Source organism: Methylocystis echinoides (assembly GCF_040687965.1).
In the GTDB taxonomy this organism is placed as follows: domain Bacteria; phylum Pseudomonadota; class Alphaproteobacteria; order Rhizobiales; family Beijerinckiaceae; genus Methylocystis; species Methylocystis echinoides_A.
The window spans coordinates 3,158,607-3,216,040 of sequence record NZ_CP156084.1 but is presented as its reverse complement, the minus strand read 5'-3'; the positions used below and the strand labels follow the sequence as shown (position 1 = coordinate 3,216,040).

Genomic DNA, 57,434 nt, shown 5'->3' with positions numbered 1-57,434 from the left:
CGCAGCACCGTCGCAAAAATCTCGGGGTTCAGGCGGATGTTGATGAAGCCCGGCCCCGCCACTTCCGCCGTCGCGACGCCCTCGGATTGCGCGAGTTCGTAGCAGATCTCCGTCGCCAGCGCGCGCGGGCTGGCGAAATGCCCCTTGGCCTCCTTGGCGAAAACCATCGCCGCATTGCAGGCGAGATCGCCCATCGCCGGGTCCTTGGGCGGCTCGACCACGAAACGGCTCAGATCGAGCGCCGGCAGGCGGGCGTCGGCGGTCATGCCCTCCAGAATCGAGGCGATGCGGTCGTGGAAGATGTCAAAGATGTTCATAGAGGTCCGGAAGCGGTCGGAATGGGGTTGGCGGGGGTTTAGCAGAGGCCGCGCGGGCGCGCACCTTCTTCGCGCTCTCAGCCTCAGCGCGGCCCGAACAGCCGCTTGACTTCCCCGAGCGCATAGCGGTCGGTCATGCCGGCGATATAATCCGCCGCCACCACCGCCCGCGCCGCGCCCTGCTGCGCCTCGGCGAGGCTCGCCCACTCGGGGGGCATGAGCGCCGGCGTCTCCAGAAACGCCGGGAAAAGGCGCGAAATTGCGTCCCGCGCCCGCTCCCACACCCCCATGATGCGCGCGTGCCGATACATATTGGCGAAGAGGAAACGCTTGAGGTCGCGCTCGGCGGCGATCATCTGCGGCGAGAGGGCGACCATCGCCCCGGCCGCCCGGCGTACGTCGGCCGCGCTTCGGGGGGCGAAGCGCTCGAGTCGGGCGCGGGACGTCGCAATGGCGTCCTCCACGAAGCCGGTGATGACCCGGCGCACGAGTTCGTGGATGACACGGCCGCGCTCGAGGCCAGGGTGTTTCCTGTCAATCTCCGCCAGGAGACCCGCGACGAAGGGCGACCCGGCGGCGATCGCCTCCAGTGAAAACAACCCCGCCCGCAGTCCGTCGTCGATATCGTGGCCAATATAGGCGATGTCGTCGGCGAGCGCCGCCGCCTGCGCTTCCACGCCGGCGAAAGTCGAAAGTTCGAGCGGATAGAGCGCGTCAAATTCCAGGATATAGGGCGAGACTGGCCGGAAAATGCGCGCCCCGCCGTCACTTTGACGAACCGGCGAAGGCGTCTCGCCCTCATCCCGAGGAGCTGGCGAAGGCGGCGTCTCGCCCTCATCCTGGGGAGCCACCGAAGGCGGCGTCTCGCCCTCATCCTGGGGAGCCACCGAAGGCGGCGTCTCGCCCTCATCCTGAGGAGCCGCCGAAGGCGGCGTCTCGAAGGAGCCGCCTGCGCCTGCCCCCTCCCGCGCCGCCGCCACAAGCGGCCCGTTGTGCTTCACGATCCCCTCGAGCGCCTCCCAGGTCAAATCGAGGCCGTCATAATCGGCGTAGCGGCGCTCGAGCAGGGTGACGACTCGCAGCGCCTGGGCGTTGTGGTCGAAGCCGCCATAGGGCTTCATGCAGGCTTCGAGGGCCTCCTCGCCGGCGTGGCCGAACGGGGTGTGGCCGAGATCGTGGGAGAGGGCCACCGCTTCCGCGAGATCCTCGTCGGCGGCGAGGGCCCGGGCCAGCGCTCGGGCGATCTGCCCGACCTCGATCGTGTGGGTGAGCCTGGTGCGGAAATGGTCGCCGTCGAGCGGGACGAAGACCTGCGTCTTATGCGCGAGCCGCCGGAAAGCGGTCGAATGGATGATACGATCGCGGTCGCGCTGGAACTCGGAGCGGGTCGGCGACGCCGGCACGGCGTAAAGCCGCCCGCGGGACCGCGCAGCGTCGCAGGCGTAAGGCGCGAGAGGCGGGCGCAGCGCCACGGTTGGGCTCCAGTCGTTGAAAGGCCCGGTCGACGGACCTATGTTGCAGCGCATAGCCCGCAAATTCGGGCGGTTGCAAGAAACGTTTCGGGGGAGAGCATGGCGGAGAGCACGGCTGGCGAAGTGGCGTTGACCGAACAGGCGGCGAAGCGGATCGTCGCGCTTCTTTCCAGCGAGTCGCCGGGCTCGGTCTTTCGCGTCTCCGTGGAAGGCGGCGGCTGCTCCGGCTTCCAGTATCAGTTCGCCATCGACAAGGCCCCCGCCCCCGACGACGCCGTCGTCGAGCGCGACGGCGCGCGAGTCGCCATCGACCCCGCCTCGCTCAATTTCCTGACCGGCGCGAAGATCGACTTCGTCGACGACCTGATGGGCCAGTCTTTCCGCGTCGACAATCCCAATGCGGTGTCCTCCTGCGGCTGCGGAACCAGTTTTTCGCTCTGAGACCTTTTCGTCGCAGACTTGGCTTAAGCAGACTTGGCTTAAGGGGCGGGAATCGTCCCTAACGCAGGAGCCCGCCATTGGACGCTCTCATCGTCGGCCACGCCTATATCGACGTCACCATGCTCGCCGACGAGATGCCGGCGGGCGACGAAAAGGCCGTGGCGCGCGACTATGCTGTGAGTTTCGGCGGCAATGCGGTGACCGCCGGTTTCGCCTGCGCCAAGCTCGGCCACGACGTGCACATGCTGACGACGCAAGCGCGCGATTGGCTCGGCCATATGTTCGCGGAGATGGCGGACGCCTATAACGTGCGCCTGCATCCGCGAAAGGTTTCGCGCTCCTCGCTCTCCTTCGTGCTGCCCAATGACGGCAAACGCGCCATCCTGCGGGCGCGCGACGATCATTACCTCCAGCCTTTCATCCGGCTCGACATCGCCCAGGCCCGCGTGCTGCATCTCGACGGCCATATGGCCGACGCCGCGATTTATTACGCCAGGGCCGCGCGCGAGAAGGGCGTCCTCGTTTCGCTCGACGGCGGCGCGCTGCGGCCGCGAATCGAGGAGCTCATCGATTTCGTCGACGTCGCCGTGGTCTCGAAGCAGCTCTGCAAGCAGATGTCCTTCAGCGAGACGGAGATGCTCGCCTGGCTGAAATCGAAGGGCTGCCGCGTGGGCGCGGTGACGATCGGCGAGAAGGGCACGCTCTGGTACGAGGGCGACGGCGCGCCGCAGCATCTGCCGGCGCTTCTCGTCCCGCCGGAGAAGGTGGTCGACACCTCCGGCGCCGGCGACGTCTTCCACGGCGCCTATTGCGCGTCCTTCCTCGAGCGCCCCGACGCTTCCTGGCGCGACCATTTCGAATTCGCCCGCGCCGCCTCCGCGCATAAGGTCCAGCGCCTCGGCAATGAAGCCGGCCTGCCCAGCCGCGAGGATATCGCGCGCGCGCTGGCGCAGTTCCAGGAAGCCCCGGAGCCCGTCGACTGACGGGTTTTCAACAGGAGCGTCACAGGCCGGTCGAAGGGGCTTGGCAAATCGCCGCCCGCCTTGTATACGCCCCTCACCACGACGTTCCCCGATAGCTCAGCTGGTAGAGCACGCGACTGTTAATCGCTAGGTCGTAGGTTCGAGTCCTACTCGGGGAGCCATTCATGACTTAACTCCTTGTTTTCCTTGCGGTTTGGGAAACACCTTTCTGAGGGTTTGGTCAAAGCGCCGCAATGATATCGGCCTTGCGCATCGTGCTGATCCCTGCTTGCGCCAGTCGGATACGGTCGGCGGCTTCGATATATTTTTGCGCCATTGACGATCCTTTCGCCCATCCGAAGATTGCGTTCATTTGCGGAACCGTCGCCCCGTTCAGCGCCGCACGAATGGCGGCGATCTTTCGCAAGCCATGCGCCGTGGCCTCATTCACGCCGGCCGCAACGCACGCTTTCTTGAACCAGTTGCCGAAACTCTCTTTCGCCATCGCCCGGCCCCTGACCGTCGTCACGAAGCTATCCGCGCGCGGCGGCGCGGTCGCGAGCGCTTCCGCCAATTCGGGCAAGATCGGAATGGCGACGGGCATTCCAGTCTTTTCCGTCCGCATGTGAATGACCGCATTGCGGATATGCTGACGCCCAAGCCTCGCCGCGTCGCCACGGCGCAAGCCGGTATAAATCAGGATCGAAAAGGCGAGCCGTTCCCGCGTCCCGATTGGCCAGCGCTCCTCGAAAAGCGAGACGTCCTCTTCGGTCCAAGCCGGATAGCCTTCCTCTTCGTCGATTTCATCCTTCGAGCGGCGCGCCGGCTTCAACCCCTTCACGCCGATGGTCGGATCAATCCTGAGCAATCCGATTTCATCGCTTGTCGCCCATTGAAACATGCCGCGCATCGTTTTCAGGTAATTCGTCGCTTGATGCGGTGTCGCCGCGCGCTTGTCGCGGGCCGCCACAATGTCAGCTTTCGTGATGGACGCATAGGCAAGCTGTCCGGCGTCGCTCTTTTCGATATTGCGAAGGATATTCTCCCTTTGGTCGCGGGTCGCTTGCGCGAGGCGTCGCCAGTCGTCGCTTTCCCGATACCGAGGCGATCAGCCATTGCAGCGAATTCGCGTTGACGCGGGCGCGTTGCTCGATAGGCGGCGGCGCTTCGCCCTCCGCCTTCCGTAAGGCGGAACGATAGGCGTCGAAGAATTCCTTCGATCCATATTCCCCCTTCACCGGAACGCGAACGTCGCGCCCCTCCCGGCGCAAGCGGACATACCAAAGCGTCTTCCCGTGGCGCGTCACTTCCTTGTTGAGATATTGCGGGCGGCCTTTCATCTTACATCACCGGGCGATTTTTAACGCCGTTCGCGCGGACACGATCCGGCCGCGCGGGGACGGCGACGGTTTCACACGGCGTGATCCTTATGGTCCCGTCCGGGAGCACGTCGACGGCGTGCGGCGTCCCGGCGGCTGTCATCGCCGCTGCAACGCGTGTCGCGCGTAGCAATTCGGTAAGGGTTGCTCGGGCGTTTCGTCTGGCCATTCTTCTGCGTCGACTTCCCGCGCCGGCATCGCGCCGCGGAAAATTTGAGAGTAAATGGGGGGGACGGTGGTCTTCGTCGCGCAATCAAAATTGGCCAGCCGTCGCGGGTGACCGCAAGTGCGAACAATGTTCCAACTTTAATGAACATCGTTGTTGCGAAAATTTAATTTTCTGCAAGCCCAGCTAACCGTTTGCCTTGGTGGCCCCCTCCGCTTCAAGCGCGCGGCCTTGCGCGTTCCGACCGCCCTTAATGGTCATGGCCGCGCTTGCCCATTTTTGCGTCGTCTGAGGGGAACTTCCTCGCCATCCTCGTCGAATTGGCTTGCGCCATTGCCTGTTATGGACTGGCTTCGGCCGTCGTCAGTAAGCCTCGCGGTCATTCCGCTGCCTCCGGCAATTCCTGCCCCAGCCGCGTATCTTCCGCCGCCGGATCAAACGTCGGGCCGAGGATGCCTCTGCGCTGCAATTCTTCCGTCGCTGTGACGCGGGAGACGACGCCAGCCTTGGCGGCGTCGATGACAAGACGCGCCTCCGTCGCGCCCTGCGCGTCGCCGTCGAAGTCGCAATGCAGGTTGATGGTCGGAGCCCATGAACGCAGCGCCCGTTCTTCTTCGGCAGCATTGGTCCAGACTGCGAGCATTGGCAACGTCAGTTCGAGCGCATGTTCAAGCGCATCGCGGAATGAGAGCGCCCAGCTTTCGAGAACGGAGTTCGCCTTCGCGTGCGCCAGCGCTACTTCCGTCGCCGTCGACGCGACGGCTTTCGCGAGCGTCGGTTGGAGCGCAAGGCGCTGCATGTCCTCAATGACAGTGCGCGCGTGCTCGGCTACCTCGCGCAGCACGTCGGCATCGGGCTGAACATATCCCCACGCGCCGCCTTCCGGCGCAAAGAGGCAAGCCTTCGGGCCGACCTTTAAGCCACCCTGCGCGAATTGCGCCGGATCGACGCCAGTCGCGCTGAGCATTGGGGAACCTGAGTAGGTTAATGTCTCATCCAACCGGCTCAGCGCTCTCCATAGTTCAACCTGCATGTGCGCCAAGTCGAGCAAGGGCGGTCGCGTGCGGATCACCCCGAGCCGCTCGCCGAAACGGATGCGCACAATTGGGAGCGTCGCGCCATTAAGCTGACCCTCCGCTTCCATCTCCCAGTACTTCCCGCCCTCCCGCGGCGATTTCACTTCTATCCACGTTTGCCAGCGTCCCGTCTCGTAGACGTGGATGCGCTTCACTTCCCGCTCGCCAAAGTCGCCGTCGCGCTCCGTCGTGACGCTTTGCCACCTGATATGGACCAGTTCGCGACGCGCGTTCTCGTATGCGGCGATGACGCTTGCCGCCGGGATTGAGAACCAGTAAGGGCGAGCGCCGATAGCCTTTTCCTCCGCGCGCGACCGCGCCCACGGTCGCGACGCATAGGCGACACCAACAAGAGTGATCCCGAAGCTGGCTGCATCTTGAAAGACGCGGCGCGCGAAGGCGTGCAGGTTCTCGCCGTCGTTCGTCACGTCATCGACGAAGCGCATGACGGCCGCAGGCGCGTCAGCCGGCAGACTGACGGGCTTCGAGAAGGGCTTTCCCGAAAGCGTCGCCAGCGCGTCGGCGAATTCTGCACGCCATGGGGCGCTGTTGACGCGACGCTGCCATTCGTCGCGGCCCTCGGCGTCATACGGCGGCAAATATTTACCCGCGTTCGCGCGCATGGCGGGCAAACCGCCGAGAATGTCGGCGATCAGGTCGATATCGGACTGCATTGCTTCCCGGTCGCGCGATAGCGTCGCTACTGTCGGCGTTCGTGTGTCTTGAAACATCATATTACTCAGCCTCCCGCAGAAGATCGGCTTCGGCGACGCTGATCGCGGCGAGCGCTTCGTCAAGCGCGGCTTCCTGTTCGACGATATCGCGGACGGCGGTGCCGTGCTGTCCGATCGAGAGCGTCTCGCCAATGGCGTCCTGGAAATCCGCGTCGAGGCCTGATAGCTCGCAAGGCGCGTTGACGACAGCCTCATTGATCATAGGATCGGACGCATTGAGAACAGCCTTGCGTCGCTCTCCTTGGGGAAGGCTTCGAAGCCAACTGCGGATTTCAGCCTGTTGCTGGAAGGCGAGAGCGTCTGTCACCGGCTTGCGGTCTGTAAGGCGCGCCCGATACGAAGCTAGTTCCGCCCTCTGGCGCTCGACCTTGGTGCGAATTTGCCTGAGACTATCCGCAAAGCCGGGGCCGTTCACGGCGGCTTGGACGGCGGCGCGCTTGCCTTGGAAGGTCAGGTTGGCGTCGTCGCGGATAGACTTCGCCTTTGAGGCAAATCGGTCGACGATCCTGAAAGCAGCCGTAACGTCTTCGCGAAGGGGCGAATACTTGGCGGGAATGCGCGGCAGAAGGCTGCCAAGTTTGTGGTTCATTGTTCGTTCCTTTTGTTTGTTAGGCCCATGAGAAGGGCATACTCATTACGTTTGGTCCTGTTCCAGCCGCTGCGGCCATCACGGCGGCGCCCGCGAAGCAGTTCGCAACGTCGTCATGCTGACCGGGCGCGTGATCGATGCTGTCGCGCCCGCCGCGCGCCGTGCGACGTTCAAGAGCGGAGAGCTGATTGGTCAATTTGCGATGATCAACCAGTTCGACGCGGCCGGCATTCATGAGAGGCAAAAGCTCTTTGTAGATTTCGCTCTTGGCCTTCGCGCCGACTTCGTAGCGGACGCCGTGGGCGGCAAACCTCTCACGCGGCCATTCGCCTGCGTATCGGTCGCCGTGGACCTTCGAAAGGCCGTAGCTCTTAATCAGCGTCGCGAATTCCTGCGCGACCGCATCCGGCGAGAACGGCGGCGTCACGGCACGAATGGCGTCGACGATGATAACGCCGCCCTCGTCACGATGCGCGACGCACAGCGTCATATCATCTGCGCTTCCGCCACTCGGGTCGACGAAGGCGCAATATCGAACGCCTGGCGACGGTGGCAGCTCGAAACGGTTGGCGACGACAGCGGCTTCCACGACCTCGCGGCTGATGAACGCCTCAATATCAGCCCGGAATTCGCCGCCATATTCCGCGCTGGCCGCCGTCGGATCGCGCTCATAGGCCCTTACAATGACTGCCTCGGGCAAGGACGAATTCATGGTGCGGCTGTCGGCCTTCGCGACCAATATCTTGGGATCGCCGTTGGCGCCATAGTCGCGCCGGTAGGCGTCATACAACGCGCCACGCCTTGCGTATGGGCTAGATATACAAATTAACATTCCTCCCGTCGTGGCGAGTGACGGCCGAATTGCATTCAGGATTTCAACGTCGGGATTGCGGCTCTCGTCCGAGTGCCAGAACGCCAGTTCGTCACAGATCGCGCTCACCGCGGTGGCGCCGCGCGCGGTTCTGAATGATGCGGCGCGGGGCTCGATGTCAACGCCGTTCGCAAGCGACAACTCGGTTCCGGTGATATTAGCGAGCTGCTTTCGAAAGGCCTTCACTTCGCTGTATAGGCCAATCAGATAGTTCCGCGCCTTCGCCGCCTGCCAAATGGAAGCCGACATGATCGGCAAAGACGCCCGCTCACCGGGCGCGAGGAAATCCTTCCAGTCGCAAAGCGAGGCAAGGTAAGCGGCTAGGACAGCCGCTGCGCGAGTTTTGCCGCCGCGACGGCCGACAATGGCCCAAAGCTCGTCGACAGGCTCAGCGGGCTCCTGCGGCCTTCCTGTCAGCTGTTCGAAAACGCAGCGCTCTTCATCCGTCAGCGGCTCGCCCATGGCGGCCGTGAGCAAGATGCGCCATGCTCCCCAACTCTCTCCTTTGAGCACGCGGCCAAACAAGTCTTCGTCCGCGAGGGCGTCGCGCATTGAGATGAGCGGCTTCATCGCGCGCCCCCAGCGACAGCAACACGGAGCCGGCGCGGCGCGTAACGCGGCGATCTCATAGCGGCCCCTTGCGCGGACGGCCGGGGCCACGACGGCGAGCCAAAATGTCGTCCAAGGTCGCGTCCACATCGACCGCCGGCTTCGACTTCCCCAAGCCCAGCGCATCGGCGACGCGGGAGAGCTGTCCGGTAAGCCGCGACATTACTTCGGCGTCGACGGGCTCGCCGGCCGCAAGGCGGGCTTCGAGCTTCTCGCTTGCGACGGATAGGGACGCGGCGCGCCTGATCAAGCACACCTGCAACTCGGTTAGGCTCTCCAAACCGCCAAGGTCGTTCGCGAAGCTGATGCAAAGGTCTCGAAAGCGCCGCGCCCAGATCGTCCGCGCGTCTACGCCCGGCTCTGCGAACAAGCGGGTGCCATTCGAGACGGCGCTGCGCCCCTTCGGCTTGATGGGGGGTTTAGAGGCTTCCTCGGTCATCTAAGGCCCAGCTATGTTCGGTGTTTGTTCTAACTTGAAAGGTAGGATATAACTAACTGAAAAGCAAGTGCATTTGTGTATTTTAGCAGCCCGATCAGGCAGGCAGAGGCCTGACGCTCGCGCTCACTTTGGGGGTTGCCGGAGTTGGACCCGTTTGAATGAGGCGCATACGGGCTCCGCTGCTCGTGATATATGAATGGGGCCGGCCGCGTCCTGCCTGAAAACGCGTCGGCGTGAAGCCGTCGAAGCCCCGCTCTCGGCGGCTTCGCTTATTTTGAAGACCGGGATTTTCATTTCAGCGCGCGCTCGGGGGCGTGGCGAGGGCGCCGGCAGGGAAAGAAAGCGGCTCGCCCCTGTCTGCCCTGATGACGAGCCGAACCCTTGGCAACCTTAGCCGCTGCGAAGCGTCATGTCTGTGTCCGCCTATCTCCCTAAATACGCGCTCGGTCCAAGAAGGAAGCTTTGCGCTGCGTAACTGCTCGCCGGGCCGGGCAGTTTCGCTTGGAACGCAGCGCGCCGCAGTCTAGTCCCTTCCACGCCAGCTCGCGTTGAAGAGGGCCTCCAATGCCCTCAACCGGGCTTTCCGGTCCCTTTCCTCCGCGGAAGTGAGATCGGGGTCTGGATCATCGCCAAGCAAGGGTGAGCGCGCCTCGATCCGCAACACCTCATCGACTTTTGCCGCAACTTCAGCCGCGGTCGCGAGAGTTCCGCGGATTGCAGCGAAAACCTTACCCTTGATTTCGGGGGGAAGACGATCAATGTGGAAGCGCCTGAGCGCAGCTACGCCTTCCGAGATATACTCCTCAGCGGCCATTTTGCGTAGGCGCAGCTCACGCAGTCTTCTAAGCATATGCCGGTTCAGATCGAGTGCATCAATTGTGTACTCACCGGTAGAGGTCTCACCCCCTAACCGCATTCCTTCCAGCCTGAAATGATCTGGGTGTACATCATGGTCGGGTCGAAAAAACCGGTAACCAACGGCGCGAGCGGAAGGGGGAGGATATCTGTCTCCCTTGCGGCTATTACACGGCTCACAGGCATACATTAGGTTTCCATAATCGGACTTTAATTCAGGTCGAGCTGCGACGGGCTCGTAATGATCGATTGTGAAGCGAACGGCTGAGGCCTCAGTTTCCATCAAACTGCAATAGGCGCACATGTAAAAGAAATCGTACCTAAGTATATCCTTATGTACCTTGTAATCAGTTGATGGCACGGGCGCAGAGCGCGCGACAAGGGGCTGCAATGTCTCGACCGTCGGCCCGACATTTGTGTCGACTGAACGCATTTCTGTCATGACAAGGCGTTAAGCTTCGCGCTTCCGAGGGCCGAAGCGGCTTAACTCCTTAGTGAGATGATGAATTTCGGAAGCCATTCGCTCTTGCATTATAATTAATTCTTCGAGCCTATCTAAGGACTGTCCATAGCGAGCGTCTTCAATGCGTTCCAAGGACCATCGGATGTATTCCAGACGGTTAGCTTCCCGTTTTGTAATTGATCCGCCAAGTTTCTTGTCGAGCAACTTGGCCCGCTCGGTCAATAGCGCGCGCACTTCGTCTTCCGGAACCTGCGCAGCATTCAACCGGCCAGCAGTTCGCGCAGCCATTGCGTTCCTAGACTGGTCACGCTGACCCACGAAGTTAAGGGTCGACGTAGCTGAAAAAGCACTCGCCGGTGGAGCGTCATTGACTGTTGCAATTTCGGCCTGCCGGTCAAAGTCAGGCGCTGTCTTCTCAGCCAGTGAGGTCTTCATCGAACATATTTCCTTCGGCGAGCTCTTCCATATAGTGGACTGCCGCGCTGCGGGCTGCGTTCATTTCCCTGACCAGGGCCTCTCGGTTCAAGTGCTGTTCGGCTTTGAAAGCGCGTTGCCAATCGAGATTTAGGATCGGAACGTTACCTCCTCCCGCGTCAGATTTAGCTAGCTGATGAATGCAACGTTCCGCCCATTTAGAAGATGAACCCAGCTGCGCCGTCAAGCTGACGTTGTAAGCGTCCAGGCCACCCGCCCAGGGCTTTCCAAGATGCTCGATTAGCTTCTTTATTCCAGGCGGAAATTCGGTCTCCTGCGCCAATGTTCTGGACACAATTCCAATGCGCGAGAAACGGCGTTTCTCGGCGGATGGAAGAAGCATCGCTGCTTCGATGAGCTTCTCACAGACGAGGGGCAGCAATTCGCTAAAAGGTTTAACCTCGGACAAGTTTTCGATTGTTGTTTCCATTGCAGTGCGGTGTTTGATCTTTGCCCTCGACGCAAAGGTAACGGATATACGACTTGGATTTACTGAATATTGAAACCCCTGATTAGTGGTCAGAACTACCTGCAAATGGTCTAATGCTTCGATCCCGAAAGCCGGTTCGTCGCCATCGCGTAGGTGTTCCAACAGTGGAGATAAAGCGTCTAGGAGCTTTGTTCCGCTTGTATACCGCCAATCCAGCTTTAACCCCGCCGCGGGTGTGGAGCCTAATTTGTCACACCAAGTCACGGTTTTTGCCCCCTAGATTGATCTTTAATTCCTTTTTGCCGCTCCTCGTAAATGAAGCCTTTCTAAGGGGGTCCGCAAGGGCTTTATTGCCCTCCGGAAGGGCTTTACGCGGCAATCAACGCTGAGTGGCGGCGCGGGCGCGGTGGATCACGCGGCGGTCCACGTTGAAGGCTTTGGCGAGGCTATAGATTGTATCGCCTTTCGCCAAGCGGGTCACAGTCTCCGCACTCTGCTCGCTGGTGACTTTCAGTCTTCGATCAAGCGCCTCAGGTCTTCGACGGAAAACGGTTTCGCGACAAGATCGTCGAAGCCGGCAGCTTTGACGCGATCCGCTATAATCGCAGGCGGCCATGCCGTGACTGCAACGATCTTGACGCCCCGCTCCGCAACAGAGCGCATGAGACGCGCGGTCTCGTAACCATCCATCTCGGGCATTGCGAGGTCCACGAGGATTAGGTCCGGACTGAACGCCTCTAGCGCCTCTAGCCCAGAGCGGCCGCTGTAAGCGACGCGCGCCGTCGCGCCACAGGCTTCCAGCAACATCGCGAAGCTGTCGGCGTTATCGGCGTCGTCGTAGGCCTCTCATCGGAGAAAAAATCGCCGAAAGGCGAAGTTTAGCCGGCTTCCCCCGGAATTGTTCCGGGGGAAGTGTCCCTTAGTCGACGACGAGCACCCGTCGATTTGCGAAAAGCAGGTCGGGGGTGGACAATTGCTCAGCCTCCGGCCAGTGCGACCATCCTTCTTCTTTGTATCAAACAGTCACTGCTAAGGATACGGCTGCTCAGGCGACAGATCGTCACATACGGCGATGGTCTCGCTCATGAGGCGTCACGCGCCCGGTGAATGACGCGTCGGTCAACCCCGTATTCCTGCGCGAGCCCATAGACCGTGGCCCCAGCGGCGAGACGGGCCTTGATCGCCGTGCGCTCCTCGCTGGTGAGCCGAGATGGCCGGCCGGGCTGCTTCCCTTCGGCTCGGGCGCGCTCAGTGCCGGCGGCGGTTCTCTCGCGCAGCAGATCACGCTCGAACTCGGCGACGGCGGCGAGCACGCCCATCGTCATTTTGCCTGCGGGGCTAGTCAAATCGACGCAGCCAAGAGCGAGGCAATGGACCTTGACGCTACGCTCGGCGAGTTGGTCGACGGTCTGGCGGACATCGATGACGTTGCGACCCAAACGATCAAGCTTTGTCACGAACAGCACGACATCGGCTTCCAGCCGGTTCGAGTAGCTTCCCGAAGCCGGGGCGCTTGAAAAAGTGGACCCCCTCGCCTTACGTGCGGTCGAGCCGCACCGTAGCTTGGGAAACGCCCCCGCCGGCCATTTTAGCGCTCTGGGCAGGCCTGGGCCAAGGGCGCCGGGAGTGAATGAAAGCGGCTCGCCCCGTCTGCCCTGTAGTGACGAGCCGCCCGCCGAACCCTTCCCGATCAAAGGGGTCAGCAGTTGGCAGATTGTCATAGAAGCACGAGCGTCCGCTATGTTGTAAATGCAACCACGTCGGCCGGCAGGGCTGTGTAACGGGCTCTCAGACTGGATCGCCGCCGTTATCCATATACCACTTCAAAATCTCGTCGGCCAATTCGCTAGGCGTGAAGGTTGTCCCTTCCTCGTCTTGCAATCGCCATGCGTAGGACTTGTTCGGAAGATAGTCTAATGCAAATGCGAGGGTTCGCAGTTTCTTTGGCTTGTCAAATTGCAGGGCACCGGGCCAAGGGAGGCCATCTTTCCATATGGTCGCTTCGGAACTCGCGCCTTCCAGCGTATTTGAGTAGACGCTCCGTCCTTGCACCATCAGTGCATAATGAAGCCCAGTAACAGCGCACGGTCCGGTTGGCTGAGGCATACAAATGAAGGTTAGTAGCTTTCGACCTTTATTGATAATCTCGACCGCTTCGCGTATCCTATCGCGCGTTTCCTCTAGAGCTTTGCAAAAAGCGATTACCCCCTCGGTTGAGTTGACGGCGGCTTCTCTTTCCTTTTTGAATTTGACCTCCCGCTCATGACGCGCCGCCCTTTCCTCCAAAGTCTCTCTGTGAGGCGTCACACCCAATTCCTGCGCGCGCGCTTCAATTACTGCGGCCGCGCAGTTGAGGCCCCACCTTTCTAAGCCGATCCAAAGCCGGTTTTGCGGAAACCATTTTGGGCGGGAAGCTGGCTTATCCAAGGGTATCAGCAATGCGAAGTCATAGCCGTTTTCAAAGCCGCGATTTCTTATTGCAGTCTCTTCAATCCGCGTCCAACGGGTCGTGCCCCAATCGTCTCGATACAGGATCACGACGGCGCGGCTTTTCTCGCCAAAGACGAAATTGAACGCGACTTCTCCATCAGTTCCGGCGATCTGTTTTTGCTGCTCGGAATAAATGAATGTTTTCAGACTGCCTTTCAGGGCGTCGTTTAACTGGAAAGCAATGTCCTCGTCTCTCGCGAGAAAAGAGAATGCAACGTCGTATTCGAATTCCTGCTCCATAAGCTTTATCCTGCTTAAATGATTGCGCTAAATCTGCCGCCTTCGTAGCGTCAACCGCAAGGGGTTTCGCGACGATAGTAGTGGAAAGCGTCAACGCTCGCTGGCCGCATCTCTGGCTCGATGGATCAGGCGCCTATCGACGCCGTATTCTTTCGCCAGCGCATAAATCGTCGCCCCGGCGGCAATACGGCTCCTGATCGCCGTGCGCTGCTCGTCAGTGAGCCGCGACGGCCGGCCGGGCTGTTTCCCCTCGGCGCGGGCGCGCTCGATACCGGCGGCGGTTCTCTCGCGCAGCAGATCACGCTCGAACTCGGCGACGGCGGCGAGCACGCCCATCGTCATTTTGCCTGCGGGGCTAGTCAAATCGACGCCACCGAGAGCCAAGCAATGGACGCGGACGCCGCGCTCCGCGAGATGCTCGACGGTCTGGCGCACGTCGATCACGTTACGGCCCAAGCGGTCCAGCTTCGTCACGACGAGCACGTCGCCGTCTTCCAGCTTATCGAGCAGTCGGGCGAAGCCGGGGCGCCGCGCCGCTTGGACGCCGCCGCTGACAGTCTCGGCGATGACGCGTGAGGGCGCGACCTTGAAGCCGGCGGCCTCGATTTCCCGGACTTGGTTCTCTGGCGTTTGGTCGGTCGTGCTGACGCGCGCATAGACGAATGTCCGCGCCACGGGCTCTCTCCCTGTGCGAAGATGGTCAATATTAACGCACATATGGGCGAAACACACAATCGCTACTTTCGCTCAGGGGTGTTTCCTGCCTGTGCGAAACCGTTCGTTTTCGCACCCCGTAACCGTAGTGTCCCTTAGAGGTCTTGCCGGATGGAGCCAAGGTAAGCTGCCACGTGCAAGGCCGGCCGATCAGAGCGCGGTGCCGCCCGGGCGCGGGAGCGCGTAAACCTCGGCCATGCCCTCAGCGGCTCCGCACCCGCGCGCGGATCGGAGCCCAAGTGAGAAAATGACGCCCGGGACAAGCGTGCGGAGTTGAACTGTCAAGGTTTCGGCAGAAAAAACAAAATTTCAGATTTCTTTGGTCTAACCCGGCGTAACCGTTCGCGCCAAAAGAGAAATCCTTTCCTCGATAAATCGAGCGATGTCGGAGGGGCTATACTGACGCGCATCGATAAAACCGTCCGTCCGAAATACTCCTTCGACGTCGCCGTCGTCTGTCTTTACAAACATGACGCGATCAAATCCGCGCTCGAAAATGATTTCTCGAACCGCTCTAAACTCAATACCACACCAGCTTTTTTTTTGGTAATCCGAGCTTAAAAATACGACGATCAATTTGGAACGGCTCCTGTAAATTTCTTGCAGGAAGACGTCCAGTGAGGGGCGAGCCAGCTGCGATACATAATTGTTATCGTAAAAATAAGTGTGCGGCCCCAACCGTCTTTCGAGGTCTACTGCAACCTGCTCGATAAGAGGCCTGACTTCGCCGGGGAATGAGAGCGCGACGTCAAAAACGTGATTGGAAAGATCCACGGCTCTCGCAGACGGAAGTATGATACCCCGTGCTGCGCGCAATTCCTTGGCTAAGTTTACATCCTTCACCGCCCAATGCGTCCTATTCATCTCCCATTTTTCAATATCGAGTTCGAAAGTCAGGCTCTTCAAATCGTCGGCAGTAAGAAAGGGATCGATAGACTGAATTTCGTATTGCAGTCTGACTTGACCCTGCCGCTTCGTAATGTCTCGGATGAGGCCGAACTTCGGAGGGAGGTCGAGAAATGCTTCAAAGGCAAATATACACGGTAACCTTTTCAGTTCTGCGATAGCAGTATCGTCCAACCCACCGAGCTTGGCTGTTATGTTGCTGTCGGTATACTCACGAACGCATCGTGAAAGTTCTATCTGAAAGGCCTCACCCTGCCACGCTTCATCAGAAGCTGAAACCAATAGGTTATACATCCTTGGCTCCCTGCTAAGAACGCAGAAGTATTATGTGCGCGTGATTGGCGCAAGCGTGTCCAAAGGCGGACGCTAGCGGCGACCCGCCCTAACCCCGTGGGTTCATCCCGAGACATGCCGATCCACGCGTTCGCAATCCGTTGGCAATACGATGAAAATGCGAATGCGTCCGGACCCATGCGAAAGGATTTGCGTTAGACCGTTCTAACGCGTTTCGGATGCGTTCAAATGCGTTCTTTAGGAATGAAAGTCGCGTCGGAAAAGGCGCAAGCCGACCCTGACGATGATTTTCCGCGTAGTTTGCATGACGCCAACCACCCTTCCCTACTGGCATATTATATGTGGCCCACCTGCGGGCCTAAGAGGCCGCCCGTTTTATAGCGTTTAGGCCCGCTTATGCGCCTATCCTGATCCGAAAGGCCCGCCCATGGACCGTTCTAGGCAAATAGACGGGCCTATGTGTTCCACCTATGGGCCTACGGGCAGCAGCTCGTTTTGGGGCTGCGCGCTCCCAACGTCTGCAATCTTCATGAACCGCTTCGAGGGTCTTTCGTTCGTCACATTGCAGTCGACGTGCGTGAGGCGATATTCGGCGGCGGACTTCTTTTTTCCGAAGTCAGAACGCTTCATCAGGTCGAGGAAGCCCCAACGCACAAGCTCGTTTATGGCTCTTGTCGCTGATGACTTACTGACGCCAAGGCGCGCGGCGAGAACGCGGGCGGATACGCCTAGACAGCCGTTGTTGCTGCCGTTGTAGATAAGGCCGATTTCCAGCCACGCGACCTTCGCAAGCGGCGCGAGGCGGCTCCATGCATAAGACCGCGCTATGTATTCCGGGAACTGGACGAAGCGGCCGAAGCCTTTGGAGCGGCCGGTTTGGTTGTGCCTAGCCATGGGCGGACCTCCTCCCGAAAGCGGTCCATACGCCGCTCGCTTCCCGGCCGGGCGTCGGTTCGGCTCCCTTCTCGGGAGCCGCATTAGGTTTGGGAGAGCGACCCGGATGCCCTTTATCTTCAAGGGCCGGATTTTCTCCCAAACCTTTTACAACACCTTGATTTTCTTCGAGATTGGCCCAACTACTCGGGGAGCCATTAATTTCAATGTTTTATGAGATCCTGCTTGTCGCCTTTGAGCATGGCGTCGATTGGCGATTGCTCTCGAAGAGCGCCTCAACACCGCCAGTCCTTCGCGGGGTTCGCGATGACTGCGAGGTTGGGATATCCGTCGCTTCGATCCTGACCTGTCCTTCCTGGCGGTAGAGCGCCAGCGGAAGCGAGCCACTAGCGCCGCTGATCGAGGGCATGACGACTTGAACCATCAGAGCGGCTTCAGGAGTGATTGAGACGCCGGCGAGCATCGGCGCGGGGAGTAGCGCCCCTCATTCCGTTTCCGCCGGCAAACCACGTCGCTGCTTTGGAAGTCGCGCAGAGTCGGTCATGACGGGCTCGAAAGGAAATTCCACAACTGCCATCTTTAAGGGTTGCTTACCTCCTAGCACAGCAGCCATGTTCGATACTATTTCTTGCTGAATGCGCTCACGTTCAAAATGACCGTCCGGATGATAGACCCCAACGATCCGATCTTCGTCAATTTTGGCACCGACAGCTTCGGCTATTTTCTTGAGCAAGTCTACAAATAATCTTGTCCGCTTGTCATTCCAAGCCAAAAATACGCTTTGATTTGTTGTGTCATATGGAGTTGTTAGTTGTTGATAATACAGGCGCCAAGCAGATATTACCTGCTTATCCGATGCGAATAATAAATCAATAGAGTTAAGCGCAGAAACATGCTCAGCTGCAAGCTGCGTCCCTCTAGTATTCATCAGTGTAGAGAACAATTGATACCTTGAGCGCTTTTTCTCCGAAATTCGCTCAACCCATTTTTGAGCTTGAACCGCCAGGATCGGCCCAACCAGCGTCGACGCTGCTGTTACCCAGTCGCTCGTATTCATGCTTTCGAACATTTGACAGTCCCGAAGTTTCTGGCCGGTGATTGAAAGAAGCAGTGGACCGCAAGAGAAAAGCCTGTTGCCGCTGCCCGCTCGCTCTCCTAAAGCAACTTATTAATCAGGGCGACAGTAATAGCGGTGACAACTTGAACGAGGAGAGCGACCCAATCGCGCTTGGGCGCGGGCGGCTTCGGCGCAGGAATGACCTTACGCGGCGCGCGACGCTGACTCTTAAGCATGAAGGATTTTCCCACGGCATACTTCTCCATTAGCGAATCGGAGAAACCGTGCGGATTTCTTTTGATTGCAGCGCCCGGAGCCCATGTCAATGCTGAGCGTCGTTACTCCACAGGGAGCGGAAGTTAGTGCACAGAGGCGCGACCAGGGGACGTCGACAAAATGGCGCATAAACCACTGATCGATTTTGCACGTCTAGACGCTTTTATGTCGCATACTCCATTGTTTCATACTGATCTCACACGCGACTTTTAATCGCTAGGTCGAAGGTTCGAGTTCGCTACACGCACTTGCCGTGAGAATCGCAGTGTTCCGAATAGCATTGATAGTACCAGACCGAGTAATCGACTTCGTGGGCAGGGGAGCGACAATCCGGGCTCGCCGGCACGACGCATTTCTTCTTCTTCGGAGTGCAGCGCGCCTCCCAGCAATATCCGACCGCTGGCTGAGCTTTCGCCGGCTCGGAGCTTTCCTGCTTTGACGGGGCCGACGCCTTGTCTTTGTCTTTCGCGCTGGCGGGAAACGTCGCGCTGACGAAGCAAATCGCCAGCGTCGCCACGAACCGGGCAACGGACATGACAGCCTCCGGCGCCGCCAACTCAGCCACGCGTCGCGGACCCGCGCGGCAGGGACCGCTCAGGAACAATCCGCTTCGAAATGTAGAAGCTGGCGGGCAGACGACCAGCGCAGCGGTCGCACGTCTCTCGTTCCGAGCGCCGTTCGCCCGAACGGCGGCGGCCCAGCAGCGTCCCCCACCCTACCGCCGGCCGCTGGCCTTGCGCGACGGGGCCTCGAGCGACGCGGGCTCGAAGGGCGGCGAGAAGGGGGATTCCAGCGCCATGACCAGCTTGACGAGATCCGCCTGCCGGGTGGCGCCGGTCTTCTGGAAGATGCTCTTGAGATAGCCTTTGACCGTGCCTTCGCTCAACCCGAGCGCCCGCGCCGTCGCCGGCACCCCGCCGACCTCGGTGATCGACAGCAGGACGGAGGTCTCGCGCGCCGTCAGTCCGTATAATGCGGAGGCGACGCCGGCGTCGGCGTCGACGCCGAGGGAAAAGCTGCGCACGAAGAGGGCGCCGCCGCCTTGCGGAAACGGCAGCACATGAACGACGCAGCAGCGCTCCTCGCCGCTCTTGAGCATAATGGCCAGACGATCCGCCCGAGCGCTCGCGCCCGCGCTCAACGCCGCTTGCAAAGCCTCGCGGGCGCGGGGATCGGTCACGGCCAGCGCGCCGTTGGAAACCGAAAGCGCCGGATGCCGCTCCAGCATGCGCTCCGCGCCCTGATTGAGATAGGAAACGCCCATGTCCCGGTCGAGGAGGATAATGGGCGTCGCAAGGCAATTGAAAAGCTCGGTCAGTCGGCGAATGAGATCCGACTCGTCCGGGTTCGGGTGCGCGGCGCGGGCGAGGTAAGGCAGGAATTTGGACAAGGTTTCCTTTGTCTGCGCGTCGACCGGTCCGGCTCGAGCGGCGCGCAGCGCGACGAAGATGCAGGCGCCCTTGCGGGATTGATCGATCACCGCTCCGACGATGTCAGCGAGCCCGTAGGGCTCCATCCAGCGCTGAAAGAACGCGCTGTTGCGGAATCGCTCCGGAGAGACGAAGTCGGCCGAAGAGTAAACGCGTCCGACGCCCGTCTTGCACAACACGCGCGCCCGAAGAGGGGCGAGCTTCGGACGATTGCGAAGATACTCGACGAGCCATGCGCCATTCGCGTCGGTGGAATATCTCAACTCGGGCAGCGTTGACGCGCGATCGTCGAAGATCAGCGCTGCAAATGTCGTGTCGAGCCGGCGAGCGATATGGGCCAAAGCGTCCGGCCAGCGACGGCGATCGCGACCGGCGGCGTCAATGGAAGCGATAACCCTGTCGTCGTCGCGCGTGCTCTCGATCATCTTCTCGCCGCGTCAAACCGCCGCGCCGCCACACGCAGTAACGGCGGCGGCTCGCAAGGCGCAGGCGCTTTTCTAGTAACCCAGGGAAGAAAAAGGCCTACGCCGCCTACGTAGGAAGCTGCAGCTTAGAGAAAGCGTGGCGCGGCTGCAACATAGGTTTGCAATTCGCATACGCACGGCTCTGCCCCTCCCGATCGAGGGGATTTACACTTCGCTGCTCAGCGTATCCTCAGCAAGAATCATGGCGCGTCTCGCGCTGTGGTCCAAGGTACGGAAAGAAAATGCGCGGCGGGATGTGCAGCCAGAAAGGGAAAGCGGGATCAAGCGCCGCGATGCTCGGCGTCTTGCTATTCGCGCTCTCGCTCTTCCTGCATCTCGCGACAGCGGCGGAATATGCGGGGCATGTCGGCGGCGCGTGGTTCTGCACGCCGCAATCCCAAGTTCATGCGCCGCTCTCCGGCGAAGCGGCCCCTGCGCAGGATCAGGGGCGCGGCGCGACCCATTGTAACGACTGCGCCCCCGGGCAATCGCCGGCGCTGCCCGCGCCTCTGGCGCTTACCGGCTTTACGTCTCCCGCCGCCGTTGCGCCCCGCGTCGCCGGCGGCCGGGTCAATCTACGCGACGCAAGGCGACCCGGCCAAGCGCTCGCGCGCGCGCCGCCCGTCTACTCCTGATCCATCGCTTTGAATTCGCGGCAGGTCGCCGCGCTGCGTTGCACCGCCCAGGAGGGCGGATCGGGAGAATTTTGCCATGTCACGTGTTACCCTTGCCGGAGGCGTCAGCGCCTGCGCCTTGACTCTCGCGCTCGCTTTCGCCGCACAGGCGCAAACAGCCCTGCCGCCGCTGACTGTCGGGGCGGCCCGTCCCGCGACTCCCGGGCCGACGACCGCCCCCGCCGCGACGACGTCCAAGGAGCCGTCGCCCGACGAGGTGGTCGTCACCCAGAAGCAGATCGTGCCGGAGAAGCCGCCCCAGTCCGACACCGCGCAGATTCTCGCGCGTGAGCCCGGCGTGAGCGTTCAGACCGGCGGCGGCGTCTCCGGCCTGCCGGCCATCCGCGGCCTCGCCGACGACCGCCTGAAAATCGTCGTCGGCGGGGTGCAGACGACGTCGAGCTGCGCCAACCACATGAATTCGCCGCTGAGCTACACGGACCCGAACACGATCGGCAAGGTCGACGTGGTCTATGGCGTGTCTTCCGTCAGCAAAGGCGGCGACTCGATCGGCGGCTCGATTCTGGTCACGCCCAAATCCCCCGTCTTTGCGACGCCGGTCGTCGAATTGAGCGGGGCGCCAGGCGGGAGACCCGCGCCCGCGGCGGCGCCGGTCAGTCCCTATCCGCCCGTCCCCTTCCTGCCGATTCCTGCGCCCGGGACGCTGCGCTTCGGACCCAACAAGGAAGTGCTGGCGACGGGAACCCTCTCCTCCTTCTATCGTGGCAACAACAACGGCGTCGGCGTCTCCGCCACGCTCAATGTCGCCAATGACCATTGGAGCCTGCTCTATAACGGCTCATGGCAGCGGGCCGGGAATTACAACGCCGGCGGCAATGGCGGCCCTGTGTTCTCGACGAACTTCCTGTCGGAAAATCATGCCGCGACCCTCGGCTATCAGAACGACGGGCACCTCTTCACCTTCCGCGGAACCTACCAGAACATCCCCTATCAGGGCTTCCCGAACCAGCGCATGGATATGACCCGCAACCGGGCCTATTCGCTGGAAGCCAATTACAAGGGCAACTTCTCCTGGGGCTTCCTCGAAGCGCGCGCCTATTGGAACCAGGTCTTCCACAAGATGGGCTTCCTCGAGGACCGCGCTTTCCTCAATCACCCGATGATCGCTCTGGGCCGGGACTTCGGCTATTCGCTGAAAGCCGAAATCCCCTATACGGACGTCGACCTGATCCGCCTCGGCAACGAGTTCCACGGTTACCGGCTACAGGACTATTGGCCGGCCGACTGGACCGGATATCCTCGCAACTTGTCGAGGCCCTTCTCGCAGGTCAACATCAACGCCGGGCAGCGCAACCGGATCGGAACCTACGCCGAATGGGAGCGCATCTGGACGCCGCAATGGACGACCTTGCTCGGCGTGCGCAACGATATCGTCTGGATGGACACCGGACCGGGCCTAAGCTACACGCCCTTCCGCTATTCCAACTTTGCGTTCACCAATCTGAGCGCCTTGAACGTCAACGCGGTCACGCTGTTCAACGCGCAGGACCGCGAGCGCACGGACGTCAATTTCGACATGACGGCGTTGGCGCGCTACGCGCCGGAGCCGGGCTCGCTCTACGAAGTAGGCTACTCCCGCAAGACCCGTTCGCCCAATCTCTACGAACGCTACACCTGGCCGGTGGCCGGCGCCTTCACCGCCATGTTCAACTGGTTCGGCGACGGCAACGGCTACACCGGCAACCTCAATCTGAAGCCGGAGGTCGCGCATAATTTCTCCGTGACGGCGAATTGGCGCGACACGTCGGGGGCCAACGCCTGGGAAGCGCGCGTCTCGCCTTTCTTCAGCTATATCGAGAACTTCATCGACGGCGCCCGCACGGGCCTGACCTTCAACACCTTCCCCGTGGCGAACAGCTATGTGTTCCAGATCTTGCAATTCCGCAATTACAAGGCGCAGCTTTACGGCGTCGACGCAGGCGGCCGCCTGAAACTGCACGATTCCCCCGAATATGGCGTGCTGACGGGCTATGGCGTGTTCAGCTTCGTCTATGGCCGCAATCTCGACATCGGCAATCCGGCGCATTGCGCGCCGGCCAATGGCGTTTGCTCCCTCACCTCTTTCCGCGTGAAGCGGGGCGACGGCATTTGGAACCTGATGCCGGCGAACGCCCGCATCGGCCTCGAGCATCATTTCGGCGGCCTCGAAATGGCGGCCGAGACGCAACTCGTCGCCGCCAAGGACCATGTTTCCGCCAACAAGGGCGAGTTCACGACGCCCGCCTATGCGCTCTTGAATCTGCGTGCGGCCTATGAGTGGAGCAATCTGCGCGTCGACCTCGGCGTCGACAATGTCACAAACGCTCTCTACTCGCTGCCGATGGGTGGTTTCGATCTGACGAATTACGCCCGCACCGCCGCCTTCTTCGGCGCGGGGGCCGGTCTGCTGAGCGTCAGGCAGGTGCCCGGCATGGGACGCAATTTCTATGCAGGACTGACGGTGAAGTTCTAGAATAAGACGCGGCGCGCGACCGGCGCGCCGCGTCGCATTGGAAAACATCCATGAACCGCATGTCGGCGTTCTTGCTTCTTGCACTGCTCGCACCCGCGCCGGCGGCGGCGGAAATCATCGGCGCAAACCCCTCGCGCGCGGTGACAGAAGCGGAGATGAGGGCGTCCCTGAAGGAAATCGCGCTCGCGGATGAAAGCGGCGCGCCCTTCGATCTGCGCGCGGCGATGGCGAACGGAAAACCGACCCTCGTGTCGCTATGGGCGCATTGGTGTCCCAACTGCATTGCGGAGATCGCCGGTTTCAAAGCGATCGCGGCGACCTGTCCGCAGCGCTGGAATCTTGTCTTCGTTTCGGCGCGCCCCGGCGATTACGCGAAGGATCTGGCCAAATTCAGCCGTTACCGGCTCCCCTGGCCGATCCACCGCGTCGGCGACGCTGCGAAGTCCAGCCCGGCGCAGGCGAAAGCCGCAAGGGCCTTCTATGGGACGACCGCGGACGGCGGCGTCTCGACGCCCTTGCATTATCTCCTGTCGTCCTCGGGCGTGGTGAACGCCATCGTCAACGGCAGACTGAATTTCGACGAGCCCGCTCGGCTCGCCGCCTTCTGCGCGCTCTAAGCCTTCAGGCGGCCCCCTTGGCGATTGCCTTTTTGGCAAGAGCAATCGCGTCGGTTGTCGCGAACTTCGTGATCCCCTCGCCGGCTTCGGCGAAAGCCGCGCCGATCCGGTTGTAGCCGATCGCCGCCGGAATGGCCGCCGCAAGCCCGTAGGCTGTCGCCGCCAGCGCCTCCGCAATGCCCGGCGCGACGACCGTCAGGCCGGTTTCCTGCGTGTGCGCGATGTTCGAGAAGCTGGACATGATTCCCCAGACTGTGCCGAAGAGGCCGACAAAAGGTCCCACGGAAGAGACGATCGCCAGATTCGACAGCCCGCCCCTCGCGGCGGCGAGGAATTCGCGCGCCGCCCGGTTCATTTGCTTGGAAATGCGTTCTCGCTTCTGAACTTCGGTTTCGCCCGGCAAAGAGACGCGCAGGGCGGCTTCGCCTTCGACGGCGATCGGCCATAAGACCCCGATCGGCCCTCCGGCGTCGGCGGACTTCAAAGATCGCGAAAGGCGAACGAGCACGAAGACGCCGTCGATGATCAGAAACCAGGTCCATACCGAGGCCATGACCAGCACGGCCATCACGACCTTGCTCACGGGCCCGGCGTTCAGGAACATGACCGTCGGCGAAAGCGAATTGACGATCAGCGGCGAAAGCGAATGGTCCATCGAAGTCTCTTTCTTCCGAGCGATTACTGGAAGGTGATGTGCTGGCTCGCATAGGCGGAGGCGCAATTGCCCGGGCCGCGAGAGGCCCCGACGATTCGACGCGCGAGCGCCTCGTGGGCCGGGGACGAGGCGGAGACGGAAATGCCCGAGATGCCGCCGCCGGGATTGACGTAGAAGGTCACATAAGCGGTTCCGGGACCCAGGCTCGTCGCGCCCGGCAGATGCCGGCGGATGGAAGTCGCGACCTGTACGAGGCACGCCGCCTGCGTCGCGGCCGAGCCCTGAGCCCGTCCGCCCGGCAATCCGAAGCGGCCGGCGACCCGCGCCGTTCCGGCTCCCTGTCCCGCGCCGCCAGGAACGCCATACCGACGCTTGTCCAGTGACGCCTCCCGCGATTTGGCGTCTGCAGAAGCGGCGCGCGAGGCGCGCTTCTTTTCCGGCGCCTTGGGCTTCTCTTCCTTCCGCGCGGGCGCGTCCGGAGACGGCTCGGCCGCCGCTTCCGGCTGCATGATGGGCGGCGGCGGAAGCGCCGCTTCCGGCTCTTCGACGGCGACGGCGGGCGCGTTTTCCAGCGCGCTGACGTCGAGCGTGTCGCCCTCTGGCGCGGGGTCGCCCGCGTCGAGCGAGTCCCCCTCCGGGATGAGCTCGGCGTCGATCGTCGCGAGATCCGCCACCTGGGGCGCGGGCCAATAAATTCCGGATGCGAAGAACGCGATGTGCACGAAGACGATCGCCCCTGCGAGGACCGGGTGCAGCCATGCAGGTCTCAGCGGCGGCCGTTGCGGAAAGGGGCTTTGCTCCTTTTCCGACCTCACGCTTGTAGCCAAGTCAACCATTCTTGAAGCCTCTGTCCGCGCCGCGCATGTGGCCTTCGCGCGCGCTATGGACCTTCAGCCGCGCGTCATCGCCTGCCCGCTAAGAAAGGGGATTCGATCGCCGCCCGACATACGTCGCTATCGCCAGCACCGCCTTCTCGCCGCTCGTCGCACGACGATTCGCAGGCGCTAGGAAACGAGCGACGGAGGCGCTCTCGGCGCGTTTGCAGGGTTCCTCGGCGCGGGCGCGATAAACGCCGCGACGCCCGTCCATTCGTATGTATCGGGCGCAGCGAGGCGAGGCCCTGCGCAGCCGTCGACGCCCTCGAGAACAATCGCGCCGAGTTCTGCGCAATGCGTCACGCAGCAGGCGTTCATGTGATGCTGGGGAAGCGTCGGAGCGGGCGTTCCCGAGTTCTTGCCATGCAGACAGGAAAGACCCGCCTCTGCGGGCGCCGCAGCGGCAAGGGGCGCGAAGGCGGCGAATGTCAGATGGAACACGGCCAACATGGCGATAAGCGCGCCGATGCGCCCCGCTTCGCCATTCAGCAATGTTCGAAATCGCGCCACTGCGAGAGGCCCTCCCAACCAGCCGAACGCTAGGTTTGATCCGACAGGGGGTCAAGACGGCGCTCGCGGCCTTTGCGAAGATCGCGTCACAAGGCCGCAGATTTCCCGTCTTGGGCCGCACAGCCCTATCGAGCGCTTGATGGAAAGGAATGTTTCGGCGCATTCTTCGCCATGAGCTCGTACGAAGTCGCAAAGGCCGCCGAGGCCGCGCGTCGCATCTGGTCCTGCTGGCAGGCCGGGGAGACGCTGGGGGAGTTGCCGGCGGAGTGCCGGCCCGCGAACGCATTCGAAGGCTACGCCGCGCAGGCGCAGCTCCCGGAAGTCTCGGGACGTCGCGTGCTGGGCTGGAAGCTCGCAGCGACCAGCGCGGTCGGTCAGGCCCATATCCAGGTCTCCGGGCCGCTGGCGGGGCGCCTGCTCTCCGGCAAGGTCTTCGACGACGGCGCGGAGCTGTCGCTCTTCGGCAATCGCATGCGCGTGGCGGAGCCGGAGTTCGCCTTCCGTATGGGACGCGACCTGGCGCCGCGCGAGACCGCCTACAGCCAGGACGAGGTCATGGGCGCCGTCGCCGATTTGCATCTCGGTCTCGAGGCGCCGGATTCGCGCTTCGCCGTCTTCGAAAAGGCCGGCGAAGCCCAACTCATCGCCGACAACGCCTGCGCCGGGCAATATGTGGTCGGCCCCGCGGCGCCCGCCGTCTGGCGCAGAATCGATCTCAGCCGGCACGCCGTGACGGGTAAAGTGACGAAGGCGGGCGGGGATTGCTGGACGCGGGAGGGCGTGGGGGCGGCGGTCCTCGGGGACCCGCGCATCGCCCTCACCTGGCTCGCCAACCGCCTTTCGTCGCTCGGCCTGACGCTGAAGGCCGGCGAAATCGTCACGACCGGCACCTGCATGACACCGCTGGAAATCGAACCCGGCGACGCCGTCGAAGCGGATTATGGGGCGCTCGGCCGCGCACGGCTGCGATTCGCCGCGGAAGCCTGAGGAGCCTCAAAAGCAAAAGACCGCCAGCGCCTCGGCGCTGACGGCCTTTGAAAAACCGGACCGCTCGCTGGGCCGGTCATTCGCTTACCTGGGCGATCAGAGACGCGTCAGGGTCACAGCGGAGATGATGACCATAGCCAACATGCAAGCGGGAATCAGCCAACCCATTTGAACCTCCCTCTGGGGAACGCCATTGATGGCGTCGTTATTTGCAGCTTTACGCGGGACGCATCTCAACGGAGGGGGCGTTTTTTGTCAAGCCCTATCACGCTTCCATCCACCTGAACGACGCGGCGCGGCGATGGGCGCGCGGGCCCCCCGCGCCCTTGGGGGCCTGCCTACAGATCACTGAAAAGACGAGGCTTTCGCCCGTCTGCACGGTGTCGCATGCGGTTCTGGAGCCCATGAACATTCAGCCCGCCGATGCGTTCCACGGCATCACCGATCCCAGCAAGCGCAACGGCCGCCCGCGGCGGGCGGCCCCGCTTCCGCCAAGGAGACCGCAATGCGAACAAGGCTTTTTCTCTCGGCGGCCGTAGCGACTCTGTCGCTCTGCCTCTCTCAGGGCTATGCGCAGCAGGCCGGACGTGGGCCATCGGGCGACGACGTCGCCAAGCCAGGCGAATCGACCCGCATGCAGAATGAGAAGGGTGCGACCGAGCAGCGCGGTGAGCGGCGCGACGAGCGGGCGCAGGAACAGAAGCGCGAACGCGGCGCGCGCGAGACAGGGGACGCGTCGGATCGTCCGGGCGCGGCGGCCAAGGACGAGGACAAGCGGGCTGCTGCAAAGGACGAGAGCAAGCGCGGCGCCGCGAAGGACGAGAAGAAGCAGGACGCGACCAAGGCCGAGGAGAAGCACGGCGGCGCCAAGAAGGGCGAGAAGCACGGCGCCACGACGCGGGAGGAGCAACGGGGCGCCGCGAACCAAGATCGCGACCGCGCCCCCACGGCCCAGGGCGGCCGGGAAATGGACCGCCAGGACCAGACCGGGGAAAGCGGGGCCACTCCCGGTGGGCGCACGGGGGCCGCGACCACGGACGCCGAACGCCGCGCCACGCAGGCTGAGGCCGACAAGGCCGGCCGGTCTGGCGAGCGGGCGGAGCCCGGCGCTGCCGACGCCGAACGCCGCGGAACGCAAGCCGAGGCGGACAGGACCGGCCGCGCCGGCCAGATGGAGCGCCGCGGCGAGATGGATCAACAACGCGGCAGGGACGGCTTCGACCGGCAGACGGGCGAAGCGACGCGCGGCGCGGGCCGGCGCGAGGCTTTCGAGGACGCGGGGCGCGACAGGCGGGGAGCCGGCCGCTTCCGGCTGTCTCAGCGGGAAAACACGCGGGTCCGTCAGATCCTGACCCAGCGAAACGTGCAACGAATCTCGCCTGACGTCTTCAGCCCGAGAATCGGCGCCGTCCTTCCCCCGAGCGTGCAATTCTACCCGCTGCCCTCGGATGTGATCGGGATGATCCCGCGGTTCCGCGGCTTCAATTACGTCATGGTCGGCGACGACATCGCCATCATCGATCCCGGCACCCGCGAGGTCGTGACCGTTCTGGACGAAGGCGGCCCCGGAGCCGCCTATGGCTACGGATATGGAGACGACGAGCGCTACGGCTACGACCGCCGCAACGGCCGCTCCTATGGGTCGGCGCGCAGAGACGATTACCGCGCGTCGCGTCGGGACGCTGACGACGACGATGACGATGATCGCCGCGCCGGGCCAAGGCGTCGGGGCGAAGCTTATGGCTACGCCCCGCGGGTGCGGCTCGACGACCGGCAGGAGCGCGCGCTCTATCGCGGGGTCATGAGCGAGGCTCGGTCGAATCTGCGGCAGGTTTGCGTGCGGGTGGGCGAGCGGGTTCCGGAATCCGTCGATCTGGAGCCGGTGCCGCGCAATATTGCGGCCCAGGCGCCGGACGCCGAGCGCTTCGACTACTTCGTGCTCAATGATCAGGTCGTGCTGGTTGATCCGGACACCCGGATCGTCGCCGACATCATCGAGCGCCCGAGGTGACGCAGAAGGGCGCCGGGGCCCTCCCCCGGCGCCTTTTCACCGGCGTAGCAGTCGTTCTCGCAACGCCTCATAGATCGGCGCCTCGCGCAGCAGGGTCGGCGCCAGCATGGCCGTAAAACAGGCGGCCAGCATCGGCAGCAGCAAGACGGCGCTGCCCGTCATCTCCGTGACCAGAACCATGCCCGTCAGCGGCGCCCGCACCGCCGCCGTGAACAGCGCCGTCATGCCCACCACGGCGAAAGCCTGAGGTTGGATGGCAAGCCCCGGCAGCAGCAGGCCGCAAACGACGCCGAAGAAGAGACCGGCGAGGGCGCCCAGCGCCAGCATCGGCGCGAAGAGTCCGCCGGGCGTCCCGGTCGCATAGGACGCCGAACCGAGGCCGAACCTCAGCATGAGCACGAAGGGCAGGATGAAGACGTCCTGCGCGCCGGAGAGCGCCGCCTGGGTGATATTCCCGCCGCCGCCGACGACGCCCGGCGCAAACCAGGCGAGCGCGCCGACCGCCGCGCCGGTCAGCGCCGCGCGCCATTTGACCGGCGTCTTGTCATAGGCCGCGAGCGTCGCATACAGCAGCCGATTGTAAAAGACGCCCAGACAGCCCATGAGCGCGCCGAACACGAAGAACAGCGGGCCGATCGCCGGCGCGGGATAATCGATGGGCGCAAGCGCGAACTCCGGCGCGTCGCCGAGAATGAAATGCGCGGTGGCGATCGCGGTCGAGGAGGCGCCGAGCGCGGCGATGGCGGTGCGGTGCTCGAATTTCTGCACCAGCTCCTCGAGCACGAAGACCGCGCCGGCCATGGGAGCGTTGAAGGCCGTGGCGAGCCCCGCCCCGGCCCCCGCGGCGAGCAGCGCGCGACAATCCCGCCAATCGCGGCCCGAGGCCTGACCGACGAGATGGCCGATCACCGCCCCGATCTGCACGCTCGGGCCCTCGCGGCCGAGCGCGAGGCCCGAGCCGATGGCGAGGACGCCGCCGAAGAATTTTACCGGCAACAGGATGAAGGGCGCGGGCGGCGCCTGGCCGTGCAGAACCGCCTCGACGTGCGGGATGCCGCTGCCGGAGGCGTGCGGCGAGAAGCGCCGAACCAGCCAGCCGGCGAGGGCGGCGGCGAGGGCGCAGAGTCCGATCACGCACAAGAGGCCAAGAAGCGCCCTGCCCTGCGCCCATGCGACGATGAGCGTGCGAAAGTTGTCGGCCGCGTCGAGCGACAACCGGTAGAAGGCGCCGACGACGCCAGCGGCGACGCCGACGGCGAGCGCCAGCGTCGCGAGGATGAGGAGACCGATCCGATCGTCCGGCGCCGCCGGCGGCTCCCCTTGCTCCCGCCGCCGCCAGAGGCTGTCGTCGGGTAGGCGTCCTTCCAGACGCCCCATGGGAGGCGCGGCCTCTGGCGGGGGCGCGTCGTTCACGACGCGCCGCTCACGGCCTTGATGTCCACGTTGACGGCGAGGGCCTGGCGCCCTGCCCCGACGATGACGCCGTCGATCGGCGACACATCCGCGTAATCGCGCCCGATCGCGACGGTGATGTGGTTGTCGTCGGCGAACATGGCGTTGGTCGGGTCCAGATGAATCCAGCCAAAGGGCTCGCCGCACCAAAGCGCCGCCCAGGCGTGCGAGGCGTCCGCGCCGTCGAGACGCGGCTGGCCGGGGGCCGGCGCGGTGCGAATGTAGCCGCTGACATAAGCCGCCGGCAATGCGAGGCCGCGCAGGCCGGCGATCATGATATGCGCGAAATCCTGACAGACGCCGCCGCGCCGCGCGAAAGCCTCGGCAAGGGGCGTCGCCACATGAGTCGCCTCGGGGTCATAGGCGAAGTCTTCCTTGATACGGGCCATCAGTTCAGCCGCGCCTTCGAGAACCGGCCGGCCAGCGGGAAAGCTCTCGCGCGCATAATCCGTCGCCGGCGGATGGAGCGGCGTCAGGCGGCCCGGGAAGAGCCAGTGCGCGGGCGTGCCCCTGTCCAGGCGTCTCAGGGCGCAGGCGTCGCGCGCGATGTTTTCCCACGGCGGGGTCAGGCCCGGCGCGGGCGGCTCGTCCCAATTGACCTCGACGCGGGCGGTCATCGCGACGCGCAGCCTTGCGTGCGGCTCGCGGATCATCGCCTCGACCACGCGATTGCCGAAGAAGTCGACGCTCTCACGCGTCGCCTCGGGGGCCGGCGTCGCCTCGATTACGCTTCTCAAGACCCGCTGGCCGCGGCCGTCGCGCGGCGTCAGCCGGATGGCGCAGCGCGTCGAGGCGACGCTCGCCTCATAGCTGTAGGTCGTGACGTGGCTGATGTCGTAGATCACGCGAATCTCGATCGCCTGTCGCCCGGAGCGGGATCGCTGGCGTGAGAGAAATACCGTTCCGAAACGGCGTTGGCGAGCGCCATCAGCCGTTGTTCGATCAGCAGCACACGCTTGCCGTCGATGCGGCGGGCGTCCTCGGCTTCGAGATCGGCGCGCAGCGATACGGCGATGCGCCGCTGCGGCTCCATCATCCCGTCGTCGGCGAGCGCCGGCAGCGCCGCCAGATGCGCGTCGATGCGGCGGGCCTGAAAGGCCACTGAGCGCGGATTGAAAGGATCGAGCAGCGCCATGTCGAGCGTCGGCGCCAGAGCGGCGCCGGCGAGATAACGGGAACGATAGGAGATCTGCGAATCGATGAGCTCCAGGAGCGCGTCGAGCGTCTCCAGCGTCGGATCGTCGTCGGCGAACTGCCGCACGTAGCGACAGGTGTTGATGGCGCGTTCGATGCGCTTGCCGAGATCGATGAAGGTCCAACCCGACACGCGGTTGAAGTTCTCGTCCATCAGACCCGACAGCGCCGCGAGCGTATGCAGCCCTCTTTCGCACATTTCCAGGATTTCTGGTTCGAGCGGCGCGGCGGGGCCATTGAGACGCGCGTCCAGACGCACCAGCAATTGCCAGATGTCTTGCGACAGGCGCTCGCGAACAATCGAGGCGGCGCGCTTCGCCTGCGCGACAATGGCGCGCGCCGAACCGTAGCATTTCGCGTCGCTGGCCGCCGTCAGCGCGATGGCCGCGCTGGAATCGGCCGAATCGACCGGCCCCGCGGCGCCCCAGGCGACGAGCAGCCGCTCACAGCGGTCGATCGGCTGGCGGCCCAAAATGGCGTTGCTCTGCGGCTCGGTCAGCCGATTGCACAGGCAGCGCACGACGCGCAGCGTGGCCTCCGCCCGCTCGAGATAGCGGCCCATCCAGAAGAGATTGTCGGCGGCGCGGCTCGGCAGGTTGCCGGGCACGCGCACGATGCGCGCGTCGTCGGTTGCGGGCAGCAGCGTCGTGGCCGGCTCGGGCCCGTCGTCGCCGACGACCCAGACATCCGCCGATTTGGCGCCTGCGCCCATCGAGATGGCGCGCGCGTCGCGGCGGTCGGACACGCGGCAAAATCCGCCGGGCATGATCTTCCAGCCCTCGGGCGTCGCCGCGGCGAAGACGCGCAGCGTGAAGGGGCGCGGCGTCAACGCCCCGCCGCGCCAGGCTGGGGTCGTCGAAAGCTGAACGACTTCCTGCGCCACATAGTCCATGCCGCGCCGCTTGATGGCGGCGACCAGCCGCGCGCGATGCTCGGCGTCGAGCTCGGCGCCGATCGCCGCGCGGCCGTCCTCGAGCCCCTCCGCCGTGTCGCCGAAGGCGGCGGCGATGGCGCGCTGGTCGATGTCGCGCAAAATTTCAGCGCGCTCCGCCTCCTGGCCGCACCACCAGGTCGCAACATTCGGGAGACGCAGATCCTCGCCCAAAAGCCGTCGCGCCAGCGCCGGCAGGAAGCTCATCAAGGCGCGCGACTCGACGAGGCCCGCCCCCGGCATGTTGGCGAGCGCCACGGCGCCCTCGCGGATCGCCTCGAACAGGCCCGGAACGCCGAGCCGCGACGCGGCGTTGGCCTCCAGCGGGTCGAGCCAGTCCGCGTCGACGCGCCGCCACAGCACGTCGGCGCGCTTCAGGCCAGCGACCGTGCGCACGTGCAGCTTGCCTTCGCTCGCGACCAGGTCCTCGCCCTCCACGAGAAGAAATCCGAGGTAGCGCGCCAGATAGACCTGCTCCGTATAGGTCTCGCTCCAGGGCCCCGGCGTCATCAGGCAGATGCGCGGATCGGCCCGTGTGGCGGCGGCGACCAGCCCGGCGCGAAAATCGCGAAAGAAGCCCGCGAGCCGGCGAACCCGCATCTCGCGGTAGAGGCTCGGAAAGGCGCGCGCCAGAATGAGCCGGTTCTCGACGGCGTAGCCCGCGCCCGAGGGCGCCTGGGCGCGATCGCCGAGCACCCACCATTTGCCGTCGGGCCCCCGCCCCAGCTCGGCCGCATAGAAACGCAGCCAGCGCCCGCCCACGGGCTTGACGCCGCACATCGGGCGGATGAACTCGGGCGAGCCCGCCACCGCCGCCGCCGGCAAAGCGCCTTCGGACACGAGCCGCGCTTCGCCATAAACGTCGCGCAAGATGCAGTCGAGCAGCTCGGCGCGTTGCGCCACGCCCGCCGCAATGTCCCGCCACTCGCTCTCCGTGACGAGCAGCGGCAGCCGACTGAGGGGCCAGGGTCGTTCGCGCGTTTCGCCATGAACGCGATAGGTCACGCCCATGTCGTTGATGCGCCGCGCAGCGGCGGCGAAACGGCTCTCGACTCCCTCCTGCCCGAGACCCGCAAGCGTTTCCAGCAGGCGCGACCACTGCGCGCGCGGGCGGCCGTCCGACCCGATCAGCTCGTCGGGGACGCCGGGTATTGGTTCGTAATCCTCGATCCAGGCGGCCAGCCGCCGCGCCTCGGCGCCTGGAATCGTCGCGGCCTCGCGATCAACGGCCAAAGCGCCTCCGTAAATCCAGCGTCAGCGGGAAGTCGTCCGCCGGCTCCTCCAAGGGCGGCTCCACGCGGCCCGGCGTGTGGCCATGGTCCTGGAACCGGGAGAGACGACGCGATTCCGCCTCGTGAAAGTTGACCGGAAAGGTGTCGTAATTGCGCCCGCCGGGATGGGCGCTGTGATAGACGCAGCCGCCCAGAGAGCGATTGCTCCAGCTGTCGACAATGTCGAAGGTGAGCGGCGTATGCACGGGAATCGTCGGATGCATGCCGGACGCCGGCCGCCACGCCTTGAAGCGCACCCCGCCGACCGCTTCGCCGGGGATCCCGGTCGAATGCAGAGGCACGCGGCGGCCGTTGCAGGCGACGACATGGCGGTTCGGCACGAAATGCTTCGCCTTCACTTCGAGACGTTCGACGGAAGAATCCACATAGCGCACCGTGCCGCCGACGGAGCCTTCCTCCCCCAACACATGCCAGGGCTCGAGCGCATGGCGGATTTCGAGCGTCACGCCGCCATGCTCGACAGAGCCGGCGAGCGGAAAGCGGAACTCGTATTGCGCTTTGAACCACTCTGCCTCGAAGGCGTAGCCGGCCCGCGCCAGATCGTCGAGCACGCCGAGAAAATCCGCCCAGACGAAATGCGGCAACATGAACTTGTCATGCAGCGACGTGCCCCAGCGGACGCAGTTCCCCTCCTGCGGCTCGCGCCAGAACCAGGCGACGAGCGCGCGCAGCAGCAATTGCTGCGCAAGGCTCATGCGCGCGTCGGGCGGCATTTCGAAGGCGCGGAACTCGACGAGGCCGAGGCGTCCCGTCGGCCCGTCCGGCGAATAAAGCTTGTCGATGCAGATTTCCGAGCGATGCGTATTGCCGGAGACGTCGACGAGGAGATTGCGATAGAGCCGGTCGACGAGCCAGATCGGATAGCCCCAATCGTCGGGTCCCGGCGTATTGGCGAGTGCGATTTCGAGCTCGTACAGCGCGTCATGGCGCGCCTCGTCGATGCGCGGGCTCTGGCTCGTCGGGCCGATGAAAAGGCCGGAGAACAGGAACGAGAGGGAAGGATGGCGCTGCCAATAGAGCACGAGGCTCTTGAGAAGATCGGGCCGGCGCAGGAAAGGCGAGTCCGCCGGCCGCACGCCGCCGAGCACCACATGATTGCCGCCGCCCGATCCCACGCAGCGGCCGTCGGTCATGAACTTGCTGGTGGTGAGCCGCGCGAACCGCGCCTCTTCGTAAAGCGTGGTCGTATTCGTCACCGCGTCGCGCCATGAGGCGGCGGGGTGAATGTTGACCTCGATGACGCCGGGATCAGGCGTCACCTTGATCACCTCGAGACGCGGGTCGACCGGCGGCGGATAGCCTTCGATGTGCAAGGGCATGCCGAGATCGGCCGCGGTCGTCTCGACGGCGACAAGCAGCTCCAGATAATCCTCGAGCCGCGTCACGGGCGGCATGAAGACGCAGAGCACGCCGTCGCGCGGCTCGACCGCGAGCGCCGTGCGCACCACGCCCTCGACGATCGACTGGCCGCGAATCTCCTGCCCGATCGCGCGCGTTTCGCTGTAGATTTTCTGAAAATGCGACGGGTCGGGAAGCGCCTCGCGCTCCTCCATCGGGTCCTGATTGTGGACGTAGGGATAGACCGAGGGCGGGACCCACGGCAGCGCATTCAACGGCAAGCGCAGGCCAACGGGCGAGTCGCCCGGCGCGAGATACAACTTGCCGCGCCGCAGCGGCCAGCGTTCCGAGACCCACCGCTGTTCGCCACGCGCGTTCCAGCGCTGCACCGGCAACACATAGCCCGCCGGCGTCGACAGCCCACGCTCGAAGACGCGCACCATGCGCGCCCGCTCTTCCGGGTCTTCGATCTTGGGATCGCTCGGATCTGCGTTGATCGGCAGCGCCCCTTCCTTCAACATCCAATGCGCCGGGTCTTCATAGGCCGGGATGACGTAATCCTTGCCGACGCCGAGCGTCTCGGAGAGTTCGAAGCAAAAGCGCGCGGCGTCGAGGGACTCGGCGGGCGCGGCGTTGCTTCCCATGCCCGAGACGAGCGCGGGGTTGTTCCAGATCGGCTTGCCGTCCTTGCGCCAATAGAGCGCGAAGGCCCAGCGCGGCAGGCTCTCGCCGGGATACCATTTACCTTGTCCGTAATGCAGAAAGCCGCCCGGTCCAAAGCGGTCGCGTAAGCGCCGGATGAGTTCGTCGGCGCGCACGCGCTTCGTCGGGCCGACGGCGGCGGTATTCCATTCCGCTGATTGGAAATCATCGATCGAGACGAAGGTCGGCTCGCCGCCCATGGTGAGGCGGACGTCCTGCGCGGAGAGGTCGGCGTCGACCTTCTCGCCAAGCGCGTCGAGCCGCTTCCAGGCCTCGTCCGAGAAAGGCGCGGTGATGCGCGGCGCCTCGCGGATGCGGTCGACTCGCATCTCGAAATTGAAATTGCATTCGGCGGGTTCGACCAGCCCCGAGACGGGCGCGCAGGAGCGGTAATGCGGCGCTCCGCACAGCGGCAGATGCCCCTCCCCGCAGAAGAGCCCCGACGTCGCGTCGAGCCCGACCCAGCCGGCGCCGGGAATATAGACTTCCGCCCAGGCGTGAAGGTCGGTGAAGTCGTGATCCGTTCCCATCGGACCTTCGATGGGATCGAGGTCTTCCTTGAGCTGGATCAGGTAGCCGGAAACGAAGCGCGCGGCGAAACCGAGCCGGCGCAGAAGTTGGACAAGCAGCCAGGCCGAGTCGCGGCAAGAGCCTGAACGCAGGGCGAGAGTCTCCTCCGGCGCCTGCACGCCCGGCTCCATTCGGATCACATAGCGAATGTCACGCTGGAGCCTGGCGTTGAGATCGACGAGGAAGTCGATCGTCCGCAGCGGCTCGCGCGCAATCGTTTCGAGATAAGCGTCGAAGGCCGGGCCCGCGGGCTCGATTTCGAGATAGGGCGCGAGTTCCGTCTCCAGTTCGGGCTTGTAGACGAAGGGAAACTCCTCGGCGTAGGGCTCGACGAAAAAGTCGAAGGGGTTGAAAACCGCCATCTCCGCCAGGAGATCGACCTCGATTTTAAATTCCCGCGCCTTCTCGGGAAACACCAGCCGCGCCTGCCAGTTGCCGTGCGGGTCCTGCTGCCAGTTGATGAAATGCGTGGTGGGGAGAATTTTCAGCGAGTAGCCGGTCACCCGCGTCCGGCAATGCGGCGCGGGTCTCAGGCGCACGACCTGCGGCCCGAGGGCTACGGGGCGGTCGTATTTGTAATGTGTGACGTGATGAAGCGCGACTTGGATCGACAAAGGGGAGCGCCTTTCGCGAAGCGGCATGGTGCGCCGCGAAAGAATTTAGCGGGAGCACAGGCGGGATCGTCAATCCGATTGGCTGAGAGTTGACGCTTTTGCCAGTAATTCCCCCAGCCTGACGGAGAGTTAGGCAGGCGGCGCCCAAGATGCGTGCGGCTGAGCGTCAGCGGATCGCGTCGAGCGGCAGCCGCAACTCATAGCGCAGCCCGCTGTCGTCGTAGGCCACGCGTCCCTCCCCGCCGAACTGCTTGGGCGAGTCGAGCAGGATGAAGCTGCCAAATCCCTTGCGCGTCGACGGGGCGGCGGGCGGGCCGCCACTCTCTTGCCAATCGAAGACGAGGACCTGCCGCCCGTCGACAGTTTCTATCTCTTTGCGAACGCCGATGCGTCCGCTGGACACAGAGAGCGCGCCATGCTTCACAGCGTTCGTCAGAAGCTCGTGCACGATGAAGGAGAAGGCCTGCCCGGCCTTGGCGTTGACGCGGACGTCGACGCCCGTGGACTGGACCTGATCCTTGAAGCCGCCGATGGCGATCTGGAACAGCCTGTCCAACGAGATATTCTTGAACAGCGATTCCGAGAGCACCGCATAAGCGTCAGCCAGAAGTTGGACGCGCTGCGTCAGAAGCTCGCCCGCTTCGGCGATGCTTCTGCCTTTTGTCAGCGTTCGGCGGATCATCGCCAGAATGACGACGAACATATTGCCGACGCGATGCTCGAGCTCGCGGGCGAGCACGCCCTGGCTTTCCTCGTGCTGCTTTCGCTCGGTGATGTCGCTGACAACCGCCAAAACGGCTTTTTGGCCAGCCCACTCCATTGGAGTGAGACCGATCTCGACCGGAAATTCGCTGCCGTCCTTGCGTCGCCCGCAGAGATCGCGGCCGGCGCCCATCGGCCGGGTCTCGGGCGCCGCTTGAAAACCCCTGCGCAGCCCGACATGGAGGGCCGCGACAGTGCGCGGCACGAGAATCTCTACCTCACTGCCAATCAGATCGGCGCGGTTATAGCCAAAAAGCCTCTCGCCGCTGGCATTGACCTCGACGATTTGCCCACTCGGCCCCACGACGACGATGCCGTTCGGCGTCGAATCGAAGAGCGAGCGCAGGTTTTGCTCCTGGATCGCGATGCGTTCGACGGCGTGCTGAAGCAGCGAGACGACAATGGCGATCATCAGCGAAACAAGCAGGAAGGAGCCTAGCGAGACCGCGTCTTTCCCGTCGAGCGCCCATTCATGCGCCGGCGCCAGAAACCAGTACCACGCGATGACCATGGAGCAGGCGGACGCGAACAGTCCAACCGCTACGCCGCCGACGACCGTCGCCACGAGGACGGCGGGGAAAAAGGTGAGGAACGGAACGCCTTCGACGAAGAAATCGCTCGCTTGCCAGCGAGCCCATGCGGCCAACGCCACCGCTGCAAGGGCCACGCCGTAAGCGACAGCAGACCGTTGCCGCGCAACCATGAACGACATAAGAGCGTTCGTCGCCCTGTCTGACCGCATCGCCTGGCGCGCCTCCAATAAGGCGAAGATAGTGTCGCGCCTAGGCGAAGACGATAGGGCTCTCGACGTTGAAAAAGGCCGGGCCGAGAGCCCGAGCCGTCGTCTACCCGGCGCCCCTTAGCTGCGCCACGCGCGCAGGGACCGGCGGGTGCGAAAAGTAGAACTTTGCATAGAGCGGATCGGGCGTGAGCGTCGAGAGATTATCGCGCGTCAATCGCGTGAGCGCGGAAATCATCGGCTCCTTGCCGACAATCCGCCGGGCGAAATCGTCCGCCTCGAACTCGTTCTTGCGGGAGCGCGCGGCGAGCAAGGGGCGCAGCAGATGCGAAAGCGGCTCCTTGGCGAAAAGCAGCGCGATCAGCACCACGCCGGGATCATGCGGCAGGCCGAACCATCCCGCGAAGGTCTCGGATCCAAACGCCCAGTAAAGCGCCGCGAAGCCGATGAAGGCGATGATCGCCGCCTGAAGGATCATCTGCCTGACATGGCCGAATTTGAAATGGCCAAGCTCATGCGCGAGGATGGACTCGATCTCTTCGAGCGTATGCTTCTCCAAGAGCGTATCGAAGAAGACGATGCGCTTGGCCTTGCCGAAGCCGGTGAAATAAGCATTGCCGTGACGGGAGCGCTTCGAGGCGTCCATCACATAAAGCCCCTTGGACTCGAAGCCGCATTTTTGCAGCAGCGCCTCCATGCGCGCCTTGGTCGACCCCTCCGCCATCGGCGTGAATGTGTTGAAGAGCGGCGCGATCAGCGTCGGATAGATCACGGTCATGGCGATGGTGAAGACCATGAAGGCGACATAGGCGAAAAGCCACCAGCTGTTCGGCAAGGCGCCGAGCAGCCAGAACATGCCGTAAAGCAGCGGCGTCGCAATGACGACGCCGATGAGCGCGCTTTTTGCTTCGTCCAGCAGGAAGGTCGGGAGCGTGAGCCGGTTGAAGCCGAAGCGCTCCTCCAGCCAGAAGGCGTTGGCGAGCGAGAACGGCGTTCCGAGGAGATGCAGCAGGCCCGCCACGAGCAGCACGAAGGCGACGCTGCGCGTGAGGCCGGGGTCGATGTAGTGGGCGACGAATGCGTAGACCGGGGCCATCCAGACCGCGAGCCAGAGGATGGAGAGGGCCGCGTCATAGACCGTCTCGACCATGCCGAAACGCGTGCGCGCGATCGTGTAATCGGCGGCGCGTCGGTGCTCTTCGATCGACACCTCGCCGGCGAAATCGGCCGGAACCGCGTCCCGGTTGGCCGCGACCGTGTCGACCTGGCGCTGGCGAAGATAGACCCCGAGCCCCGCCGATAAAGCGATGGCGAGGCAAATGAGAACGCCTATAAGGCTCATGGAGAAAGCTCCCGCTTCTGATCTTGGTCAAAATATACGCACTCTGGCGCAGCTTTGCGAGAGGCCAGGAGCCGCTCCCGCCCGCCCCTCCCCGCTCAGGCCGCGACGCGCCTGCCGCGATTGAGAAGCGCGAAGGGCGCGCCGCTGAGCAGAACGTCGAGAGCGGCGAGACTTTGGAACCTGCCATTGACCGAGAGGCGCGGGAGAGCCTGCAGATGCGCGCGATGCTCGGGGAAGATCAATCCCGGCCGCGTCGTGACCGCGCTCTCGAAGCCAAGCTCGGCCGCAAGATCGAATTCCCGTCGCCCCGCCGAGGTCCGGTCGCCGACCGGGTAGCAGAAATGGCGCGGCGTCACGCCGGTTTCTTCCCTGATGCGCGCCCGGCTCCCGGCCATCTCCCGACGCGCCGCCGCGGCGTCGAGTCTCGCGAGCCGCGGATGGGATAGCGAATGCGCGCCAATGGTCGCGAGGCCATGTTGCGCCAGCGACCGGATGGCGTCCCAACCCAGACAGCCGTGCGTCGCGATTTCGCGCGCGTCGACCCCTGCCCGGGCCGAAAGATCGGCCACGACCGCGAGCAGCGCCGCTTCGTCGCCGTCGCGGATCGCCCAGTAAATCTCTGTAAACGCCGCCTGCTTCTCCTGCGGGGACGCGCAGCGGCTAACGATGCGCCGCTGCGCAACGGTAATGTCGACATGCGAGAGGCGGCGGATCGACTCCTCAAGTTCGAGCCACCACAGCCGCGCGCTACGGTCCGCGAAGCCGGGAGTAAGATAGGCGATGAAAGGCGCGCGATGACGCTCCAGAATGGGCAACGCATGGTCGACAAGGTCTCGATAACCATCGTCGAAACTCAGCACCGCGAAGGGCTGTGCATGTCGCCGTGCGGATCGCACCACATCGAGCGCGTCGTCGAGCGATAGAATTGCATAACCTTGCGCGCGCAAATGATGCAGCAGGAGATCGAGAAACGGCGGCGAAATCTCAAGGCCCGCATTGGGCGCGAAGCTGTCGTGAACGGCTGGCCGGACCCGGTGAAACGTCAAAATGACGCCGAGCCCCCGCGTCAGCGGCGCGACCAGCCGGTGCGCGCCGCTGACGTGAAGCAGCCGCAATGCCGCAGAAATCGCTCTATTGCGCCAAACGGACATCGGTCCCGTCCACAACTCAAGAGGTTTTTTAAGACCGATCCGATAACGTTCTCTTATGCCGCCCTTGCCGGATCTCGCCGATTATTCGACAGTCCACGTCTTCACGCATTTCGAGGACGCGCGCGCCGATTGGCTGGCGCTGTCGCAAGCAGCGACGATCAGCCCGTATCAATCTTTCGAGTTTCTTTCAGCCTGGTTCGACGCCTTCGGGGCTTCGGAAGGCGTGACGCCCTACCTCATCGTGGCCCGCGACGCTGCGGATCGTCCGAGCGCGCTTCTGCCGCTGTGCACGATTCGCAAGGGCGCCGTCACTCTTGCCGCATTCCTCGGGGGCCGCGAAGCCAATTTCAATCTGCCGCTTTTGCGTCCCGATCGACGCCACGACGAAGCAGGTCTGCGCTGGCTCCTGCGCGAAGCGGCGCGCCGCGCGCCATCGCCGCCGGATGCTTTCTTCCTCCGCAATCAACCTCGCGAATTTGACGGCGCTCGCAACCCTCTCCTCTTCACGGAAGCGCGGCCGAGCGCCAGTTTCGGCTATGCGACGGCGCTGCCCGAGACGATCGACGGATTGACGTCGCGGCTCTCGAAGGAGACGCGCAAGAAGCTGCGGAAGAAGGAGGCGCGTCTCGCGGAGCTTGGCCCAGTCGCATATGAACATCGGATCGCCGGACAACGCGGCCATGCGCTCGTCACTGCCTTGCTCGAACAGAAATCCGCGCGTTTTGCGGCAGTTGGGACGACAAGGCGACGCAGCCTGTCGGCGCTTCTCCACGGTCTTCTGGAAGCCCAGGAGGATGGCGTCCTCGAGCTTCACGGGCTCTCGGTCGACGGCCGCTTCGTCGCCGCTTACGCCGGCGTGCGGCGTAATGGCCGCTTCTCGGCCATGCTCAATTCTTTCGACACGGACGAAGAGATCGCGCGCTGCTCGCCCGGCGATCTGCTGCTGCATGCGTTGATGCGCAATCTTACAGCGCGCCGGATGACGCATTTCGACCTCGGCGTCGGCGAAGCGCGTTACAAGCGCGCCGTTTGCGATGAGACGATACCGCTCTATGACGTCGTCCTCCCGCTCTCCGCGCGCGGCGTCCTCGCGGCTCCGTTGATCTCCTCCTATCTGCGTCTCAAGCGGCGCGCGAAAAATACGCCCGCGGTCGTCCGTTGCTATTACAGGCTCGTCGCCCTCCTTGGCCGCTGAGCGCTAAGCCGCCAGATCGCCACAGGCCGACGCGTCGAGAAGGTGCGCTTCGACGCCAATCTCCGCGAGGTCTTCGCGCAGCGCCTCCGCCGCTTCGTCCTCGCCAAGCACAAAGGCGAGGTCCACATGCGGCGCAAGGCGCAGCGCCTCATCGGCCGAGGCTGCAAAAATGAGGTAGTCGTAGGCATGAGCCAGGGCGGTGACGAGAAGCGCATGGTCGCCCATGCCCGCGCCGTCCGCCACTCCGCCCGGCAGCACATGCAGCGTCGACGACTTGTCGCGATGGATCGCGTCGCCGTAGCCGGCGGAGCCGCGCGCGAGCTCTCCCATGCCGCAGGGCCGCCGTTCCGACCCGGGACTTACCAGCGCGTCGAACATCGCAGCGCCGGGATCGGCGGCGGCGAGCAGGGCGCGTCCCTGCCCCGCAAGCTGACGCGCGAGACTGACCGCCGTTTCGGCGCGCGGTCCCGTCTCCGAACAGGGCGCCACCAGCACTTTGACGCAGCCCTCGATCGCCCGCGCGGGACTGATCCGGCGCGCGACGACGGGCGTGGCGCGCCACGACGCTTTTTTGGGCGGCTCCTTGTCTTTCGGCGCGTCGCTTTCCTGTCTGGCAAAAATCGGCTCCCGCCGGTCGGGCGCGACGGCGGCCGGCGCCGGCTGCGCGGCGCTGAGCGCCGGCGGCAAGACGCGGGCGCGGCCCGTCAGCAGCTCGCCGGCGACGATGACGCCGAGCGAAAGGATCAGGCCTGCGAGCGTCGCGAAGAGGACAATGGGGACTTTCTTCGGGAAGGACGGGACCTGCGGCGCCAGCGCGCGCTGAATGATGCGCGCGTCAGCCGGCGTCGCCTTCACGCGCTCGCGCGCCACCGCCTCCTGATATTTTGCCGTTTCGCTTTCGAGTTGCTCCTTGAGAAGCCGCGCCGCGCGCTCGAGGTCCCGCAGCTTCACCTCTTCCGCGCCCGCCGCGCCGGCGACGCGCTTCTGATCGTTCAACACGCGCGTCAGATTTTCGACGCGGGCCGCGGCGATGCGCGCTTCATTCTCCAGCGTATGCGCGGCGCGCTCGGCGGCGGCGCGCCATTGCCTCTCCAGATCGGCAAGCTGCGCATCGAGTTCCTTGATCCGTGGATGCATCGGGAGGAGCGTGCGGGACTCGAGCGCGAGTTGCGCCCGCAGCGCGACGATCTGCTCGAAGATGCGCCTCAGCGACTCGTTGCTGGCGATGTCGGGGATTTCGGCGATCCGGTTCTGGCGCAGCATGTCGCGCAGCAGGCTGGCCTTCGCCTGAGAATCGGCGTGAGCGGCGCGCGCCGAGGAAAGCTGGTTATTCAGTTCGCCGAGCTGCTGCGTCGGGACGATCGTGTTGTTCGAGCCGATGAGCAGCCCTGTCTCCGCGCGATATTTTTCGACCTTGGCTTCGGCCTCCGCCACGCGCGTCCGCAGATCGGAGATCAGCGTCGCCAGTGATTGCGCCGCGCTGCGCGCGATTTCCCTCTTCGCCTCCTGCTGCATCTCGATATAGGCCTCGGCCACGGCGTTGGCGCCGCGCGCCGCGAGGTCGGGATTATAGGAAGTGAACTCGATCGACAGGACGCGAGTCTTGGTCGGCGACAAGACGGAGAGCCTTTCGGAAAATTTTTCGAGAATGCGCTCCTCCGGCGGCATGAGCGTCGGGTCGCGGACGAGACCGACGAGCGCCATGAGCCGCGTCACGGGGCCAACCCCATTCGCAAGTGGATCGAATTCGACGTCGCCTTGCAGGCCGATTTTCTTGATCGCCCGGCGCGCGAGATCGCGTGAGGTGAGAAGCTGAATCTGGCTCTGCACGCCTTCGGCGTCGGGGCCATTGGCGTCGACGCGCTCCCCATTGTCCACACGCGCGTAGAAACTGTCCTGATTTTCGAGAAGCAGCCGCGCATCCGACGTATAGCGCGGCTTGACCAGATTGACGAAAAGGAAAGAGACCAAGAAGGCCGCGAGCGTCGGCCCCAGCACCCACCATTTCTTGACAAGGAGCACGCGGCCCAATCGCGCAAGATCGATTTCGTTTATGTCGGCGTCGATCCTGTCTTGCATTGGCGCATGCATGGCTGCTCCGGGGTGATGCGCCGGGTTTAGAGGAACATGGTTGAGACGCAGTTAAACAGCCAAGTCAAAGTTTGTTAACCATGAGCCAATAAAACAAAGGTGGCGACGAACCGGGGCCAACGTCCCTCGCGCTTCGAGACGGCCCCTCAGCAGGCTCCTCGGAGCGAGGGCTCCCTGACGCGCCAAGGCGATGAAAAACGCCTCTTGTTGATCGAGACGGATCGAAGGATGCCGAGACCCGAGGCCCCAAAGCGGATCGCCGCGACGCGCTTGCTCCTGCCTGTAGCGGTCCTCGCCAGCGCCTTCCTGTCGGCCTGCGCCGCGCCGGGCGATTACCGACCGGAACTCTATGCCGCGTCGACCGCAGAGGCTTATACGCTGTCCGCCGGCGATCGCCTGCGCGTGATCGTTTTCGGGCAGGATTCGCTTTCCAACGCCTACGCGGTCGACGGCGCCGGGCGCATCGCCATGCCGCTGATCGGCTCTGTTCCCGCACAAGGCCGCACCGTTCCCGAGGTGGAGCGTGAAATCGCCGCGCGCCTGCGCGACGGATATGTACGCGAGCCGCGCGTTTCGGTCGAAGTGGAGGCCTTCCGTCCCTTCTTCGTGCTCGGCGAGGTGACGAACGCAGGCCAGTTCCCCTTTGTGGAAGGCATGACGGTGCGCACGGCGATCGCCATCGCAGGCGGCTTCGGACCACGCGGCTATCAAGGCGGCGTCGACCTGACGCGCATCGTCGACGGCGTTCCCGTCACCGGCCGCGTGCCGCTCGACGCGCCGGTGCGTCCGGGCGACACGCTTACCGTTCGCGAGCGGATTTTCTGATTTCATGGGCGCCCGCTTGCGCGGGCTTCTTGCGAGGAAGCCCTTTCTAAACCCTTTGCGCATAATGGCAGGAGGCGCTTATCCCGCGGCTCCGGCAACAAATGGAAAGCGAGACATGGACGGCTTTGGCCTCGACGATCTGAAGAACGTCCCGCCCGATCCCAACCAAGAGGGACAAGGCCTGCACAAGACGCATGCGCTGGCGCCGCGTCTCGCTGAAATCGCCAGCAAAGGCGCGCCCGGCAAGTCCTATTCCACAGTCGTGCTCACGGGCGTCGTCCGGCTTGTCGAATTTTCCATGCTGCTCGCGGCCGGCCTGCTCCTTCATAAGCTTTACGTCGGAAGCTACTGGGAAGAATCGGTCGACTATTACGTCGCGACCCCGGTGATGTGTGCGGCCGCAATTGTCGCTTTCCAGTCGTTCGACCTCTACACGACAGCGTCCTTTCGCGCGCCGGTTCGCCATGGACTGAAAATCGCCGCGGGCTGGTCGATGGTCTTTGTGGCGGCGCTGGCCGCGGTCTTCTTCCTCAAGCTCGACGGCGTCTTTTCCCGCGTTTGGCTGCTCGGCTGGTACGGCGTCGGATTGGCCCTGCTGGCGCTGGAGCGCGCGGCGCTCGCCGTCGTGACGCGCCGGCTTACCCGTTCGGGGAAGCTCGATCGGCGTACGGTCATCGTCGGCGGCGGCGCGCTGGCCGATCCGGTGCTGCGGGCGCTCGCGGCGCAAGACGACAGCGATCTGCGCATCCTGGGGCTGTTCGACGACCGCGCCGACGCGCGCTCGCCCGATGTCGTCGTCGGTTATCCCAAGCTCGGCACGGTCGACGAGCTGGTGGAATTTGCGCGCCACACCCGCATCGATCTCATCATCTTCACCCTGCCGATCTCCGCCGAGACGCGCCTGCTGCATATGCTGCGCAAGCTTTGGGTGTTGCCGATCGACATCCGCCTCGCCGCGCATACGAACAAACTGCGTTTCAGCCCGCGCTCGTACTCCTATATCGGCGATGTTCCGGTCATCGACGTCTTCGACAAGCCGATCGCCGATTGGGACATTGTAGCGAAATATATTTTCGACAAGGTCGTCGGCGGGCTCTGTCTCGCCGTGGCGTCCCCGATCCTGATCGCCGTCGCGCTTGCCGTGAAGCTCGACTCGCCGGGGCCGATCTTGTTCAAGCAGCGACGTCATGGCTTCAATAATGAAGTGATCGAGGTTTACAAGTTTCGTTCGCTCTACGCCGACGCTCAGGACCCTTTGGCGCAAAGGCAGGTCACCCGCGACGATCCGCGCGTGACGCGCGTCGGCCGTTTCATCCGCAAGACGTCTCTCGACGAGCTGCCGCAACTCTTCAACGTCGTGTTCAAAGGCAATCTGTCGCTCGTCGGCCCGCGCCCCCACGCCATCGTCGCGCGCGCGGGTGATTTCCTCTACAATGAAGTCGTCGACGGCTATTTTGCGCGCCATCGGGTCAAGCCCGGCATTACCGGCTGGGCGCAGATCAACGGATGGCGCGGCCAGACCGACACGCAGGAAAAAATCCAGAAGCGCGTGGAGTTCGATCTCTACTATATCGAGAACTGGTCGATTCTGCTGGACATCTATATCCTCGTCATGACCCCCTTGGCCCTCCTCAAGGTGGAGAACGCCTATTGAGAACCTCGTCGGAGCGCGCGCTTTGAACCTGCCGTCGATCATCGCAACCATCGCGGCGCTTCAGGGCGCGGCCGGCGTGTCGCTCGCCGCCGCCGCCGCTCATGTCGACGCCAATCCCCTGCTGTCCACTGCAAGCCAATTTCTGCTGATCCACGCCGCCGCCGGCCTCGCCCTCGCGGCGCTCGCCGGCGCCGGGGCGCCGGCGCGCCGCCTTTTCGTCGCCGCGGCGCTGGCGCTTCAGACGGGCGTGACGCTGTTTTCGGCAGACCTTGCGGCGCGCGTCTATTTCGGCGGCAAGCTCTTTCCCCTCGCCGCGCCAACCGGCGGCTCTTTGACGATTCTGGCCTGGCTCGCGCTGGCGGCGTGGGGCGCCATGGGGATCACACGCCGCAGTTGAACTGCGACGAAAAAGCAACAGTCGAGGAGTTGCTCGCGGCGCACTCGCGCATATGCTGGACTTGTCCCAAAAACAGGCTCACCCTCACGGGCATGTCTGTCTCGGACGCGCCCGACCCCCGTTCTGGCGGCGCATCGAGCGATGCGGCGCAACGCCCGGGCGACCTGCTGCTCGGACGCCGGGTGCTTATTGTCGAAGACGATCCTTATATTACGCTCGCGCTCGAGGAAACGCTCGCCGACTTTGGTCTGATCGTCGCGGGCGCGGCGCGCACGATCCCGCAGGCCCTGCGGCTGGCGCAGACCTCGTCCTTCGACCTCGCTCTGCTCGACGTGAATATTGGCCAGGATAGGATCGACCCGGTCGCCGACGTGATCCACGCGCGCGGCATTCCCTTCGTCTTCACGACCGGCTACGGGCGCGCCGGTTTGCCCGAAGCCTATCTGAACCAGGCGATTGTGGAAAAACCATTCTACGTTGAAGAAATCTTGCGCACCCTGCGCGAAGAGCTGGGGAACGCCCGGAAATAGAGGGCTTTTTCAAAAAAAGGCGCGCGCGCCCTTGAAGGCGGGCGCAGGCCGGTCTAGCGTCCCCAATAGTTACGCTTGTGTTAAAAGGGGCGTCCGATGGCCAGCCTTTCCCTCGACCCGCGCGCCCGCGCCGCCAACGCGCGCTCGGCGATCGCGCTCGGCGCCGCGTGCGCGCTGTTCGGCGCCGCGCTGCTCGGTTACGACGCCCCAGTCAGCCAGGCGGCGGGCGGGCTGATCGACGCCGTCTTCAGCCGTTCGCGCCCGGCGGCCGAGATTTATTACAGCTACGTCCCGCGCTATGACCTCTTTCAGCCGCCGCCGCGCCGGCTCAGGCTCGCCAAGCGCCCGCACGACGTGCAGGCCCGCCGACGGCTGGTCGAGCGTCGTCGGTTCGTGGCCCATCGCCTCCCGTCTGCTGTCGCGCAGCGCCGTCCCGTCATGGCCGAGGCCGTTCCGATCGGGCGCAACCCGATGTTTCGCGTCTGGTCTCCTCCGACGATCGCATTGATGCGCGCCGCGCGGCGAGATCGCCCGCTACAAGGCGCGCAGCGGGAAAATCGGCTCGACCGGACGGGGGCGGCGCCTACGGCTGCGGCGCACGGCGCGGCGGCCCCAGCCGCCTTCTACGCCGATCCCACGCTTCGGCCCGGCGACACGGTGGTGACCCCGGAGGGCGTTCGCGTTCTCCGCTACGGCAGCCACGCCCCCTACAAGGAGACAGATTTCGTCTCGTTGGCGCAGGCCGGCGCGCCGCTCGCCAACAGGAGCGCGCTCAATGAGATCGACCGCGTCGTGAAAACGCCGCTTGGCCGCGCGCCGGCTGATCTCTGAACGCTCCGCCGCCCCGCCACTTTCTCGCCGCGCTTGCCCGCGAGAAAGGATGGGGACTTGGCGTGGGAGAATAGCGCTTGCCCGTCGTGGCCGAAGACCATCTTTCCCAGGCGGGGCGCCGCCCCTCCAGCGAGTCCCGCCGGCCGGCGCGCGGCTATGCGGGTGGGGTGCGGCGCCTGCTCGTCGGCGTAGCGGCAACGGTTCTTGTCCTTTTCGGCGTCGCCGCGGGGCTGGCGACATGGCTCTACTCGCCGGCCGCGACGCTCGCGGCGGTCACGCGGCAGATCAATGAGGCCACCGGCCTTTACGTCGCGGCGCGCGAAGGTCCCCGGCTGTTCTTGACGCCCCGCCCGCATCTGGTCATGAGCGGCGTCGCCTTCGCCGACCGCAACAAGGCGCTTCAGATCGAGGCGACCGAGCTTCGGGGCAATCTCAAGCTGCTGCCGCTTTTTGCCGGCAGGCTGGAGCTCGACTCGGCGACGCTGACGCGCCCGCGCGCCCGGGTCGATCTCGACGCCGCGCCCATCGACGCGCCGGGGGCCGCAACGCACGCCGCCGCCGCGCAGGCCGGCAGCATGGCGGCGCAAAAAGCCGACGACTTCCGGCTTGGACTCGTCCATATCGTCGACGGCGCGCTGCGCCTGCGGCGGGAGGGCGTCGATTACGCCGCCGATCGCATTTCAGCGACGCTCGATTGGCGCAAGGTCGGCGAGCACGCGCTTCTGACGAGCGCGCTCGATTGGCGCGGCGAGCGGCTGCAGCTGGTGTTTTGGGTCGCGCGGCCCGGCATGTTCCTGCGCGGCGACGCTTCCGTCGTCACGGCCCGGATCGACGGCGAAAGCATGCGCCTCGAAGCGCAGGGGGTCGCGCAAAGCGGCGCCAATGCGCGCTTTTCGGGACGGGTCGCCGGCTCCGCCGCGTCGGCGCGGGAAGCGCTGGCCCTCTTCACCGTGGAGGCGCCCTTTCCCGGCCCCTTCGGCGACGCCGAATTTTCGGCGCAGGCGACGATTGCGCCCCGTGAGGCGGCGTTCAGGGATTTGCGCGTGCTCGTCGACGGCAACGCCTTCGACGGGGAGCTGACGGTGCGTCAGGAAGACGGCCGGCCCTATGTGTGCGCCACGCTGAAAAGCGATTTCGTGGCCTTGAAGCCCTTGCTTGCGGACGCGCCGCCTTTGGTCGGGCCCGACGGTCAATGGAGCCCGAAGCCGCTCGACCTGCCCGATCTCACGGGGGCCGACGTCGACGTAAAGATCGCCGCGCGCCATGCGCGGTTCGGGCGGCTCACGCTCGACGGCGCCAGTATGACCGCAGCGCTTCGCGATGGGGCGCTCGATCTGTCGCTGGCCGAAGCCGAGGCCTATCGCGGCCGCCTCAAGGCGCGCTTCTCCTTCAAGCCGGCCGGGCGCGACCTCTCCATGCACGCCGTGGCCCAGACGGCCGGCGTCGACGCCCGCGCCCTGCTCTGGGACTCCTTCGGGAAGGAGGCGGTAGGCGGCGGGCTTGACTCCATGGTGACCGTCGACGCCCACGGCGAGAGCGTCGCCGATATGGTGCGCAGCCTCAACGGGCGAGCGAGCTTGACCCTGACCGACGGAGAAATCGCCGGCGTCGATTTCGACCGGGCGCTGCGCCGTTTCGAAAAGCGCCCCTTATCGAGCGCTCAGGACATTCGTTCCGGCAGTTCGCCGCTGACCCGGGCTCAGGCGACGCTGCTGATCGAAGGCGGCGTCGCGACGCTGGAGGACGGCGTCGCCAGCGGTCCGGGCTTTACCCTGAATTTCACCGGCGCCGCCAATCTCGCCGAGCGCAGCCTCGCCGTCAAAGCCGCCGCCCGCGAGGCCGACGCAATGGGCAAGCCGCGCGACAAAGGCTTACAGATCGCCTTCGATCTCGCCGGGCCGTGGGACGAGTTGAAAATCGCGCCGGACCCGAAGGCCTTCATCCGGCGGTCGGGCGCCGCCGCGCCTTTGCTGCCTGAGCCGCCCGCCGAGGAGCCGCGCTAAGCGTCTTCGACCTCGACTTCGCGGGGCGCTTCTTCGAGGAGATTGGTCAGGGAGGCCGGAAGATCGAGGTAGCGGAAGCGTCGCAATTCGAAGCCGATGCCGACAAGCCCCCAGGGCGGCGTATAGGTCTGCCACGGGGGGATTTCGCTCAAGACGACCACGTGGCCGCCATTGATCGCCGGCGCGATCCGCTCGACCGTATAAATCGCCCCACGCCGCAGGCCCCCGTCGCCAAAGCGTCCGGGCCCCGCCTCGACGCAGACGACCTCCGTTCCGGGAGGGGTGTTCGGGCTGATCATCTTTCTTCCTCGTCGCGAGCGGCGACAGGCGCCGCGCCCTCTCCCACCCTTATGGAGGGCGCGGCGACACAGGAAGCAAGTCGGGATCAGCCTTTGCGGCCGATCACCAGAGTTTCAGGAAGCTGAGCAGGCCCTTCTTGAGCTTCTTGCGGTCGAGGGCGGCGAGTTCGTTGTAGACGTTGCGGGCCTTGGCGCGCAGCTCGATCAGCTCGTCGTCCGGAACGTCGAAATTGATGGCGGCAAGGCGCAGCTGGCGGCGGGCTTCGTCGAGCCTGGCCTGTGCGTCTGCGATCAAAGCATGGAGCATTTTTCCACCTTCAGTGTAGGTTGCGAAACCGCTCTGCGACGGCGGACCTGAACAGATCGGGCGCGGCCCAAAATAAAAAGCGCCGGCGATTTTTCTGCAAAATGCCGCGCTGGAGCGTGGAGGCCTCGGAGGGAATCGAACCCCCGTACAAGGATTTGCAGTCCTCTGCGTAGCCACTCCGCCACGAGGCCATCCGGGCGGCGAAGGCGCGACGCGCTTCGCCTGCGACCGCTCTTACAGGAGGCCGCAACGGCCGGCAAGTGTCCCAACCGGTCAGTCCGAGGCGCGCGACGCCCAAGTCGCGTGGGAGACGTTCGCAAGCCGGGCGAGATCGTCGACGAGCGCGTCGAGTTCGGCCGCGTCGACGCTCGTCGGCGCGAGCGTGGCGACGATTTCGACGCCCTCCTCCCGCTCGACGTCTCTCATTTCCAGCGCGGGATATTTGGCTGCCGCCAGCCGCTCCTCGATCAATTCGCGCAAAGCGTCGCGACTCGCGTCGTCCGTGCTCACCCGCAATTCGAAGGTCGCCTCGGTCTGGCTCTCGTCGATCGGCGCGCGTTCGATGAAATTGACGAGCGGCCGCAGGAAGGTGTTGCCCGCCAACACAAAGCCGCACATGAGCAGCGCTTCGGCCGGATGGTCGGCGCCGGCGAAGGCGCCCGTCACCGCCGAGCACCAGATTGTCGCGGCCGTGTTGAGGCCGCGGATATTCATACCCTCCTTCAAAATCACGCCCGCGCCGAGGAAGCCGACGCCCGACGCGACATAGGCGAGAACCTGGGTCGCGCCCTGATTGCCCATCAGCCGCATGCCGAGATCGACGAAGGCGGAGGCGCCCAGCGCGACAAGGGCATTCGTGCGCAGGCCGGCGTTGCGCTGGCGATATTGCCGCTCCGCGCCGATCAGCGTGCCGAGCACGAGCGCCACTAGGAGCGAGACGAAGGTGTTCAAGAATTCGACGCCGTTGAAACTGATGATCCCGGCCATTGATTGGACCCCTGCCCCGCGGGGCTTTAACCATCTAATAAGGACGTCCGTCCTTGTGGAAGAACCGCCAGCGCCCGTCCGGGCCGAGGCGCGCCTCGAGATCGTCGGCGGGGTATTCCGCGCAGTCCTCCGGGGTACGGTCGCCAACCTCGAGATAGAGCGCGTCTGTGTCGGTTCGATTGACGAGCCGATGGGCGACGCCGCCCGCCGGAAAGCCGGCGCACATTCCCGGCCCAAGCTGCGTCTCGCCGTCCTCCGTCACCAGCGTCGGCGCGCCTTCGAGAATATAGACGAACTCGTCCTGCCGGCGGTGGCGATGCAGCAGCGCCGAAGACGCCCCCGGCGCAAGGCGAGTGAGATTGACGCCAAAGTTGGTGAGCCCGAAGGCGTCGCCGAGGGCGCGTTTTTCGCGTCCCGCAACCCGATCGGCGAAAGGCGCGGGATACAGCGACGGTCTGTTTCGGGGCGCCACCTCGGCCGCCTGAACGGCCCGCGGGCGGCTCTCTTTGTCGTCATTTCCGGCCATGTGGCTTCCCCTTCCCGATTCGCGTCCAATTTGACAGCCGCCGCCGGTTCTGCCCATCTTCGCGCCCCATGCGCCGGACCGGCGCGCTCCGGGATTGATCAGGAATGAACGTCGTCATCGTTGAATCGCCGGCCAAGGCCAAGACCATCAACAAGTATTTGGGCCGCGATTTCCACGTCCTCGCCAGCATGGGCCATGTCCGCGACCTGCCGCCGAAGGACGGCTCAGTCGATCCGGACGCCGACTTCGCCATGGTCTGGGAGATGGACGCAAGGGGCGCCAAGCGCGTCTCCGAGATCGCCCAGGCCGTCAAGGACGCCGACAAAGTCATTCTCGCCACCGACCCGGATCGCGAAGGCGAGGCCATCTCCTGGCATCTGATCGAGATTCTCAACAAGAAGAAGGCGCTCAAAGACAAGAAAATCGAGCGCGTCGTCTTCAACGCCATCACCAAGGACGCGGTGCGCGAGGCGATGGCGAATCCGCGCCAGATCGACCAGGCGCTGGTCGACGCCTATCTCGCCCGCCGCGCGCTCGACTATCTCGTCGGCTTCACCCTCTCGCCGGTGCTGTGGCGCAAGCTCCCCGGCGCGCGGTCGGCCGGCCGCGTCCAGTCTGTGGCGCTGCGCCTCGTCTGCGACCGTGAGCTCGAAATCGAGAAGTTCGTCGCGCAGGAATATTGGTCGCTCGTCGCGCATCTGAAGACCAAAGCGGGCGAGCCCTTCATCGCCCGGCTCGTCGGCGCAGACGGCAAGAAGATCGCCCGGCTCGACATCGGCAAGGGCGAAGAGGCCGAAGACTTCAAGAAGGCGCTGCTCGCGGCGAGCTTCACCGTGCGCTCGGTCGAAGCCAAGCCGGTGAAGCGGCATCCTTACGCGCCCTTCACCACCTCGACGCTGCAGCAGGAAGCCTCGCGCAAGCTCGGCCTCGCCCCGGCGATCACCATGCGCATCGCGCAGCGCCTTTATGAGGGAGTCGACGTCGGCGGCGAGACCGTCGGACTCATTACTTATATGCGAACCGACGGAGTCGACATGGCGCCCGAGGCCGTGGCCAGCGCGCGCCGCGTCATCGCCAAGGAATATGGCGACCGCTTCGTCCCCGACGCCCCGCGAAAATATTCCGCCAAGGCCAAGAACGCGCAGGAAGCCCATGAGGCGATCCGCCCGACCGACGCCGCCCGCCTGCCGAAGGACGTCGCGAAATATCTGGAGCCCGACCAGGCCAAGCTCTACGAGTTGATCTGGACCCGCACGATCGCGAGCCAGATGGAGTCGGCCGAGCTCGAACGCACCACGGTCGACATCGAGGCGAAGGCCGGCGCCCGCACGCTCGATCTGCGCGCGACGGGTCAGGTCGTGCGCTTTCCCGGCTTCCTGGCGCTTTATCAGGAAGGCCGCGACGACGACGGCGACGAGGAGAGCGGCCGCCTGCCGCCGATGAAGGAAGGCGAGCCCTGCACGCGCGAAAAGATCGACGCCACCCAGCATTTCACCGAGCCGCCCCCGCGCTACACCGAGGCGACGCTGGTGAAGCGCATGGAGGAGCTCGGCATCGGCCGCCCCTCGACTTACGCCTCGACGCTCGCGACGCTGCGCGACCGCGACTATGTGCGGCTCGACAAGAAGCGGCTGATCCCGGAAGACAAGGGGCGCCTCGTCGTCGCCTTTCTGGAAAGCTTCTTCACGCGCTACGTCGAATTCGACTTCACGGCGGACCTCGAAGAAAAGCTCGATCTCGTCTCCAACAACGAGATCGACTGGAAAGAGGTGCTGCGCGACTTCTGGCGCGATTTTTCCGCAGCGGTGAACGAGACCAAGGATCTGCGCACGACGCAGGTGCTCGACAGTTTGAACGAGCTTCTGGGCCCGCATATCTTCCCCGCGAAGGAGGACGGCTCCGATCCCCGCCTCTGCCCGGCTTGCAACGCCGGACAATTGTCGCTCAAGGTCGGCAAATTCGGCGCCTTCATCGGCTGCTCGAATTATCCCGAGTGCCGCTATACGCGGACGCTCTCGCCGCCGACCGGCGACGCCGCCGAGAACGCGCGCCCCGGCGTGAAAGTGCTGGGCCAGGACCCGGAGACCGGCGCAGAGATCACGCTGCGCGACGGACGTTTCGGCGCCTATGTGCAGGAGGGCGAGCAGGAGGACGGCGGCGAAAAGCCCAAGCGCGCGTCGCTGCCGAAAAACATCAAGCCGGACGACCTCACGCTCCAGCAGGCGCTGGCGCTGCTATCGCTGCCGCGCGAGGTCGCGAAGCACCCGACGACCGGCGAGCCGATCGTCGCCAACATCGGCCGTTTCGGCCCCTATGTGCAGCACGGCAAGACCTACGCCAACGTCGGCGGCGCGGACGATGTGCTGACGATCGGCGCCAACCGGGCGATCGACCTGATCGTGCAGAAAGAATCGGGCGCCGGCGGTTCGCGCTTCTCGCGCGCGTCGGAGCCGGGCCGCTCGCTCGGCGACCATCCCGACGGCGGCGCGGTGACGGTGAAATCCGGCCGTTTCGGCCCTTATGTGAACTGGGGCAAGATCAACGCGACAATCCCCCGGGCCGTCGACCCGGCGTCGCTGACCCTCGAACAGGCGCTGGAGATGATCGCCGCCAAGGCCGCGGGCGGCGGCGGGACGACCGGCGGGCGCGTCCTCGGCGAGCACCCGGATGGCGGAACCATCACCGTGCGCGCCGGACGCTTCGGCCCCTACGTCAATCTCGGCAAGGTGAACGCTACGCTGCCGAAAAGCCTCTCGGCCGAGGATGTGACGCTCGACGACGCGATCAAGCTCATCGAGGAGAAGGGCGGCGCGCCGAAGAAGAAGGCGGCCCCCAAGAAGGCCCCCGCGAAAAAGGCGGCGACGAAGAAAATTATCGAGGATAGCGACGAGACGCCTTTCGAGGACGCAAAGCCGGTGAAGAAGGCCGCGGCCACGAAGAAGGCGCCAGCGAAGAAGGCGGTGACGAAAAAGGCGGCGGCGCGGTAATCTGGCCATCAAAGGCCGAGGCGGCCTCGCCCTTCGAGACGCGAGCTGCGCTCGCTCCTCAGGGTGCGGCCTGTCTTGCCGCCCGCCAGCGTAAAGCTCAAACCTAGCCCTCATCCTGAGGAGCCGCCGCAGTCGGCGTCTCGAAGGGCGAGGGCGGGCCGACAACAGCTTAAGTCACAACAACGCGCCCGCCATGGCGTAACGGCCCTGCAGACCATATGTTGAGAAAAAGATTTTCACAGGTCCGGCGCCCCGCCGGGCGATAGAGCATGGCCTTGCCGACAAAAAAAGCACCGCAACAACCCACCCGAGACGATATTCTAGCCTTTATCGCCCGCGAGCGCGAAGCGGGCGGCCCCCGCAAGATCGGCGTGCGCGAGATCGCCCGCGCTTTCGGTCTCAAGGGCGAGGACCGCGTCGCGCTCAAGCGCATGATTTCCTCGCTCGCCGACGAAGGCGCGATCGAAAAGCGCGGCCGTCGCCTCAACCGCAAGGGCGCGCTGCCCCCCGTCGCTCTCGTCGACGTCGTCGGACGCGACAAGGAAGGCGAACTGATCGCGGTTCCCGTCGAATGGGACGAGGATGCGCTCGGCGAGCCGCCGCGCATTCTCATCCGCGCCCCGCGCCGCGCGAGGCCCGGCGAGCCCCTGCCCGGCGTCGGCGACCGCGCGCTGGTGCGCGCCGAACCCGATCCCGACGCCGGCCCCGACGAGCCCCCTTACGTCGGCCGCGTCGTCAAGCTCCTTTCGCGCGCCCGCCATCGCGTGCTGGGCGTGCTGCGCGTCGAGCCCAACGGCCATGGCCGCATCGTTCCCATCGACAAGAAACAGGCCGGCCGCGAACTCATGGTCGCGGCGGCCGATCTCGGCGAGGGCAAGGAGGGCGATCTCGTTTCCGTCGATCTCGTCGGCAAGACGCGCTTCGGGGCGCCGCGCGCGCGGGTGCGGGAAACGCTCGGCTCGGTGACCGGTGAAAAGGCCGTGAGCCTCATCGCGCTGCGCGCCCACGACATCCCCGACGTCTTCCGCGCCGAAGCCGTCGCAGAAGCCGAACGCGCCAAACCCGCCACGCTGCAGGGTCGAGAGGACTGGCGCGAGCTGCCGCTCGTGACCATTGATCCCCCGGACGCCAAGGATCACGACGACGCCGTGCACGCCGCGCCCGACCCGACTCCGGACAATGACGGCGGCTTCATCCTCACGGTCGCGATCGCTGACGTGGCCTATTACGTAAAGCCTCGCGCGCCTCTCGACAAAGACGCGCTGGAGCGCGGCAATTCGGTCTATTTCCCCGACCGCGTGGTGCCGATGCTCCCAGAACGCATCTCCAACGATCTCTGCTCGCTGCGCGAGAACGAAGATCGTCCGGCGCTCGCCGTGCGCATGCGCGTGACCAGCAAGGGGCGCAAGATCGGCCATAGCTTCCATCGCGTGATGATGCGTTCGCGCGCCAAGCTCTCCTACCAGCAGGCCCAGGCGGCGATCGACGGAAATCCGGACGACAAGACGACGCCGCTGCTCGAAAGCGTGCTGCGCCCGCTTTATGCGGCGCATGAGGCCCTGCAGCACGCGCGAAACTTGCGCGCCCCGCTCGATCTCGATCTGCCCGAACGCAAGATTCTCTTGAAGCCCGACGGCTCTTTCGATCGCGTCGTCATCCCGCCGCGGCTCGAGGCGCATCGGCTCATTGAAGAATTCATGATCCTCGCCAATGTCGCGGCCGCCGAGACGCTGGAAGAGCAGCGACAGCAGCTCATCTACCGCGCCCATGACGAGCCGTCGAAGGAGAAAGTCACAGCGCTCGCCGAGTTCCTGCAAACGATCGGCGTCAAACTCGCCAAGGGACAGGTGCTCAAGCCCGCCAATTTCAAC

The 57,434-nt window shown here is 64.5% G+C and carries 49 protein-coding genes, 2 tRNA genes and 1 pseudogene (2 of these 52 cut by a window edge); 17 read left to right on the top strand and 35 right to left on the bottom strand.

Going from position 1 to position 57,434, the window contains the following annotated elements:
* Positions 1–317 carry the start of an arginine--tRNA ligase gene (gene argS, locus RVU70_RS15735; RefSeq protein ID WP_363347950.1) on the bottom strand. It extends 1,465 nt beyond the left edge of the window, so 317 of the gene's 1,782 nt are visible here — the first part of the coding sequence; the start codon lies at positions 315–317; its stop codon lies beyond the left edge, outside the window.
* 83 nt (positions 318–400) lie between these two features.
* Entirely contained in the window at positions 401–1,789 is a 1,389-nt protein-coding gene (dgt, locus tag RVU70_RS15730) for a dGTP triphosphohydrolase (RefSeq protein ID WP_363347948.1), read from the bottom strand.
* 99 nt (positions 1,790–1,888) lie between these two features.
* Between dgt and erpA the strand changes: the two genes are divergently transcribed.
* The 3 genes from erpA (at position 1,889) to RVU70_RS15715 (ending at position 3,374) form a co-directional block, all read left to right on the top strand.
* On the top strand, positions 1,889–2,230 hold the full coding sequence (gene erpA, locus RVU70_RS15725) for an iron-sulfur cluster insertion protein ErpA (RefSeq protein ID WP_363347946.1): 342 nt from the start codon (positions 1,889–1,891) through the stop codon (positions 2,228–2,230).
* Positions 2,231–2,307: 77 nt separating this feature from the next.
* The gene (locus RVU70_RS15720) at positions 2,308–3,213 is read left to right on the top strand and encodes a PfkB family carbohydrate kinase (protein WP_363347944.1); all 906 of its coding nucleotides are present in this window, start codon (positions 2,308–2,310) and stop codon (positions 3,211–3,213) included.
* A gap of 85 nt (positions 3,214–3,298) precedes the next feature.
* Positions 3,299–3,374, top strand: a tRNA-Asn gene (locus tag RVU70_RS15715).
* Between the two features lie 59 nt (positions 3,375–3,433).
* On the opposite strand, the gene RVU70_RS15710 is transcribed toward RVU70_RS15715, so the two are convergent.
* The 17 genes and pseudogenes from RVU70_RS15710 to RVU70_RS15630 form a co-directional block, all read right to left on the bottom strand.
* Positions 3,434–4,162 (bottom strand): tyrosine-type recombinase/integrase, encoded by a 729-nt coding sequence (locus tag RVU70_RS15710; RefSeq protein WP_363347942.1) that lies wholly within the window; start codon positions 4,160–4,162, stop codon positions 3,434–3,436.
* Between the two features lie 954 nt (positions 4,163–5,116).
* A complete protein-coding gene (locus RVU70_RS15705; RefSeq protein ID WP_363347940.1) occupies positions 5,117–6,547 on the bottom strand; it encodes a DUF4055 domain-containing protein in 1,431 nt (476 codons plus the stop codon).
* Position 6,548: 1 nt separating this feature from the next.
* A complete protein-coding gene (locus RVU70_RS15700) occupies positions 6,549–7,136 on the bottom strand; it encodes a hypothetical protein (protein WP_363347938.1) in 588 nt (195 codons plus the stop codon).
* Between the two features lie 19 nt (positions 7,137–7,155).
* Positions 7,156–8,577, bottom strand: coding sequence for a hypothetical protein (locus tag RVU70_RS15695; RefSeq protein WP_363347936.1), 1,422 nt, complete (start codon positions 8,575–8,577; stop codon positions 7,156–7,158).
* A 55-nt stretch (positions 8,578–8,632) separates the two neighbouring features.
* Positions 8,633–9,055: a hypothetical protein gene (locus RVU70_RS15690; protein WP_363347934.1), complete on the bottom strand. Its 423-nt coding sequence runs from the start codon at positions 9,053–9,055 to the stop codon at positions 8,633–8,635.
* Between the two features lie 523 nt (positions 9,056–9,578).
* The gene (locus tag RVU70_RS15685) at positions 9,579–10,214 is read right to left on the bottom strand and encodes an HNH endonuclease signature motif containing protein (RefSeq protein WP_363351364.1); all 636 of its coding nucleotides are present in this window, start codon (positions 10,212–10,214) and stop codon (positions 9,579–9,581) included.
* A gap of 147 nt (positions 10,215–10,361) precedes the next feature.
* On the bottom strand, positions 10,362–10,808 hold the full coding sequence (locus RVU70_RS15680) for a hypothetical protein (protein WP_363347932.1): 447 nt from the start codon (positions 10,806–10,808) through the stop codon (positions 10,362–10,364).
* Positions 10,789–11,439: a hypothetical protein gene (locus RVU70_RS15675; protein ID WP_363347930.1), complete on the bottom strand. Its 651-nt coding sequence runs from the start codon at positions 11,437–11,439 to the stop codon at positions 10,789–10,791. The genes RVU70_RS15680 and RVU70_RS15675 overlap by 20 nt, the downstream gene beginning before the upstream one ends.
* 348 nt (positions 11,440–11,787) lie before the next feature.
* A pseudogene (locus RVU70_RS15670) lies at positions 11,788–12,102 on the bottom strand (response regulator); the annotation flags it as partial.
* Between the two features lie 257 nt (positions 12,103–12,359).
* Positions 12,360–12,998, bottom strand: a complete 639-nt coding sequence (locus RVU70_RS15665) for a recombinase family protein (RefSeq protein WP_363347928.1) — start codon at positions 12,996–12,998, stop codon at positions 12,360–12,362.
* 67 nt (positions 12,999–13,065) lie between these two features.
* Positions 13,066–14,007, bottom strand: a complete 942-nt coding sequence (locus RVU70_RS15660) for a hypothetical protein (protein WP_363347926.1) — start codon at positions 14,005–14,007, stop codon at positions 13,066–13,068.
* 90 nt (positions 14,008–14,097) lie between these two features.
* Positions 14,098–14,682 carry a recombinase family protein gene (locus RVU70_RS15655; protein ID WP_363347924.1) on the bottom strand — a complete coding sequence of 195 codons (585 nt, stop codon included), beginning with the start codon at positions 14,680–14,682 and terminating at the stop codon, positions 14,098–14,100.
* A 363-nt stretch (positions 14,683–15,045) separates the two neighbouring features.
* Complete coding sequence (locus RVU70_RS15650; protein WP_363347922.1) at positions 15,046–15,921, bottom strand: TIR domain-containing protein; 876 nt, start codon at positions 15,919–15,921, stop codon at positions 15,046–15,048.
* Positions 15,922–16,389: 468 nt separating this feature from the next.
* On the bottom strand, positions 16,390–16,815 hold the full coding sequence (locus tag RVU70_RS15645) for a helix-turn-helix domain-containing protein (RefSeq protein WP_363347920.1): 426 nt from the start codon (positions 16,813–16,815) through the stop codon (positions 16,390–16,392).
* A gap of 484 nt (positions 16,816–17,299) precedes the next feature.
* On the bottom strand, positions 17,300–17,884 hold the full coding sequence (locus RVU70_RS15640; protein WP_363347918.1) for a DUF6680 family protein: 585 nt from the start codon (positions 17,882–17,884) through the stop codon (positions 17,300–17,302).
* 502 nt (positions 17,885–18,386) lie between these two features.
* Positions 18,387–18,683 carry a hypothetical protein gene (locus RVU70_RS15635; RefSeq protein ID WP_363347916.1) on the bottom strand — a complete coding sequence of 99 codons (297 nt, stop codon included), beginning with the start codon at positions 18,681–18,683 and terminating at the stop codon, positions 18,387–18,389.
* A gap of 180 nt (positions 18,684–18,863) precedes the next feature.
* Positions 18,864–20,003: a LuxR C-terminal-related transcriptional regulator gene (locus RVU70_RS15630; RefSeq protein WP_363347914.1), complete on the bottom strand. Its 1,140-nt coding sequence runs from the start codon at positions 20,001–20,003 to the stop codon at positions 18,864–18,866.
* A gap of 332 nt (positions 20,004–20,335) precedes the next feature.
* On the opposite strand from RVU70_RS15630, the gene RVU70_RS15625 reads away from it, so the two are divergent.
* The 3 genes from RVU70_RS15625 to RVU70_RS15615 all read left to right on the top strand — a co-directional run bounded on the left by RVU70_RS15625 (position 20,336) and on the right by RVU70_RS15615 (position 23,806).
* Positions 20,336–20,677: a hypothetical protein gene (locus RVU70_RS15625; protein WP_363347912.1), complete on the top strand. Its 342-nt coding sequence runs from the start codon at positions 20,336–20,338 to the stop codon at positions 20,675–20,677.
* 76 nt (positions 20,678–20,753) lie between these two features.
* Positions 20,754–23,189: a TonB-dependent receptor domain-containing protein gene (locus RVU70_RS15620; RefSeq protein ID WP_363347910.1), complete on the top strand. Its 2,436-nt coding sequence runs from the start codon at positions 20,754–20,756 to the stop codon at positions 23,187–23,189.
* 50 nt (positions 23,190–23,239) lie between these two features.
* Positions 23,240–23,806 (top strand): TlpA disulfide reductase family protein, encoded by a 567-nt coding sequence (locus tag RVU70_RS15615; RefSeq protein ID WP_363347908.1) that lies wholly within the window; start codon positions 23,240–23,242, stop codon positions 23,804–23,806.
* Positions 23,807–23,810: 4 nt separating this feature from the next.
* On the opposite strand, the gene RVU70_RS15610 is transcribed toward RVU70_RS15615, so the two are convergent.
* The 3 genes from RVU70_RS15610 to RVU70_RS15600 all read right to left on the bottom strand — a co-directional run bounded on the left by RVU70_RS15610 (position 23,811) and on the right by RVU70_RS15600 (position 25,846).
* The gene (locus RVU70_RS15610; protein WP_363347906.1) at positions 23,811–24,461 is read right to left on the bottom strand and encodes a MotA/TolQ/ExbB proton channel family protein; all 651 of its coding nucleotides are present in this window, start codon (positions 24,459–24,461) and stop codon (positions 23,811–23,813) included.
* 23 nt (positions 24,462–24,484) lie between these two features.
* Positions 24,485–25,297 carry a hypothetical protein gene (locus RVU70_RS15605; RefSeq protein WP_363347904.1) on the bottom strand — a complete coding sequence of 271 codons (813 nt, stop codon included), beginning with the start codon at positions 25,295–25,297 and terminating at the stop codon, positions 24,485–24,487.
* Positions 25,298–25,465: 168 nt separating this feature from the next.
* Positions 25,466–25,846 carry a hypothetical protein gene (locus RVU70_RS15600; protein WP_363347902.1) on the bottom strand — a complete coding sequence of 127 codons (381 nt, stop codon included), beginning with the start codon at positions 25,844–25,846 and terminating at the stop codon, positions 25,466–25,468.
* Between the two features lie 171 nt (positions 25,847–26,017).
* On the opposite strand from RVU70_RS15600, the gene RVU70_RS15595 reads away from it, so the two are divergent.
* On the top strand, positions 26,018–26,833 hold the full coding sequence (locus tag RVU70_RS15595; protein WP_363347900.1) for a fumarylacetoacetate hydrolase family protein: 816 nt from the start codon (positions 26,018–26,020) through the stop codon (positions 26,831–26,833).
* A gap of 505 nt (positions 26,834–27,338) precedes the next feature.
* Positions 27,339–28,844 carry a DUF1236 domain-containing protein gene (locus tag RVU70_RS15590; RefSeq protein ID WP_363347898.1) on the top strand — a complete coding sequence of 502 codons (1,506 nt, stop codon included), beginning with the start codon at positions 27,339–27,341 and terminating at the stop codon, positions 28,842–28,844.
* A gap of 36 nt (positions 28,845–28,880) precedes the next feature.
* Here the strand turns inward: RVU70_RS15590 and clcA are convergent, their stop codons facing one another.
* The 7 genes from clcA to RVU70_RS15555 all read right to left on the bottom strand — a co-directional run bounded on the left by clcA (position 28,881) and on the right by RVU70_RS15555 (position 40,931).
* Positions 28,881–30,257 carry a H(+)/Cl(-) exchange transporter ClcA gene (gene clcA, locus RVU70_RS15585; RefSeq protein ID WP_363347896.1) on the bottom strand — a complete coding sequence of 459 codons (1,377 nt, stop codon included), beginning with the start codon at positions 30,255–30,257 and terminating at the stop codon, positions 28,881–28,883.
* Complete coding sequence (locus tag RVU70_RS15580; protein WP_363347894.1) at positions 30,254–31,141, bottom strand: transglutaminase family protein; 888 nt, start codon at positions 31,139–31,141, stop codon at positions 30,254–30,256. Before RVU70_RS15580 ends, clcA begins: the two co-directional genes overlap by 4 nt.
* Positions 31,138–33,654 carry a circularly permuted type 2 ATP-grasp protein gene (locus RVU70_RS15575; protein ID WP_363347892.1) on the bottom strand — a complete coding sequence of 839 codons (2,517 nt, stop codon included), beginning with the start codon at positions 33,652–33,654 and terminating at the stop codon, positions 31,138–31,140. Before RVU70_RS15575 ends, RVU70_RS15580 begins: the two co-directional genes overlap by 4 nt.
* Positions 33,644–36,937 (bottom strand): transglutaminase family protein, encoded by a 3,294-nt coding sequence (locus tag RVU70_RS15570; protein ID WP_363347889.1) that lies wholly within the window; start codon positions 36,935–36,937, stop codon positions 33,644–33,646. Before RVU70_RS15570 ends, RVU70_RS15575 begins: the two co-directional genes overlap by 11 nt.
* A 166-nt stretch (positions 36,938–37,103) precedes the next feature.
* Positions 37,104–38,411, bottom strand: coding sequence for a PAS domain S-box protein (locus RVU70_RS15565; protein ID WP_363347887.1), 1,308 nt, complete (start codon positions 38,409–38,411; stop codon positions 37,104–37,106).
* Between the two features lie 133 nt (positions 38,412–38,544).
* Positions 38,545–39,780, bottom strand: coding sequence for a M48 family metallopeptidase (locus tag RVU70_RS15560; RefSeq protein WP_363347885.1), 1,236 nt, complete (start codon positions 39,778–39,780; stop codon positions 38,545–38,547).
* Between the two features lie 95 nt (positions 39,781–39,875).
* The gene (locus RVU70_RS15555; RefSeq protein ID WP_405044814.1) at positions 39,876–40,931 is read right to left on the bottom strand and encodes a polysaccharide deacetylase family protein; all 1,056 of its coding nucleotides are present in this window, start codon (positions 40,929–40,931) and stop codon (positions 39,876–39,878) included.
* A gap of 55 nt (positions 40,932–40,986) precedes the next feature.
* Here RVU70_RS15555 and RVU70_RS15550 point away from each other — a divergent pair, with 55 nt between their 5' ends.
* Entirely contained in the window at positions 40,987–42,126 is a 1,140-nt protein-coding gene (locus RVU70_RS15550; RefSeq protein WP_363347881.1) for a GNAT family N-acetyltransferase, read from the top strand.
* A gap of 3 nt (positions 42,127–42,129) precedes the next feature.
* Here RVU70_RS15550 and RVU70_RS15545 read toward each other — a convergent pair whose 3' ends face one another.
* The gene (locus tag RVU70_RS15545; protein WP_363347879.1) at positions 42,130–44,217 is read right to left on the bottom strand and encodes a GumC family protein; all 2,088 of its coding nucleotides are present in this window, start codon (positions 44,215–44,217) and stop codon (positions 42,130–42,132) included.
* A 228-nt stretch (positions 44,218–44,445) separates the two neighbouring features.
* Between RVU70_RS15545 and RVU70_RS15540 the strand changes: the two genes are divergently transcribed.
* The 6 genes from RVU70_RS15540 (at position 44,446) to RVU70_RS15515 (ending at position 50,457) form a co-directional block, all read left to right on the top strand.
* Positions 44,446–45,042 (top strand): polysaccharide biosynthesis/export family protein, encoded by a 597-nt coding sequence (locus tag RVU70_RS15540; protein WP_363347877.1) that lies wholly within the window; start codon positions 44,446–44,448, stop codon positions 45,040–45,042.
* 115 nt (positions 45,043–45,157) lie between these two features.
* Positions 45,158–46,696 carry an undecaprenyl-phosphate glucose phosphotransferase gene (locus tag RVU70_RS15535; protein ID WP_363347875.1) on the top strand — a complete coding sequence of 513 codons (1,539 nt, stop codon included), beginning with the start codon at positions 45,158–45,160 and terminating at the stop codon, positions 46,694–46,696.
* Positions 46,697–46,718: 22 nt separating this feature from the next.
* A complete protein-coding gene (locus tag RVU70_RS15530) occupies positions 46,719–47,093 on the top strand; it encodes a DUF423 domain-containing protein (RefSeq protein ID WP_363347872.1) in 375 nt (124 codons plus the stop codon).
* Positions 47,094–47,185: 92 nt separating this feature from the next.
* Positions 47,186–47,623 carry a response regulator gene (locus RVU70_RS15525; RefSeq protein ID WP_363347870.1) on the top strand — a complete coding sequence of 146 codons (438 nt, stop codon included), beginning with the start codon at positions 47,186–47,188 and terminating at the stop codon, positions 47,621–47,623.
* Positions 47,624–47,719: 96 nt separating this feature from the next.
* Positions 47,720–48,454, top strand: a complete 735-nt coding sequence (locus tag RVU70_RS15520) for a hypothetical protein (RefSeq protein WP_363347868.1) — start codon at positions 47,720–47,722, stop codon at positions 48,452–48,454.
* 86 nt (positions 48,455–48,540) lie between these two features.
* Positions 48,541–50,457, top strand: coding sequence for an AsmA family protein (locus RVU70_RS15515; protein ID WP_363351362.1), 1,917 nt, complete (start codon positions 48,541–48,543; stop codon positions 50,455–50,457).
* Here the strand turns inward: RVU70_RS15515 and RVU70_RS15510 are convergent.
* The 5 genes from RVU70_RS15510 to RVU70_RS15490 all read right to left on the bottom strand — a co-directional run bounded on the left by RVU70_RS15510 (position 50,454) and on the right by RVU70_RS15490 (position 52,576).
* Positions 50,454–50,756 (bottom strand): hypothetical protein, encoded by a 303-nt coding sequence (locus RVU70_RS15510; RefSeq protein WP_363347866.1) that lies wholly within the window; start codon positions 50,754–50,756, stop codon positions 50,454–50,456. The two genes, RVU70_RS15515 and RVU70_RS15510, sit on opposite strands and share 4 nt — an antisense overlap.
* Positions 50,757–50,859: 103 nt before the next feature.
* Positions 50,860–51,063, bottom strand: a complete 204-nt coding sequence (locus tag RVU70_RS15505) for a hypothetical protein (protein ID WP_363347864.1) — start codon at positions 51,061–51,063, stop codon at positions 50,860–50,862.
* A gap of 117 nt (positions 51,064–51,180) precedes the next feature.
* Positions 51,181–51,254: transfer RNA gene (locus RVU70_RS15500), tRNA-Cys, on the bottom strand.
* An 82-nt stretch (positions 51,255–51,336) separates the two neighbouring features.
* Entirely contained in the window at positions 51,337–52,050 is a 714-nt protein-coding gene (locus tag RVU70_RS15495; protein WP_363347862.1) for an MgtC/SapB family protein, read from the bottom strand.
* Between the two features lie 34 nt (positions 52,051–52,084).
* The gene (locus tag RVU70_RS15490) at positions 52,085–52,576 is read right to left on the bottom strand and encodes a cupin domain-containing protein (RefSeq protein WP_363347860.1); all 492 of its coding nucleotides are present in this window, start codon (positions 52,574–52,576) and stop codon (positions 52,085–52,087) included.
* A gap of 104 nt (positions 52,577–52,680) precedes the next feature.
* Here RVU70_RS15490 and topA point away from each other — a divergent pair, with 104 nt between their 5' ends.
* Together topA and rnr are read left to right on the top strand one after the other, a co-directional pair.
* Entirely contained in the window at positions 52,681–55,563 is a 2,883-nt protein-coding gene (gene topA, locus RVU70_RS15485; protein WP_363347858.1) for a type I DNA topoisomerase, read from the top strand.
* Positions 55,564–55,838: 275 nt separating this feature from the next.
* Positions 55,839–57,434, top strand: partial view of a ribonuclease R gene (gene rnr, locus RVU70_RS15480; protein WP_363347857.1) — the 5' portion only. Its footprint extends 687 nt past the window's final position; 1,596 of the gene's 2,283 nt are visible here — the first part of the coding sequence; the start codon lies at positions 55,839–55,841; its stop codon lies beyond the right edge, outside the window.

Coding starts and splice junctions, on each gene's coding strand:
- erpA (WP_363347946.1), top strand. CDS start 1,889: ATGGCGGAGAGCACGGCTGGCGAAGTGGCGTTGACCGAACAGGCGGCG.
- RVU70_RS15705 (WP_363347940.1), bottom strand. CDS start 6,547: ATGATGTTTCAAGACACACGAACGCCGACAGTAGCGACGCTATCGCGC.
- RVU70_RS15700 (WP_363347938.1), bottom strand. CDS start 7,136: ATGAACCACAAACTTGGCAGCCTTCTGCCGCGCATTCCCGCCAAGTAT.
- RVU70_RS15695 (WP_363347936.1), bottom strand. CDS start 8,577: ATGAAGCCGCTCATCTCAATGCGCGACGCCCTCGCGGACGAAGACTTG.
- RVU70_RS15690 (WP_363347934.1), bottom strand. CDS start 9,055: ATGACCGAGGAAGCCTCTAAACCCCCCATCAAGCCGAAGGGGCGCAGC.
- RVU70_RS15685 (WP_363351364.1), bottom strand. CDS start 10,214: ATGTGCGCCTATTGCAGTTTGATGGAAACTGAGGCCTCAGCCGTTCGC.
- RVU70_RS15680 (WP_363347932.1), bottom strand. CDS start 10,808: ATGAAGACCTCACTGGCTGAGAAGACAGCGCCTGACTTTGACCGGCAG.
- RVU70_RS15665 (WP_363347928.1), bottom strand. CDS start 12,998: ATGACAATCTGCCAACTGCTGACCCCTTTGATCGGGAAGGGTTCGGCG.
- RVU70_RS15660 (WP_363347926.1), bottom strand. CDS start 14,007: ATGGAGCAGGAATTCGAATACGACGTTGCATTCTCTTTTCTCGCGAGA.
- RVU70_RS15650 (WP_363347922.1), bottom strand. CDS start 15,921: ATGTATAACCTATTGGTTTCAGCTTCTGATGAAGCGTGGCAGGGTGAG.
- RVU70_RS15645 (WP_363347920.1), bottom strand. CDS start 16,815: ATGGCTAGGCACAACCAAACCGGCCGCTCCAAAGGCTTCGGCCGCTTC.
- RVU70_RS15640 (WP_363347918.1), bottom strand. CDS start 17,884: ATGTTCGAAAGCATGAATACGAGCGACTGGGTAACAGCAGCGTCGACG.
- RVU70_RS15635 (WP_363347916.1), bottom strand. CDS start 18,683: ATGTCCGTTGCCCGGTTCGTGGCGACGCTGGCGATTTGCTTCGTCAGC.
- RVU70_RS15630 (WP_363347914.1), bottom strand. CDS start 20,003: ATGATCGAGAGCACGCGCGACGACGACAGGGTTATCGCTTCCATTGAC.
- RVU70_RS15625 (WP_363347912.1), top strand. CDS start 20,336: ATGCTCGGCGTCTTGCTATTCGCGCTCTCGCTCTTCCTGCATCTCGCG.
- RVU70_RS15620 (WP_363347910.1), top strand. CDS start 20,754: ATGTCACGTGTTACCCTTGCCGGAGGCGTCAGCGCCTGCGCCTTGACT.
- RVU70_RS15615 (WP_363347908.1), top strand. CDS start 23,240: ATGAACCGCATGTCGGCGTTCTTGCTTCTTGCACTGCTCGCACCCGCG.
- RVU70_RS15610 (WP_363347906.1), bottom strand. CDS start 24,461: ATGGACCATTCGCTTTCGCCGCTGATCGTCAATTCGCTTTCGCCGACG.
- RVU70_RS15605 (WP_363347904.1), bottom strand. CDS start 25,297: ATGGTTGACTTGGCTACAAGCGTGAGGTCGGAAAAGGAGCAAAGCCCC.
- RVU70_RS15595 (WP_363347900.1), top strand. CDS start 26,018: ATGAGCTCGTACGAAGTCGCAAAGGCCGCCGAGGCCGCGCGTCGCATC.
- RVU70_RS15590 (WP_363347898.1), top strand. CDS start 27,339: ATGCGAACAAGGCTTTTTCTCTCGGCGGCCGTAGCGACTCTGTCGCTC.
- RVU70_RS15565 (WP_363347887.1), bottom strand. CDS start 38,411: ATGTCGTTCATGGTTGCGCGGCAACGGTCTGCTGTCGCTTACGGCGTG.
- RVU70_RS15560 (WP_363347885.1), bottom strand. CDS start 39,780: ATGAGCCTTATAGGCGTTCTCATTTGCCTCGCCATCGCTTTATCGGCG.
- RVU70_RS15555 (WP_405044814.1), bottom strand. CDS start 40,931: ATGTCCGTTTGGCGCAATAGAGCGATTTCTGCGGCATTGCGGCTGCTT.
- RVU70_RS15550 (WP_363347881.1), top strand. CDS start 40,987: ATGCCGCCCTTGCCGGATCTCGCCGATTATTCGACAGTCCACGTCTTC.
- RVU70_RS15545 (WP_363347879.1), bottom strand. CDS start 44,217: ATGCATGCGCCAATGCAAGACAGGATCGACGCCGACATAAACGAAATC.
- RVU70_RS15540 (WP_363347877.1), top strand. CDS start 44,446: ATGCCGAGACCCGAGGCCCCAAAGCGGATCGCCGCGACGCGCTTGCTC.
- RVU70_RS15535 (WP_363347875.1), top strand. CDS start 45,158: ATGGACGGCTTTGGCCTCGACGATCTGAAGAACGTCCCGCCCGATCCC.
- RVU70_RS15525 (WP_363347870.1), top strand. CDS start 47,186: ATGTCTGTCTCGGACGCGCCCGACCCCCGTTCTGGCGGCGCATCGAGC.
- RVU70_RS15520 (WP_363347868.1), top strand. CDS start 47,720: ATGGCCAGCCTTTCCCTCGACCCGCGCGCCCGCGCCGCCAACGCGCGC.
- RVU70_RS15510 (WP_363347866.1), bottom strand. CDS start 50,756: ATGATCAGCCCGAACACCCCTCCCGGAACGGAGGTCGTCTGCGTCGAG.
- RVU70_RS15505 (WP_363347864.1), bottom strand. CDS start 51,063: ATGCTCCATGCTTTGATCGCAGACGCACAGGCCAGGCTCGACGAAGCC.
- RVU70_RS15495 (WP_363347862.1), bottom strand. CDS start 52,050: ATGGCCGGGATCATCAGTTTCAACGGCGTCGAATTCTTGAACACCTTC.
- RVU70_RS15490 (WP_363347860.1), bottom strand. CDS start 52,576: ATGGCCGGAAATGACGACAAAGAGAGCCGCCCGCGGGCCGTTCAGGCG.
- topA (WP_363347858.1), top strand. CDS start 52,681: ATGAACGTCGTCATCGTTGAATCGCCGGCCAAGGCCAAGACCATCAAC.